Here is a 56,903-nt window from a genome sequence, read left to right as displayed (position 1 = left end):
GTGGATTCCCGTCGTCCCGAACGCCCGGTCACCCATACGCTGTCCGAGGTCGAACGATCCATTCTGGACCTGTGCCCGACGATCATGGGGGTCGATCTGTTGCACAAGCGGTTGATGGGCAGGTACGACGCCAAAGCCGTCGAGCAGGCCCTTGAACGGTTACAGCGCGCCGGGCTGATCCATGCCGAGGGCAGTTCGGCATTGTGTCTGGTTCTCAGAACGCCGGGCTTTTCGCGTGCGCCGGACTGGGCAGATATTCGCGCAACGCCCCAACACGCCTTCGCCGCACAACGACCGCAGGAATTCGCGCCCGAGAGCCGCTCGGCAGCAGCGCCCGGTCCGACGGTCCCGCAGCACGGCTAAGGCAGGGTTGCCCGACGAATGCCCGCCCCCGCAGCGCATCTGCCGCAGGGGCGGTGCTCCGGTCAGTTTCCGTTCAACAGGGTCAGGACGGCTTGGGCAGCCCCCACGGACGAGGCCGGGTTCTGGCCCGTGACGAGGCGCCCGTCGCTCACCGTCAACGGGGCCCAATCGTCGGCTTTTTCGTAATGCCCGCCATTGGCCTTCAACATGTCCTCGACCAGGAAGGGTACGATGTCGGTCAGTCCCACGGCCGCCTCTTCGGAATTCGAGAACCCGGTGACGCGGCGTCCCGAGACCAGCGGCTTCCCGTCTTGGGCGGTGGTGTGCTTGAAGACCGCAGGCGCGTGGCAGACGGCGCCGACCGGGCGATCCGTCGCGACGAAGGTTTCGATCAGGCGCTTGCTGTCCGCGTCTTCGGCCAAGTCCCACAGCGGGCCGTGGCCGCCCGGATAGAAGATTGCGTCAAAGCCTTCGGCGTCGATTTCCGACAGGCGCCGGGTCGATGCCAGCTGGGCCTGCGCGTCCGTGTCTGCCGCAAAACGCCGGGTGGCATCGGTCTGCGCGGCGTCTTCGTCGCTGGCCGGGTCGATGGGCGGTTGCCCGCCCTTGGGCGAGGCCAACACGATCTCGGCCCCGGCATCCTTAAACACGTAATAGGGGGCCGCGAACTCTTCCAGCCAAAAGCCGGTCTTGCGGCCCGTGTCGCCGAGTTGGTCATAAGACGTCAGAACCATGAGGATCTTCATTGCTTTTCCTTTCGTTTGGCTTGTCTGAAGCTGTCAGTCTTGCGCAACGCGGATCACGCGTTTGCCGAAATTCTCGCCCCGCAGCAGGCCGATCAGCGCCTTGGGGGCGTTTTCCAGCCCGTCGATCATTTCCTCGCGGTACTTGACGCGGCCGGAATTGACCCAGTCACCCATCTGAGCCGCGAAGTCGGGGTAGAGGTGGCCGAAATCCTCGAAGATGATGAACCCCTGCACCGTGATCCGCTTGCGCAGGACCTGACCCAGAAACCAGTTCATCCGGTCCGGCCCTTCGGGCAGCGCGGTGGCGTTGTATTGCGATACCAGCCCGCACACAGGGATGCGGCTTTTGGGGTTGAGGTTTGGGATCACCGCGTCCAGCACCTTGCCGCCGACATTCTCGAAATAGATGTCGATGCCGTCCGGAACGGCCTGGCCGAGCTGCTCGGCGAAATCAGGGGCCTTGTGGTCGATGCAGGCGTCGAAACCCAGCTCGTCCACCGCATGGGCGCATTTCTCGGAGCCACCGGCCACACCAACGACGCGGCAGCCCAGAATCTTGCCGATCTGGCCGACCGTGGCCCCGACCGGCCCGGTCGCCGCGGCGACCACGATGGTCTCACCGGGTTTCGGCGCGCCGATCTGCGTCAGGCCGGCCCAGGCCGTAAAGCCCGGCATGCCGAGCACCCCAAGCGCCCAGGACGGATGGGAGGGCGTCTGGCCGAGGTTCAGCACGCCCTCGCCGTCCGACAGAGCATAGTCCTGCCAGCCATTGAAGCTGAGCACCCAGTCACCTTCGGAAAACCCGTCGATCTTCGAGGAGACCACGCGCGCCACGGTGCCGCCCACCATGACCCCGCCGATCTCGACCGGCGGTGCATAGGAGGGGGCGTCGCTCATGCGTCCGCGCATATAGGGGTCCAGCGACAGGTAAACCGTGCGCAGCAGCATCTGCCCCTCGGCCGGTTCGGGGATATCCGTTTCGACCATGCGCAGCGTATTGGTGTCGGGTTCGCCCTTGGGGCGCTCGGCCAGAACGATCTGGCGGTTCCTGGTGTCAGACATGTCGTGTCGGTCCTTTGGATTGCGTTGAGTGCGTGATCACGCGTTGGTACCGACATGCAGGCGCAAGTCGATATTTCCGCGTGTGGCGCGGGAATATGGGCAGACCTGATGCGTCGCCTCGACCAGCTTGCGGGCGCCTTCATCGGACAGCCCGGGCAGATGCGCGGTGATGTCGAGGTCCAGCCCATAGCCACCATCCGACCGCTGCCCCAAACTGACCGCCACCGTGGTGCTGGCGCCGGTTGCATCCAGCCCCAGCGATTTCGCCATCAAATCCATGGCGCTGTCGAAACAGGCGGCATAGCCAAGGGCAAAAAGCTGTTCGGGGTTGTGGCCGTCGGCCTGAGAACCCGGACGCACCATCGGAATCGACAACGAGCCGTCATCCAGCGCGGTCACCCCCGACCGGCCACCGGTGGCCGTTGCGGATGTTTTGTAGAGAATTTTCATGGGCAGGCTCCTGTTTTCGGCTTTCTAATAGACCGGTCGTCTAGTATATGGTCAAAATTTTTTACATGGGGCGTATCGCGGATGCGGTTGATTTCATGGCCGATTCCAGCGGCTCGACCGATCCGGAGAGGCCAGCGACCAGGCTGGCGCCGAGCCACTGGTGATAGATCGCGCGCGCAGTCAGTGCCGGGTCCTCGAGCCGGGCCACCGAACCTTCGGCGATGCCGTCGCGCAGGGTCTGGGTCAGGGCCTCGACGATGCCGTCCACGGCGTTTTGCAGAACACCGCTCATGCTGTCTGACAGGTCCGAAACCTCGGCCGCAAGCTTGACGACCAGGCAGCGCTCTTCGGGGTTTTGCCCGGTCTGTTTGCGGATCCAGCCCTGGAAATAGGCAAGGAATCGATCATGCGCGTTCAGCGAGGGGTTGTTCAGCGTGTCCGCCAGCCCTTGTCGGTAATCGTCGGCAAAACTTTCTAGAAGCGCGCAGCCATAATCCTCTTTCGAGGCGAAGTAATGGTAGAACGAGCCCTTGGGGACTCCGGCCTCTTTCAGTAGGTCGTTCAGGCCGACGCCGACAAACCCACGCTCGGCGGTCAGCCGGCGGCCAACGGCCAGAATCTGTTTCCGGGTATCCTTGCGTTGCGTGCTCATGGGTCACGAGATGGCAGTTAATAGACCGGTCGTCTAGTGGTGGTGATGGATAAAAATCCAGATGACGTAACGTCGGGTCATCGCCCACGAAGAAAGCGCACGGATTTCGAAGCTTTACAGTTCCTTCCGCGCCCGCAGCGCTGCGGTGATCGTCCCGTCATCCAGATAATCCAACTCGCCCCCGATCGGCACGCCCTGCGCCAGCGAGGTCAGGCGGACCTGTCCTTCCAGCTGATCTGCGATGTAGTGGGCCGTGGTCTGCCCGTCGACGGTGGCGTTCAGGGCCAGGATCACTTCGGTGATGTTTTCGGCAGTCACCCGGTCAAGCAGGCGGGGGATGCGCAGGTCATCCGGGCCGACGCCGTCCAGTGCCGAGAGCGTTCCGCCCAGCACATGGTAGCGGCCTTTGAATACCCCTGCGCGTTCCATCGCCCACAGGTCGGCCACGTCTTCGACCACGCACAGCTCTCCGGTGGCGCGGTCTTCGGAATTGCAGATGTCGCAGATGTCGGTGGTGCCCACGTTGCCGCAGTTCAGGCATTCGCGCGCGGTGGCGGCGACCTGCTGCATGGCGTCCGACAACGGCGTCAGCAGCAGGGCGCGTTTGCGGATCAGGTGCAGCACCGCCCGCCGGGCCGAGCGCGGCCCCAGCCCCGGCAGCTTGGCCATCAGGTCGATCAGGGCGTCGATGTCACTGTTCGAACTCATGGCCTTTCCTGCGTGGCTTTGGCGGCGGGGGTTTGAGGGGCGAAGATTAGAACGGCAGCTTGATGTCCGCCGGCAGACCCATGCTTTCGGTCAGCTTGGTCATTTCTTCCTGCGACCGCTCGGCCGCCTTGGTCTGCGCATCCTTGATGGCGGCCAGGATCAGGTCCTCGACCACTTCTTTGTCGTCGCTGTTGAAGATCGACGGGTCGATGTCCAGACCTTTCAGCTCGCCCTTGGCCGAGGCCGTGGCCTTGACCAAGCCCGCGCCGGATTCGCCGACGACCATGATGGTGTTCAGATCTTCCTGCATCTGCGCCATCTTGGTCTGCAGTTCCTGCGCGGATTTCATCATCTTGGCCATGTCGCCCAGACCGCCGAGTCCTTTGAGCATCTGTATGTCTCCTGTCATTCGAATTGCGGCCTAAATACGGGCCGTCTGCGTCCTTCACAAGGGCAGCGCGCCTTCTGCACGGGTGATTAGTCTTCCTCGAATGGATCCCATTCGTCCTCGACCTCGGGCAGGGCTTCGGTTTCGACCTTGGCCGCGCGGTCCTGAGGGGTTTCGATCCGGGTGATGCGGGCCTTGGGGAATTGTGTCAGAACCGCCTGAACCAAAGTGTGTTCTTCGGCCTTGGCCTTCAGCGCCAGCTCGGCCGCGTCGCGCAGTTCGGCGATGGTGGGCGCGTCCCCGTCCGAGACGATCGAGACCGCCCAGCGATTGCCGGTCCAGCGCTGCAGCGCGGACCCGAGCCGCGCGGCCAGGTCGGTGGGGGCCTTTTCGGTGGGCGTGAATTCGATCCGTCCCGGCTGGTACGAGACGAGGCGGACGCCGTTTTCAACCTCGACCAGCAGTTTTACGTCGCGGTTGGCGCGGATCAGTTCGACCACATGCTCGAAAGTTGGATAACGCGCCAGCGCGGTCTGCACATCCTGGGCCAACGCCGCCGTCGGCGCGCCGCCCACGCCACGCGGGGCTGGCGCATGGGCCGAGGCCGTCGCGGTCACGGGCGGGGCGCTGTTTCCGGCAACCGGAACGCCGCCCCCCGGCCCGCCGATGGGCGGCGGAGGGCTGTCCTGAAGGCGCTTGATCAACTCTTCCGGGCTGGGCAGATCGGCCACATGGGTCAGACGGATCACCGCCATTTCCGCGGCCATCATCGCGTTGGGGGCGGCCGAGACCTCCTCGAGCGCCTTAAGCAGCATCTGCCACATCCGGGTCAGCACCCGCATCGGCAACGCCTCGGCCATCTGTTGGCCGCGGGTGCGTTCATCGGGCGAGACGGTCGGGTCTTCTGCCGCGTCGGGGGTGATCTTCACCACCGAGACCCAATGGGTGATTTCGGCCAGATCGCGCAGCACCGCCAGCGGGTCGGCGCCCTCGGCATATTGCGCGCCCAGTTCGGTCAGGGCCCCGGCCGCATCGCCACGCAGGATCATGTCCATCAGGTCAAGAACGCGGCCCCGGTCGGCCAGCCCCAGCATCGCGCGCACCTGATCGGCGGTGGTTTCGCCGGCGCCATGGCTGATCGCCTGATCCAGCAGCGAGGTCGCATCCCGGGCCGAGCCTTCGGCGGCGCGGGTGATCAGAGCCAGCGCGTCATCCGAGATTTCCGCGCCCTCGGCGGTGGCGATCTTGCGCAGCAGGCCGATCATCACTTCGGGCTCGATCCGGCGCAGGTCGAACCGTTGGCAGCGCGACAGCACGGTGACCGGAACCTTGCGGATCTCGGTCGTGGCAAAGATGAACTTCACATGCTCGGGCGGTTCCTCCAGCGTCTTCAGCAGCGCGTTGAACGCGCTGGTCGACAGCATGTGGACTTCGTCGATGATGTAGATCTTGTACCGCGCGCTGGCGGCGCGATAGCGCACGCTGTCGATGATCTCGCGGATATCGCCCACGCCGGTGCGGCTGGCGGCGTCCATTTCCAGCACGTCCACGTGGCGGCCTTCCATTATGGCCACGCAGTGCTCGCACTGGCCGCAGGGTTCGGTCGTTGGGCCGCCATTGCCGTCGGGGCCGATGCAGTTCATGCCCTTGGCGATGATCCGCGCCGTGGTCGTCTTGCCGGTACCGCGGATGCCGGTCATGATGAAGGCCTGCGCGATCCGGTCCGCCTCGAACGCGTTTTTCAGCGTGCGCACCATGGCATCCTGACCGACCAGGTCGGCAAAGGTTTCCGGGCGGTATTTTCGTGCGAGAACCTGATAGGCGGGGCTGGACTGTGTGGTCATGTCTGCTCTGACGGATTCGTACTGACGATGCAGGGTAGAGTTCCCGGTGCCCCGCGTCCACAGCGCCGGTGCAGGTTTTTCGCTTTGGCGGTGGCGCTGGTTGGGCCATACTGGACCAATAGTTTTCAGTGATGCGTTTCCCGAGGGGTGGTTTCGATGTCCAATCTGGTTGTTCATGCCCTGCAGGTCGGGGGCGGTTCGCTTGCCCTGACCTCGATACCCGGCGGAGGCGGCGACTACTGCGGCGACCTGGACCTGATCGGGGGCTGGGCGCCGGGTCTTGTGATCTCGATGACGACTCTGGCCGAGATGGTCGCCGTGGGGGCGGGCGATTTCGGATCGGACATCCAAGGGCGTGCTAGCCGCTGGGCGCATCTGCCGGTCGCCGATTTTTCGGCGCCGGGGGATGAATTTGACGGCCAGTGGCCGCCGGTCAGCGCCGCCGCCCGCCATGCGCTGAGCGGTGGCGGGCGAGTTCTGGTGCATTGCCGGGGGGGCTGTGGACGATCCGGCATGGCCGTTCTGCGCCTGATGATCGAATGTGGCGAAGCCCCGGAACCGGCGCTCAAACGCCTGCGGGCCGTTCGCCCCTGCGCCGTGGAAACCGAGGCGCAGTTGCTCTGGGCCGTGGCGCCGGCTCGGGTTGCTACCCCGGACTGACCGTCAGATGACTGCCGGCAAGGCGTGTTCCGCCGGGGTGGTGGGATCCAGCGCGACCGCCTGCAGCATCGCGCAGGGTGACGTGTCCAGCCCCTGCGCCGGGCAGGCATCGGCCAGATCATTGAACATCAGGTCGGCATAGGCGTCCAGGCTTTGCGTATCTGCCCCTGCGCGTGCGCCGCAATACACCCGGATCAGGTCGGCACGGGCATCAAAGCGGGCGAGGCATCCCGGCGTGCAATGGGCCAGTTCGCTGGTGCCTTCCACCCGGAATTCGGGCGAGGTTGCCGCGCCAGCCGCAGCAACCGCCTGCGCGACCGACCGGGCCAGATGCGCCAGCGCAGGGCAGGTCCTGCCCGTGCGTTGGCAGATGGTTGCGGAAAATTCGTGTGTGTTGGTCTTCCAGATCATGATGCGCCCTCCGCGCGTTGGGCAGGGCGGAGCAGACGGCCGGTTTCACGGCCAGACCCTGCCCGGACACCCCGTCCGAGTTTCGGTTTTACGTTTGATGGCAGGTCTCCTGACTTGCGGGTCGTTGCTTTGCCGACCTTCCCAACCTTGCGGTCAGTGGTATCTCGGCATCGCTCTCCGCCTACAGTTGCGGGGGCAGTCGCGGCATTGGCCCGGATGGACCGCACCGTGTTCCCTTTTCATCCCGGCCGAAGGCGCGGGAACCATCACCCAATCGCTAGCGGTCAGGGTCGGGCCGAGTCAAGCCACATTCAGTCGCGCGGTTGGAACCGGTCCCAAGGGACATGCTCGGGCAACCGGCGCAGTACATTCGAATCCCTACGCGCGCGCGCCAGTTGCCAGCCGCCCTGCATCACGATGAACAGGGTGTCTGCGGCCATGTCAGGATGCGCGACGCCCAACCGTTTCGCGTGGCCGCGCACATCCTCGATCCAGCTTTTGTACAGCCGGTCGGCATGGTCGCGGAAGGTTCGGTTGTTGGGGCTTTCGAACAGGGTGGCGGCGATCGGGCAGGTCTCCCACTGGGGCGAGGTGTCGAACAGTTTCGCGATCTTGTGGCACAAGGTGCTGACCCCGGCGCGGAAATCCTGCGCGTCGTTGAACGCCGCCGCGATCATGTCGCGCATCCCGTCCGAGGCCCAGCTGGCCGCGGCCAAGGCAAGATCCTGCTTTCCCTTTGGAAAATGGTGATACAGCGAGCCCTTGGGCGCGCGGGCCTCGGTCAGAATCTCGGTCAGGCCGACACCGTTGTAGCCCGAGCGCTGGAACAGTCGGGCGGCGGTCTGGGTCAGGCGATCGCGGGTGTTTTGCGGACGTTGGGTCATCTTGCGCGCATCTTGACAGGACTGGACCAATCGGTCCAGATGAAATGATTAGACCAATCGGTCCAGAGCATTTGGAGGCTTGGATGTTGGATTCGCAGCAGACGGTGAGCGCCGAAGATTTCGAGTTTTCGGCGGGCGAGGCAAACCTGTCGGCGCGGCTTTATGCGCCAATGGCTCGGCCGGACGTCGCCGTCGTACTGAACGGGGCGACGGGCGTGCCGCGGGACTATTACCAGCATTTCGCGCGCTGGCTGGCCGCCGAGCGGGGCATGGCCTGCCTGACCTATGACTATCGCGATTTCGGGACATCTTTGAAACGGCGCCTGAAAGACTCGGATGCCACGATGGCCGATTGGGCGCTGAAGGACATGCCGGCGGCGCAGGCCGAGATGCGGCGGCGCTATCCCGATGCCAGGCTTTGGGTCATCGGTCATTCGGTCGGCGGGATGCTGGGGCCGCTTCAACCCGGGATCGAACGGATCGACCGGATGATCTGCGTGTGTTCGGGGCTGGTGACCCTGGCCGATCATCCCTGGCCCTACAAGGGGTTGGCGGCCCTGTTCTGGTATGGCCATGTGCCGCCTCTGGTGCGTCTGCTGGGCTATCTGCCGGGGCGGATGCTTGGGTTCGGGTCCGATCTGCCATCCGGTGTCTATTGGCAGTGGCGCAAGTGGTGTACGTCACCCGACAGCTATCTGCCGGAACTGGGCGACACGCTTCCCCAGGTCGACTGGGGCCGAACGACGGCCCCGGTTGACGTCATCGCCCTGGAGGATGATCAGACGGTTCCGCCGCCGGCGGTCTGGCGGCTGGCCGAGCTGTACGGGCCTGCGGCGCGGCGCCATTTGTTGGCCCCGGCCGCCTTCGGCCTGCGCGAGGTCGGCCATATCGGCGCCTTTGCCCGGCGCAGCCGCGCAATCTGGCCGCAGCTGGTTGCCTGACGATCGGCCCGGCGGCCCTGCTTCAGGGAATATTCGGAAAATTATGTACCATGGCGGCAACAAGTGAGAGGTTGGACAGCGACCCAAGCGGGGCTCGTTGTGGCTGCTTCCTTCCGGACCTGACCAGGTTGGCGAGGCGCTTGCCCGCGCCAACCTCTCGACCGCCGATATAGGCATCACGGGTCCGCTTGGCAACCCGTCACGGCCACAGCCGGATCCGGAGAAAGCCCTGATCGTCCAACCCAAGCGGCTCGGGGTTGAAAGCGGCCAGTTCATCCAGGTATTTCGCGGCGCCCGGTCCGGTGCGCAGCACGGCCGCACGCCCGTGGAAACCGGTCAGGGAAAAGCTGGCCGGGGCATCTTCGAGCGGATCGCGTTCCAGCGCTCCGGACAGGTAATCCCGGACGACCGTGCCGATGCTGATACGTGGCAACTGGATCGCCGGACATTCGCGCGGGATCGGGAAATTGCCACCGCCATTGGCCCGATAGTTGTTGACGGCCACGACAAAGGCCTGGTCCGGCGTGACCGGGGTGCCGTGGTGGCAAAGGTTTCGTATCCGCCCATTCTCGTTACCGGTCCGGTGTCCGCCAAGGTCGAAACGCGGCGGGCATGACGGATCGATTTCGTATGTCACCCCGTGCAGAACGTCAAAATTGTGCCCGGTCGCCTGCGGGTCTATCAGGTCTGCTTCGCGGGCGCCGTCGATTTGCCGGTAGACTGCTGCCGACATTTCCAGCCAATCCCGCAACTGCGCACCGGTAACGACGACCGCCCGCAACTCATTGGGAAACACATGCAGATCCGACACGTGGCGCAGGAACACGTCGCCCCGCGGAACATCGGTGAAATGGCGTGGCCCGGCCCGACCCCCGAATTTGGAGGGTGCTACGCTCGACAGCAGCGGAAGGTTTTCCAACTTCGACTCTTTCAGAACCGGCCGCAGCGCTGCGGCCTGGGCGGCGGCGACCAAGGTCAGGCCGCGATCCAGCCCGCAGAAAGTGAAATAGCTGTGCATGGCCTGCTCCGTCCGCCCGACCGGCGATGCCGCACGGCGGCGTGTCCGTGCGTGTCCGGTTTGGAACACTTGCATCATCTCGGGGTCTTCGGGCACAGGCCCCGCATCCGGCTGCGCAGGCTGAACAGAGCGAAGTCGGCCGGATTTCGCGACGATTTTCCACCTTGTCGCATCTCGCTCCAGCGTCAGGTCGATCACGCCCAGATGCGTTCCGGCGGTTCCGGGCATGACCACGGGCTTGCCGTGGATCAGACCGTTTTGCAGGTCCATGCTGGCCACCGGGTCCGGGACGTCTGCGGGAAACAGCATGTGCGTGTGCCCGGCCACGATGGCATCCACGCCGGCCAGAGCCGCCAGCTGGATCACCACGTTTTCGGACATGGGGGCAGGTTCGGCGTCACCAAGGCCGGAATGGGCAAGGGCAATCACTAGGTCACAGCCGCGGTCGCGCAGTTCGGCAATGCAGGTCCGGGCGGTGGAAATCGAATCGGCGACCTCGACCTGCCCGTCCAGATGGTGCGCTTCCCACCGGGCCGTCTGCGGCGGCAGGATCGAAAAAACGCCGACGCGCAGCGGAACCTCTTGGCCGCCAACCCGCATCCGACGTGTTAGTACGACCCAGGGCTGCCAGGACTGCGCCCGTCCAATGCGCCGGAGATTGCCGCACAGCACCGGAAACGGCGCGTGTTCGACGATGGCTTCCAGAACGGGCAGCCCGAAGCTGAAATCGTGGTTGCCAAGCGCGATTGCGTCATAGCCCAGTTTCTCGAAAGCCGACAACAGCGGATGCTGAGGGCCGGGCTGGTCGGCGGCCCAATCACCCAGCAACGTGCCTTGCAGCGCGTCGCCGTTGTCGAACAGCAGCACTTCGGCGCCCGACTGCCGGGCCTCTTGCCGGGCGACGCGGATCAGGCTGGCCGTGCGGGTCAGCCCGATGGCCTGGTCCGGCTGGTCGGCGTAATAGTCGAAGCTGGTCAGATTCATGTGCAGGTCCGTCGTCGCCAGGATGCGAAGGACGGATTGGATCGCTTGGCCATGCGCTTGGTGCGCCAAGGTTTTTGTTTTCAACTGCTCTGCTTTTGTGCGTTGTTTTAAATGCATGTTCGCCGAAAGGTAGAATATCCGTTTATTTGTCGGGCATCCATGTGTCTTTTTTGCAGGCGGTGCCGAACGGCGGCCTTGGCTTGGGCATTGCGCTGGGCCGACAGTCGTGGCAGCCCTTGAGCCAATCGCAGGAGCATGGACATGAAACGGGCAGAGCAGGTTACATTCGGCGGATCGGGGCTGAACCGTGCCGCTGATATTCGTGCCAACGGCGAAGAACTGGAGGCGGCCCGCAGGGACCCGATGTCGCGCTGCCTGTTGCTGTGGCGGGGCAAGATCTTGGTGCAGGGCGGCGATCTGGATCAGCTGGCCTGGGTGCCGATGACCCACGCTCTGGTGCAGAGCGGCCCCGGGGGTGCCGTCGAACAGCCCGTTTTCATGGGGAAGTCCGACGCGGGCGCGCCCTTGTTTGCCGCCGACATATCCGATTGGCCGGCCGACGGGCTGGACTTGTCTGGAGTCGGGGCCTTTGTCGATCGCTCCGAGCAGCAGCATCCGAACCTGCCCACCGGTCATGTCTTTGCCGAGCTGCGTCGCATCATGACCCGTCTGTCGCCCCGCGATGCCGAAATCGCCGCGACGGCGAAGGCGGTGATCGGCTGGCACGAAACCCATCGGTTTTGCGCCCGGTGCGGAACCCGCAGCGCCCCGGCACAGGGCGGTTGGCAGCGGGCCTGCCCCGAATGCGGCGCCCAGCACTTCCCGCGCACTGATCCGGTGGTTATCATGCTGGTCACCTTTGGCGACGCAGTGCTGATGGGGCGCTCGCCCGGCTGGCCCGAGGGGATGTATTCACTGTTGGCCGGATTCGTCGAACCGGGCGAAACGCTCGAGGCCGCCGTGCGACGCGAGGTCATGGAAGAAGCCGGCGTGCCGGTCGGTGCGGTCAGCTACCTGGCCAGCCAGCCCTGGCCGTTTCCAGCTTCGCTGATGTTTGGATGCGCGGCGCAGGCCCTGTCGCAGCGGCTGACGATCGATCCGGTCGAGATCGAAGACGCGATCTGGGTGTCGCGCGCTGACATGATGCAGGCCTTTGCCGGGGAACACCCGCGGTTGATGCCGGCGCGAAAAGGCGCGATCGCGCATTTTCTTCTGCGCAACTGGCTTGCGGATACCCTGGACTAGCGAGACACTGGCAAAAATACCGAACGATCAAGGCGTACATGCAGTTTTCGGCACAGGAAGACATTCAGGCCCCCATCTCGGACGTTTTCGAGATGGTCGCGGATTTCGGGCGTTTCGAACGCATGGCCCTGCGGCGCGGGATCGAGGTGCGGCGGACCTTCGATACGCCTTCCCCCGGGGTCGGCGCCTGTTGGGATGCCGAATTCAAGGTGCGCGGTCGAACGCGCCGCATGTCGGTCGAACTGGCCGAGTTCGAACGCCCGTCGCTGATGCGGTTCGTGGCCGCGGGTAAGGGCATGACCAGCCTGACCACGGTCGAGTTGCTGCCGCTGTCGCAGCGGCACACGAGGTTGTCCATCGAAATGTCGCTGGCCGCCCAGACTTTGCCCGCACGGCTGTTGCTGCAATCGTTCAAGCTGGGAAAAACTCGGTTTCGCCGCCAGTTCCAGTTGCGGCTGGGTGATTTCGCCCGCGAAATGGAAACCCGGTACGCGCACGGGGGCTGACGGCGCCCGGCCGCAAGTCGCTAGCCCCGAGGCCGCGCGGCGGGATAGACCCCCAGTATTTCGACATTCGTGGTGAAATGCTGCAACTCGTCCATCGCCAACTGCACGTTGCGGTCGTCGGGATGGCCGACGATGTCGGCATAGAATTGCGTCGCCGTGAAGGAACCGTCGACCATGTAGCTTTCCAGCTTGGTCATGTTGATGCCGTTCGTCGCGAACCCGCCAAGCGCCTTGTACAGCGCCGCCGGGATGTTGCGGACCTGGAAGACGAAGCTGGTGATCATGCCATGCGCACCCCGGCGCGTCTCGTCCACTTCGCGCGACATGACAAGGAACCGGGTGGTGTTGTCGTCATTGTCCTCGATATGCCGAGCCAGAACGTTCAGCCCATAGATCTCGCCCGCCAGTTCGCTGGCAAGGGCTGCCGAGTGTTTGTCTCCGGCCTCGGCAACCTCGCGCGCGGCGCGGGCATTGTCGGGGCTGACCCGGCCCCGGATGCCGTGTTCCTGCAGAAAGCCCGCGCATTGCGGCAGCAGGACCAGGTGTGAATGCGCCTCGGTAATGTCTTCAAGCGTTGCGCCGGGGACCGCCAGAAGGTTGATGTGCACACGCACGAAGGCTTCGTCGATAATGTGCAGCCCGCTGTGCGGCAGCAAACGGTGGATGTCGGCGACGCGGCCATAGGTGGTGTTCTCGACCGGCAGCATCGCCAGATCGGCCTGGCCCGACCGGACCGATTCGATCACGTCCTCGAAGGTGCGGCAGGGCAGGGGCTCCATGTCGGGGCGGGCCATGCGGCAGGCTTCGTGGCTGTAGGCGCCGGGTTCGCCCTGAAATGCGATGCGATTGGTCATTTGGTCGATTCCGTGCAACAAGTTACAGAATTGGGCGTTTGGTCGCGGTGTCTATACCTTGCCTCTTGCAAGGGGAAGCCTTAGACACCCCGCAGACAGCTGAAATGGACTCGCGATCAATGTTTGACACGATGACAGTTACCAAGGCCGCAGCCGGCCTGTTCGGTGCCTTTCTTTTCTTCCTCCTGGCGAAATGGGGGGCTGACGTTCTGTATAGCACGGACGCGCATGGTGAAATGGCCGCCTATGTGATCGAAACGGAAAGCGCCGGCGAAAGCGCTGACGGCGAAGAAGTGGTCTTTGCCGATCTGCTGGCCGCGGCCGATCCTGAAAAGGGAGCCAAGGTGTTCCGCAAATGCTCGGCCTGCCATAAGCTCGAGAAGGGCGCGAACGGCACCGGCCCGTACCTGTACGCGGTCGTGAACCGTCCGATCGCATCGGCCGAAGGGTTCGGCGGGTATTCCGCCGCGATGCAGTCGCATGGCGGCAACTGGACGCCCGAGGAACTGGATGCCTTCCTGGCCAACCCGAAAGGCTATATCCAAGGCACTTCGATGAGCTTTGCGGGCCTGAAAAAACCTGAAGACCGTGCCGATCTGATCGCCTATCTGCAGACGATCGGCGGCTGATTGGTCAGGGTCCGTGACTTGCGAAAGCCGCTGCCGATGTGCAGCGGCTTTTTTCGTCTCAACAAATCTTCACAAAGCGCTCACGCAGTCTAAACTTGCAACTGCCATCGCTGGCCCGTTAGCTAGCGTGGACAGACATGGAACCGAGACGAACGCGAAGGATGACCTGCATGAAACCCGTTTTACCTGGCGCGCGTGTACTGAGTATTCGGCATTGGGCGTCAGCGTTGGGGCTTTCGGCGGCGATCATGGCGCTGCAGACAGTGCCGGGCGTGGCAGATGAGGACGACATCATCCGCAGCCACGGGTATTCGTATTTCGGCAATCTGGACTATCCGGCCGACTATGCGCATCTGAACTATGTGAACCCCGATGCGCCCAAGGGGGGCGAGCTGTCGCTGGCGGCGTCGGGGACGTTTGATTCGCTCAACCCCTATTCCCGCAAGGGGCGGGCCGGTGCGTTGACCACGTTGCAATACGACCGGTTGATCGACAGTTCGGATGACAGCATTGGCCAGTATTACGGTGTGCTGGCCGAAAGCCTGGAATATGACGCCGACCGCAACTGGGTCATCTTCCATCTGCGCCCCGAGGCGACCTTCTGGGACGGCACACCGGTCACGGCCGAGGACGTCGTCTACAGCCACCGCCTGTTCATCGAGCAGGGCCTGCCATCCTATGCGCAGGCCGTGGGCCGCATGGTCACTGGCGCCGAAGCTCTGGACACCCACACGGTGAAATTCACCTTCAATCCTGAATTGACCGCCCGCAGCCGGATCGAGACGGTGGGGTCCACCCCGGTGTTTTCGAAGGCCTGGTTCGAGGCCGACCCGTCGCGTCGCCTGGACGAGCCGCGGCTTGAGGTCGCCGTGGGGTCGGGACCATACAAGCTGGACAGTTACGACATCAACCGGCGCATCGTCTACAAGCGGCGCGACGACTATTGGGGCAAGGACCTGCCGTTCAACAAGGGGCGGTTCAACTATGACAGCATCCGGGTCGAGTATTTTGCGGATCAGACCGCGGCCTTCGAGGCGTTCAAGGCCGGCGAATACACATTCCGCATCGAAAGCGACCCCAAGCTGTGGGCGACCGGGTATGATTTTCCCAAGGTCGCGCAGGGCTATGTGGTGAAGGATGCGATCCCCGACGGCAGTCCGCCGAATCCGTCCGGTTTCGTGTTCAATCTGGCGCGCCCGCAATTCGCCGACAAGAATGTGCGCAAGGCGCTGGCGCTGGCGTTCAATTTCGAATGGGCCAATGAATCGCTCCTGTACGGTCTGAACTCGCCGCGTGATTCCTTCATCGAAGGCACCCCGCTCGAGGCGAAGGATGTCCCGCAGGGTCCCGAGTTGGAGTTTCTGAAGTCGCTGGGGGACGTGGTGCCGTCGGAATTGCTCACCCAGCCGGTGGAAACGGTGCATCAATCGAACCCGGCACGGCTGAACGACCGGCGCAACTTGCGCAAGGCCGCGAAGCTGCTGGACGAGGCCGGATGGCCCGTGGGTGAGGGCAACGTGCGCCGCAACGCCCAGGGTCAAACCTTGCGGGTGAACATCCCGTACCCCTCCAACCTGCCGACCTCGACGGCCACGATGATCGAGACCTTCGTGCAGAACCTACAGGCCATCGGCGTGGACGCGACGGCGGAAAAGGTCGACCCGGCGCAATACACGCTGCGCAGCCGCGAACGTGACTACGACATGGTGTATTCCACCCGCTACAGCGCTTTCCTGTCCACCGGCGGCGGGCTGAGCCAGATGTACGGCTCGAAAGAGGCCGCGTTCAGCCTGTTCAATCCGGCCGGACTTGCCAGCCCCCTGGTGGACGCCATTATCGAGGCGTCTTTCGCCACGACCAATCAGACCGAGCAGGACGCGGCGCTGATGGCGCTTGACCGGGCCCTGCGGTACGAGTTCTTCATCATCCCCGACGGGTACATCGCGGAATACTGGACGGCCTACTACGACATGTATGAATATCCCGAACAGCTGCCGCCCTATTCGCTGGGTTATCTGGATCTGTGGTGGATCAACCCCGAAAAGGAAGCGGCCCTGAAAGCGGCAGGCGCGTTGCGGTAATATGGGCGCCTATATCCTTAGACGCCTGTTGCTGGTCATTCCGACCCTTCTGGGCATCATGATCGTCAACTTCACGCTGGTGCAGTTCGTGCCTGGCGGGCCAATCGAACAGATCATCGCCCAGATCGAAGGGCAGGGCGATGTGTTCGCGGGTTTTGCCGGATCGGGCGATGCCGGGGCCGGTGCCGAACCCGGCGGCGGCGTCTTCGATGACAAATACGTGGGCGCCCGCGGGTTGCCGCCGGAATTCATCGCCGAACTGGAGAAAGAGTTCGGGTTCGACAAACCGCCGATCGAGCGGTTCCTGAACATGATGGGCAACTATCTGACGCTGGATTTCGGTGAAAGCTACTTCCGCTCGGTCTCGGTGATTGACCTGGTGCTGGAAAAGATGCCGGTCTCGATCTCGCTCGGCCTTTGGTCGACGCTGATCGCTTATCTGGTCTCGATCCCGCTGGGCATCCGCAAGGCGGTCAAGGATGGTTCACGCTTTGACACCTGGACCAGCGCTGCCATCATCGTGGCCTATGCCATTCCGGGCTTCCTGTTCGCGATCCTGCTGCTGGTTTTGTTTGCGGGCGGGTCTTACTGGCAGATCTTCCCGCTCAGAGGGCTGACCTCGGATAATTGGGAAGACCTCAGCCTGCTGGGCAAAGTGGCCGACTATTTCTGGCACATCGCCCTGCCGACCATCGCGCTGACAATCTCGGCCTTTGCCACGCTGACGCTGCTGACCAAGAATTCGTTTCTGGACGAAATCAAGAAGCAATACGTCATGACCGCCCGCGCCAAGGGCCTGAGCGAGCAGCGCGTTCTGTACGGCCACGTATTCCGCAACGCGATGCTGATCGTGATCGCCGGTTTTCCGGCGGTGTTCATCGGCGTGTTCTTCGGCGGGTCGATCATCATCGAGACGATATTCTCGCTGGATGGTTTGGGCCGTCTGGGCTTTGAGGCCGCGGTGGCGCGCGATTATCCGGTGATCTTCGGGACGCTGTTCATCTTCGGTCTGCTCGGGCTGGTCGTCGGCATCATCAGCGACTTGATGTATGTGCTGGTCGATCCGCGCATCGATTTCGAGAAACGCGAGGGGTAAATGGCGCTTTCTCCTCTGAACCAGCGCCGCTGGCGCAATTTCTGCCGCAACCGCCGGGCCTTTTGGTCGCTGATCATCTTCTCGGTGCTGTTCGGCCTGTCACTGTTTGCGGAATTCATCGCCAATGACAAACCGATCCTGGTGAAGTACCGGGGCGAGTTCTACACGCCCATCTTCAATTTCTACGCCGAGACCGAGTTCGGCGGCGATTTCGAGACCGAGGCGATCTACCGCGATCCCGAGGTTCAGTGCCTGATCGACAGCGGCGGGCTGGAGGAGTGTTTCGACGACCCCGAAGGCATCATCGAGCAGATCGAAGCGGGAACATTCCAGGCCGAAGGTTTCGAGCGGGGCTGGGCGATTTGGCCGCCGATCCCCTATTCCTACAACACCAGCGTCGACCGCCCCGGCGCAGCACCCCTGCCGCCTAACGGGCAGAACCTGCTGGGCACTGACGACACCAAGCGCGACGTTCTGGCGCGTGTCATCTATGGCTTCCGCCTGTCGATCCTGTTCACCCTGATCGTCACCGGTGCGGCCAGCCTGATCGGTATATTCGCCGGCGCGCTGCAGGGCTTTTTCGGCGGCTGGCTGGACCTGATCTTCCAACGCATCATCGAGATCTGGTCAGCGACGCCTTCGCTTTACGTCATCATCATCATGTTCGCGGTGCTGGGGCGAAGTTTCTGGCTGCTGGTGTTCCTGATGATCCTGTTTTCCTGGACGGGGCTGGTGGGCGTGGTGCGGGCCGAGTTCCTGCGCGCCCGCAACCTGGAATATGTGCGCGCGGCCAAGGCGCTGGGCGTGGGCAACCTGACGATCATGTTCCGCCACATGCTGCCCAACGCGATGGTGGCCACGCTGACCTTCATGCCCTTCATCGTGACCGGCACGATCGGGGGGCTGGCCAGCCTCGATTTCCTTGGCTTCGGGCTGCCGTCCTCGGCCCCGTCTCTGGGTGAGCTGACCCTGCAGGCCAAGCAAAACCTGCAGGCCCCGTGGCTGGCCTTCACCGCCTTTTTCACCTTTGCCATCATGCTGTCGCTGCTGGTCTTCATCTTCGAAGGCGTGCGTGACGCGTTCGACCCGCGAAAGACCTTCTCATGAGCTTGCTGGATGTGAAAAACCTCAGGGTCTCGTTCCGCCAGGACGGGCAGGTGACCACGGCGGTTCGGGGCGTGTCGTTCCATGTCGATCGCGGGGAAACCGTGGCGCTGGTAGGCGAATCCGGCTCGGGCAAATCGGTCACCGCGCTGTCGACCGTGTCGCTGCTGGGCGACAGCGCAATCGTCGAAGGATCGGTCACCTATGACGGCCAAGAGATGATCGGCGCCTCGGAGCAGCGTCTGATGGAGGTGCGCGGCAACGATATCAGCTTCATCTTCCAGGAGCCGATGACCTCGTTGAACCCGCTGCACACGATTCAGAAGCAGATGGCGGAATCGCTGGCCCTGCACCAGGGGCTGACGGGCGACGCGGCGCGCGCCCGGATCGTCGAATTGTTGAAAAAGGTCGGCATCCGCGACCCCGAGGAACGGCTGGACGCCTATCCCCATCAGCTGTCCGGCGGACAGCGGCAGCGGGTGATGATCGCCATGGCGCTGGCCAATCAGCCCGATATCCTGATCGCTGACGAGCCGACCACTGCGCTGGACGTGACCATTCAGGCGCAGATCCTCGAGCTGCTGGTCGAGCTGCAGAAATCGGAAAACATGGGGATGTTGTTCATCACCCATGATCTGGGCATCGTGCGGCGCATCGCCGACCGGGTCTGCGTGATGAAGGATGGCGAGATCGTCGAGACCGGCCCGGTGGCCGAGATCTTCGACAACCCTCAGCACCCCTATACCCGCAAGCTGCTGGCGGCCGAACCCAAAGGCATTCCCGATCCGATAGACCCCGCGGCCGAAGAAGTGGCCCGGACCGAGCATCTGAAGGTCTGGTTCCCGATCCAGCGCGGGTTCCTGAAACGCACGGTCGGCTATGTGAAGGCGGTGAACGACGCTACGCTCAGCGTGCGGGCAGGCGAGACCTTAGGGATCGTGGGCGAAAGCGGCTCGGGCAAGACCACGCTTGCGCTTGCGATCATGCGTCTGATCGCTTCCGAGGGCGGGATCACCTTCCGTGGGCAGGATGTGCGCCGCTGGTCCACGCGTGAACTGCGCCGCCTGCGGAAGGACATGCAGATCGTATTCCAGGACCCGTTCGGCAGCCTCAGCCCGCGTATGACCTGCCAGCAGATCATCGCCGAGGGTCTGGCGATCCACAAGGTCGATCCGCACCGTGCCCCGCGCGAGTTGGTGGCCGAGGTGATGACCGAGGTGGGCCTGGACCCGGCGGCCATGGACCGCTACCCGCACGAATTCTCGGGCGGGCAACGCCAGCGCATCGCGATTGCCCGCGCCATGGTGCTGCGGCCCAAGCTGCTGGTGCTGGATGAACCCACCAGCGCGCTGGACATGACGGTTCAGGTGCAGATCGTCGAACTGCTACGCGACTTGCAGAAGAAATACGGGCTGGCCTACCTGTTCATCAGCCACGACCTGAAGGTGGTGCGGGCGATGTCACACAAGGTGATCGTCATGCGCAACGGAGACGTGGTCGAGATGGGCGCTGCCGAAGACCTCTTCGTCAACGCGCAGGATGACTACACCCGCGAACTGATCGCTGCGGCGGGTTAGGCGTTGGCCGCTTCGCGCGCCGCCGATTTGGGCAGCGGGCCGCGCAGCTCTTCATAGTGGTCGAACTGCAGCTTGACCCAGCCGGTACCGCGTGTGGCGCTGGCCAGCGTGCGGTGCAGTTCGTCCTCAGCCACGGCGGGCAGCTGGGCGTTGAAGATTTCCCAGCCCGGCGCGTTCGGGTTGCCCTCGAACCCCAAGACCTGCCCCTGAAGCGAGCTGATCGTGGGCACCAGATCGCCCACGAAGGCCGACGGAACATGGATCTCGGCGTTCAGGATCGGCTGCAACACGACGGGTTTGGCCTGCGGCAGGGCCTCGCGGACTGCGTTTTTTCCGGCCGTCCGGAAGGCAAAATCGGAACTGTCCACGTTGTGATGCTTGCCGTCATGCAGCGTGACCTTCACATCCACCACCGGAAAGCCCTCGGGGCCTTGCGCCAATGCATCGACCGCGCCTTGTTCGACCGAGGGGATATAGTTCTTGGGTACCGCGCCGCCCTTGACCACCTCGTCGAAGTGAAAATCCGATCCGCGCGGCAGCGGCGCGACCGAGATCACCACATCGGCGAACTGCCCCGCGCCACCGGATTGCTTGCGGTGGCGGTGCCGGTGTTCGACCGCGGCGCGGATGGTCTCGCGATAGGCGGTCTCGACCGGGGAGGTCTCGATCTCGATCCCGAAATCCTCGGCCAGCTTGGCGACCACCCGCCGCATGTGCTGCGGCCCCTGCGAGCCCAGAACGGCGTGGCCGCTCAGCTCGTCCTGTTCCAGCGTCAAGCCCGGGTCGATCTCGACCAGCCGGGACAGCGCGTTGGACAGGCGCACGTCGTCGCGTTCATGGGCTGGCGACACAACCTGCCGATAGGCGACCGGATGCGCCGTGGCCCAATCCGGCAGCGGCGTGGAGTCGCTGCTGTCATAGACATTGCCGGGGTTGAGGTGATCGGATTTTACCGCCAGCCCGATCTCGCCGGCCTTCAGCCCGTCGATCTGGGTCTTGGCATCCAGCGCGGTCAGGTTGCCAACGGTTTCGCCGCCCAGCGGATCATGCGCCTTGATCCCGTCGCCCAGCCCCCGCAGGACGATGATCTTGCCGATGTGCTTCTTGACGTCGGCAAAACCGGTGATGGCGCGGGCGGCCTCGGGCGCCGCGTCGCGGTCGGCGGCGATGTCGAACTCGGGCGCCTCGTGCCGCAGGGCCTTCATCAGGCGGGTCAGCCCGTTGCCATGGCTGGCCGCGCCCAGACAGGCCGGGATCAACTGGTGGTTCTGCAACACCTGCGCGGCCAAGTCATAGATCTCGGCGCTGGGCGGCTGCTTGTCCTCGATTAGCTGCTCAAGCAAGTGGTCGTCGAAATCCGACAGGGTCTCGAGCAGTTCGGTGCGGGCTTCGGCCTCGCGATCCGCAACCGATTGCGGCAGTTCGATCAGCGCCGAGGGCTGACCTTCTTGATATTTCCACGCGCGCTCCGAGATCAGGTCGACGGCCCCGATAATGGTTTCGCCTTCACGGATCGGCACTTGCCGCAGGGTAATGTGATGGCTGCAATAGGTCTGCAGTGCGGCGACGATGTCTCGGATGCGGCCGTTGGGGTTGTCCATCCGGTTGATGAACAGAAAGCAGGGAATGCCCGCCTCCTCGACCAGCCGCAGGTAGGGGGCGCACAGAACAGCCGCGTCCGGGTCAGGCGGGACCACGACCACCGCCGCGTCGGAAATGGCCATGGCGGGCCCGGCATAGGCCATCGCATCGCCTCCGCCATCGACATCTATCGCGCACCACGGTTCGTCCAGATAAGAAAAACCGTGCATATGCACGGTTCCGGACAGGTCGAATGTGGTGGGCCGGCCATCAAGGCGACTGATGGCCTCGACCAGGGTTGTCTTGCCCGATTGGCTGGGGCCGAGGACGGTAAAAACGCGCATGGGTGCTGTCCCTTCGTCAAGTTGCAGAGTGGTTGCACGAAAGGAGCTGTCGAACGCGGATGCGCCGGCGAGTCTGTCTGAATGATGGCCTGCCTCGGGGTCGGGCGGCCTGCCGCCCGCCTTCCGAGTGTGGGGAAAAGCCACCGCACGCGTCAACCCCCCGCTTTTTTGCATTGTGGCGACCGGCCGGGTTGCGGCCTGACGCCTGCCGTCAGATCGCCGAGCTGTGGCCCGCCTTGCTCAGGTCATAGGCGTCGAAGGTCCGGGCAATCATCCGGGTCAACGCGCGCGCTTCGGGCGGGATGAACAGCCCGTTATCGGTGATCTGCAACAACCCGTCGAAGGTGTCATTGGCGCGCTGGTACATCGCCGTCAGCTCGGCCGCCGAGATGTCGTGGTCGCGCAGGATCTCGGCAGTGTCGATGCGGAAGTCGCACATCAGGGCCTCGATCAGGCGTGCGCGCAGGATGTCCTGACCCTTGAACAGATGCCCGCGCGCGGTCGAGAATTGGCCTTCGCGCACCGCGTTGGTATGGGCCGATGTGGCCGGCGCGTTCTGCGCATAACCCTGTGGGAAGCGCGAGATCGAGCTGGCGCCGACCCCGATCAGAACCTCGGCCTGATCGTCGGTATAGCCCTGGAAGTTCCGCTTGAGCCGTCCGGCTTTCAGCGCGTGGGTCAGCCCATCATCCTTGGTGGCGAAATGGTCGATGCCGATTTCTTCGTAATTGTCCCACAGGAACAGACGGCGGGCGGTGTCGAACAGCTCAAGCCGCTGTTCCGGCGTCGGCAGGGCGTCGGACGGGATCAGCTGCTGGCGTTTCGCCATCCACGGTACATGCGCATAGCCATACAGTGCCACCCTGTCGGGGCTTAGCGACAGCAGCTTCTGCACGCTTTCGGTCATCCGCGCCTTGGTCTGGTGCGGCAGTCCGTACAAGATGTCAGCGTTCAGGCTGGGCACGCCGCGCTCACGGATCATGTCGATCGCCTCGCGGGTGGTGTCATAGCTCTGGATGCGCCCGATGCTCTTCTGGATCTCGTCATCGAAATCCTGAATCCCGATCGAGGCGCGGTTCATCCCGGCTTCGGCCAGCGCGTCAAGACGGGCGGCGTCCACCTCGTTGGGGTCGATCTCGACCGAGAATTCCGCGTTGGGTCCAAGTGGGACGATGCCCAGAATATGCGCGGCCAGTTCGCGCATCAGGTCGGGGTTGAGCAGCGTGGGCGTTCCCCCGCCCCAGTGCAGGCGCGACAGGGTCACCCCGCTGGGCAGGCGCGCGGCCAGCAGGTCCAGTTCGGCCTTGAGGACATCGACATAGGCGATGACCGGGTTGTCGGTCTGGGTGCCCTGGGTGCGGCAGGCGCAGAACCAGCACAGCCGGCGGCAGAACGGCACATGGACATAGAGCGAGATCGAACTGCCCGGCCGGATGGCGGAAATCCAGTCGCTGAACATGTCGGGCCCCACGTCATTGCTGAAGTGGGGGGCGGTCGGATAGCTGGTATAACGCGGTACCTTCGCGTCAAATAGTCCAAGCTTTGCCAATTGAGGTTTTACTATCATGGCGACACCGGTATAGGCTCGGAAACCAGAAGACCTTGACCGAGATCAAGTGGACGCGCGCATGACCCTGACTACACTCGTTGACCATTCGAACTGCGAAGACTGTCCAATTCGTCACCGAGCGGTGTGCGCGCGCTGTGACGCGGACGAGTTGGTCGCGTTGGAAGAGATCAAGTATTATCGCAGCTTCGAGGCGGGGCAGACGATCATCTGGTCGGGCGACCAGATGAATTTCGTCGGCTCGGTGGTGTCTGGAATTGCATCGTTGACGCAAACCATGGAGGACGGGCGTACCCAGATGGTGGGCTTGCTGCTGCCCAGCGATTTCGTCGGCCGCCCGGGGCGCGAGTCGGCGCCTTATGACGTGGTGGCCACGACCGACGTGGTGATGTGCTGTTTCCGCAAGAAACCGTTCGAAGACTTGATGAACAGAACGCCGCATATCGCGCAGCGTCTGCTGCAGATGACGCTGGACGAACTCGACGCCGCGCGTGAATGGATGTTGGTCCTGGGCCGCAAGACCGCGCGCGAGAAGATCGCCAGCCTGCTGTCGATCATCGCCCGTCGGGACGCCTCGGTCAGCCAGAAGGGGCTTTCGGGGCCGATCGTGTTCGATCTGCCGCTGACGCGCGAGGCGATGGCCGACTATCTGGGCCTGACGCTGGAAACGGTCAGCCGTCAGATATCGGCCCTGAAAAAGGACGAGGTGATCCTGCTGGAAGGCAAGCGCCACGTCACCGTGCCGGATATCGGGCGCCTGATGGAAGAAGCCGGCGACGATGCCGATGGCGGCTTTCTGGTCTGAGGGCATATCTGACAGTACAGTGCCCGGCGATCTTGATGCGTGACGCCAAGGCGCGTCCGTGCTCTAACTAAGGGCGCATCAACCCAAGTCAGGGAGCGGTCATGGAATTCAGCAGTATATTAGCGATGTTGTTCATCGGCGCGATTGCCGGTTGGCTGTCGGGCAAGATCATGTCCGGCCGCGGGTTTGGCCTGGTCGGCAACATCATCGTCGGTGTCGTCGGGGCGTTTCTGGCGGGGACGATCTTTCCGGCGCTTGGATTTTCCGTAGGCGGCGGGATTTTCTCGTCGATCTTCTTCGCCACGATCGGGGCGGTGATCCTTCTGTTCCTGATCGGACTGGTCAAGAAGGTCTGAGCCAGTGGGCCGCCCCAACCCGAGGCGGCCGACCCTGTTTCCCGTCAATGCGCCATGAAAACCGGCACGGCGGATTTTTCCAGCATGTTCCGCGTGGCGCCGCCCAGAATGGCCTCGCGGAAGCGGGAATGTCCGTAGGCCCCCATTACGATCATGTCGGCCGCGGTGTCCTCGGCATGGCGGTTCAGAATGTCCGACACGCGGGTCATCGTCTTGCTGAGCACGTCGATTTCGCATCTCACCCCGTGCCGGGCCAGCATTTGCGACAACAGCCCGCCCGGGTCCGACCGATCAGGGCCGTGGGTCGGCGGATCGATCACGACGATCCGGGTCAGATCCGCCGCCATCAGGAACGGCAGGGCGAACCGGATAGCGCGCATCGCCTCGACACTTTCGTTCCACCCGATCAGAACGGTGCGCGGCCGAGACACGATTTCCGCGTTATCCGGCACCACCAGAACCGGGGCGTGGCCGTCGAACATCGCGGCCTCGATGATGGGCTCGGCCTCGGCGCCCCGGCCTTCGCCATAGGGTTGCGGCAGCACCACCAGATCCGAGAATCGGGCCCTGTGGGCGACATGCCGGCCAAGATCTGCGATCTGCGCGACGCCGCTTTCGGCCGACCAGCGCACGCCGGACTTGCCCAGGAATTCTTCGGCGAATTTCAGGTTCTCCTCAGCCTCGGCATTGGCCCGGTTCAGGGTTTCCTGCAAGATCAACGCATTGGCCCCGGCATAGTAGTATCCGGTCTGGCTGCGATCGACGCCCAGACACAGCGCTTCGGCATGGGCATCCTGAGCTTCGGCCAAAGCAGCCATCTGCTCCAGCGCCTTTTTTGCGAATTTTGTTTCCGTCACGACTGAGAGAAGCGATTTGTAAGCCATCTTGACCTCATTGTTCCATTGCTCGGTGCGGCGGTTTCGAGCAGGTCATTCATTTGGTTATGCGTGTCACAGTTTTCACTCTATTGTCTTGATACAGATCAAAGCAGTAGGGCCCGCGGTTGGCCGATACAGCAGGCAGTCAAAAAAGCCGCGCGCGGCAAGAGAATCGCGTGCGACATGGCAAAGGGACGCAATATGTCGAATTACATCAAGCTGATCGCGCTTGGCCTGGTCACGCTGTTCGCAGCGATCGGGGCCAACTATGCGCGGGATTTGGCGTATCAGGTGCATGCGATACTGGTGATGCTGATCGCCGGTGGCCTGTTCATCTGGACGCTTCGCAACACCGACGAGCCCGACATTCTTGTCGATCGCTCGGGGGAATACATGGACGGCGTGATCCGCTATGGCGTGATCGCAACCGCCTTTTGGGGCGTCGTCGGATTCCTCGCGGGTACGTTCATCGCATTTCAACTGGCTTTCCCGGTGCTCAATTTCGAATGGGCCCAAGGATACCTGAACTTTGGCCGTCTGCGTCCGCTGCACACCTCGGCCGTGATCTTCGCCTTTGGCGGCAACGCGCTGATCGCCACGTCCTTCTACGTGGTGCAACGCACCAGCGCGGCACGTCTATGGGGCGGAAACCTCGCCTGGTTCGTGTTCTGGGGCTATCAGTTGTTCATCGTGCTGGCCGCGACCGGCTATGTGCTGGGCGGCACCCAGTCCAAGGAATATGCCGAGCCGGAATGGTATGTAGATCTGTGGTTGACCATCGTCTGGGTGGCCTATCTGGCCGTGTTCCTGGGCACGATCGTGAAACGGAAAGAGCCGCATATCTACGTGGCCAACTGGTTCTATCTGTCCTTCATCGTGACCGTCGCGATGCTGCACCTGGTCAACAACATGACCCTGCCGGTCAGCATCTGGGGCTCGAAATCCGTGATCGTCTGGTCGGGCGTGCAGGATGCGATGATCCAGTGGTGGTACGGCCACAACGCCGTGGGATTCTTCCTGACCGCAGGCTTTCTGGGCATGATGTACTATTTCATCCCGAAACAGGCCGAACGCCCGGTCTTCAGCTATAAGCTGTCGATCATCCACTTCTGGGCGCTGATCTTCATCTATATCTGGGCCGGTCCTCACCACCTGCACTACACCGCGCTGCCTGACTGGGCCTCGACGCTGGGCATGGTGTTCTCGGTCGTGCTGTGGATGCCTTCGTGGGGTGGCATGATCAACGGTCTGATGACGCTCTCGGGCGCATGGGACAAGCTGCGCACCGACCCGGTCATCCGCATGATGGTCATCTCGGTCGGTTTCTACGGCATGTCCACCTTCGAAGGCCCGATGATGTCGATCCGTGCGGTAAACTCGCTGTCGCACTACACCGACTGGACCATCGGCCACGTGCACTCGGGTGCGCTGGGCTGGAACGGCATGATCACCTTTGGTGCGCTGTACTTCCTGGTGCCGGTTCTTTGGAAACGTGAGCGCCTGTACTCGCTGCAGATGGTCAGCTGGCACTTCTGGCTCGCCACCATCGGCATCGTGCTCTACGCCGCGTCGATGTGGGTGACCGGCATCATGGAAGGCCTGATGTGGCGTGAAGTGGATGCCAACGGCTTCCTGGTGAACTCGTTCGCCGACACTGTGGCGGCCAAGTTCCCGATGTACGTGGTGCGTGCCCTGGGCGGCGTGCTGTACGTCGCGGGTGCAGTGATCATGTGCTACAACCTGTGGATGACCGTCCGGAAGGCGCCGGCCAAAGAGGCCAGCCTGACCGTCGCGGTCCCGGCTGAATAAGGAGGGCCGGAGCAATGGCAATTCTTGACAAACACAAGATCCTCGAGACCAACGCGTCCCTCCTGCTGATCTTCAGCTTCCTGGTCGTGACCATCGGTGGCATCGTGCAGATCACGCCCCTGTTCTACCTTGAGAACACCATCGAGAAGGTGGAGGGCATGCGCCCCTACACCCCTCTCGAAATGGCGGGACGGGAAATCTACCTCCGCGAAGGCTGCTATGTCTGCCACAGCCAGATGATCCGCCCGATGCGGGACGAGGTCGAACGCTATGGCCACTACTCGCTGGCGGCCGAGTCGATGTACGACCACCCGTTCCAGTGGGGCTCCAAGCGCACCGGGCCGGACCTGGCCCGCGTCGGCGGCCGCTACTCGGACGAATGGCACGTGGACCATCTGCGTGATCCGCAATCGGTGGTGCCGGAATCGGTGATGCCGAAGTACGGCTTCCTCGAACGGCGCAAGCTGGACGGAAAGTATATCGGCGACATCATGGCGGCGAACGCCGCGGTCGGAACGCCCTATACCGACGAGATGCTGGAGAACGCGGAGGCGGATTTCCGCGCTCAGGCCGATCCCGACAGCGACTATGACGGTCTGCTGGAGCGCTATGGCGACAAGGTGAACGTGCGCAACTTTGACGGCCAGCCCGAGCTGACTGAAGCGGATGCGCTGATCGCCTATCTGCAGATGCTGGGGACGCTGGTCGATTTCTCGACCTTCACCCCGGACGCGAACCGGTAAGGGGGCTGTCATGGAGCAATACACGATCCTTCGGCAATTCGCCGACAGTTGGATGCTGCTGGCCCTCTTCGCCTTCTTCATCGGCGTGGTGATCTGGGTGTTTCGGCCCGGTGCCAGCAAGCAATACGAGGATACTGCCGGCATACCGTTTCGGCATGAAGACAAACCCGCCACATCCGAGGAGGCGCGGAAATGAGCAAAGCACCCGAAAAGAAGCCGGGCGATCCCGGTACGACCGGCCACGAATGGGACGGCATCGAAGAGTTCAACAACCCGCTTCCGCGCTGGTGGCTGTGGACCTTCTACGTCACGATCTTCTGGGGCCTCATCTACACGATCCTATATCCGGCTTGGCCGCTGGTGAACCACGCGACGGCCGGTGTTCTGGGATGGTCGTCGCGCGCCAACGTGGATGCGGAAATCGCCGCGGTGGAGGAGGCGAATGCACCGATCACCGCACGCCTTGAGCAGGCCGAACTGATCGACATCGCTGCCGATCCCGACCTCAGCAGTTTCGCGGTATCCTCTGGCGCGGCGGTGTTCCGGACTTGGTGCGCTCAGTGCCACGGTTCGGGCGCGGCGGGCGCCGTCGGTTATCCGAACCTCCTGGACGACTCGTGGCTCTGGGGTGGAGATCTGGAATCGATCTATCACACCGTCGCCGCCGGCATCCGCAACGAGGAATATGACGAGGCGCGCTATTCCGAGATGCCCGCCTTCGGTCGCGACGAGCTGTTGACGACCGAGGAGATCTCGCAAGTCGTCAACTATGTCATGTCGCTTTCCGGAGAGCCGAACGATCCCGCGCTGGTCGAGGCCGGATCCGTTGTCTATGCCGACAACTGCGCCTCCTGCCACGGCGAAAACGCCGAAGGCGACCGCGACCAGGGCGCGCCGAACCTAGCGGACGCGATCTGGCTCTATGGCGGCGACTACGACACCCTGACCGACACCGTGACCAACAGCCGCTTCGGCGTCATGCCCGGTTGGCAAAACCGTCTCAGCGAAGCGCAGATTCGCGCGGTTTCGCTCTACGTCCACCAATTGGGTGGCGGTCAGTAGACACAAGAAAACCTTCGGGCGGTTCGCCGCCCGAAGGCCTAGGTGCCGGCTGTTCCATCTGTTCGCGCGTTTCCTGAACAGCCGGCACCATTTTTCCAAACCTAGTGCGTGTCGCGGCGCCGGTCCAGAATTTGGCGCGGCAGTTGCGCGCATCGCCCCGGCTGCCTGCGGCATTTCGTCGATGATGATACACGACCGGTTGGCGCCTATTTTGAGACATGCCAGATCCGGCGCGTTTATGACTCTGCCCGGCAGTAAGGTTTCGCCGAAACGGCGGCAATGCGATAGTGTCGGGTTCAGGTGTGACAAAAGATGTCTGTACGATGCGCTTTTGACCCATGTCAAAGTTAACGCGTTCATGATCTGGAACAAGTCGCCAGAAAACAGCCTGATCCGGAGCCAGCCCGTGAGCGATTCCAATCCCGCCCCCAGCCTTTATGCCGCCCGAGAGCCGATCTTTCCCAGACGCGTGTCAGGAAAGTTCCGCGACCTCAAATGGATCATCATGGCAGTCACGCTCGGCATCTATTATGTGACGCCGTGGATCCGCTGGGACCGTGGCCCCAGCCTGCCGGACCAGGCGGTACTTTTGGACCTGGCGAACCGGAGGTTCTATTTCTTCTGGATCGAGATCTGGCCGCACGAATTCTATTTCGTCGCGGGTCTGCTCATCATGGCTGGTCTCGGGCTGTTTCTGTTCACCTCGGCGCTTGGGCGCGTGTGGTGCGGCTATGCCTGCCCGCAAACGGTCTGGACCGATCTGTTCATCCTGGTCGAGCGCTGGATCGAGGGCGACCGCAACGCCCGCCTGCGTCTGCACAGGCAGAAAAAGCTGGACTTCCACAAGGCGCGGCTGCGCCTGTCGAAATGGACGGCCTGGTTTCTGATCGGTCTGGCCACGGGTGGGGCTTGGGTTTTCTATTTTGCCGATGCGCCGACGCTGGCGCGCGATCTGATCACTGGCAATGCCCACCCGATCGCCTATACAACGATGCTGATCCTGACCGGCACGACCTTCTTCTTCGGTGGATTCGCACGCGAACAGATCTGCATCTATGCCTGCCCCTGGCCGCGCATCCAGGCAGCGATGATGGACGAGGACACGCTGGTCGTGGGCTATCGCGAGTGGCGGGGTGAACCCCGCGGCAAGGGCAAGAACCGCGAAGGCCTGGGCGACTGCATCGACTGTTATGCCTGCGTCAACGTCTGCCCGATGGGGATCGACATCCGCGACGGGCAGCAGCTGGAATGCATCACCTGCGCCCTGTGCATCGATGCCTGCGACGAAGTGATGGAAAAGGTCGGCAAGCCACGCGGCCTGATCGACTACATGGCGCTCAGCGACGAGCAGCGCGAACGCGCAGGGCATCCGCCCAAGAGCATCTGGAAGCATATCTTCCGTCCGCGCACGGTCCTGTATTCGTCGCTGTGGTCGGCGGTGGGGGTTGCCCTGCTGTTCGCCCTGTTCATCCGGTCGGACATCGACCTAACGGTGGCGCCGGTGCGCAACCCGACCTTCGTGACCATGTCCGACGGCTCAATCCGCAATACCTATGACGTGCGGCTGCGCAACAAGCACGGCGAGGACCGGTTGTTCAAGCTGTCGCTGGTGGGCGATCCCGCGATGAAGCTGCAGATCGAAGGTACGCCGCTGGATACCGTGAACGTCCCGGCCGATACCGCACATTTGACGCGCGTGTATATTGTCACCGACAAGGATTCGGCTCCGGCGGCGGCGGACACGACACCAGTCCGCATCTGGGTCGAGGATTTGGCCAGCGGCGAGCGGGCCTACAAAGACACCACTTTCAATGGGCGGGGGAACTGAGACATGAGCGAACGGCAATTCACCGGCAAACATGCTCTGGCCGTATTCGTGGGGGCGTTCGGCGTCATCATCGCGGTCAACCTCGTTCTGGCCTACAGCGCGGTCAAGACGTTCCCGGGACTCGAGGTCAAGAACTCGTACGTGGCCAGCCAGGAGTTCAACGAACGTCTGCACGAACAGCACGCGCTGGGTTGGGACGCCACGGCTGAGACCAAGGGCGGGCTGTTGATTCTGCACATCACCGACGCGCAGGGCGATCCGGTGCGCGTGGCCGAATTGCAGGCCGTCGTGGGGCGTGCCACCCATGTGCGCGACGATTTCGCGCCGGATTTCACCTTTGACGGTGTGGCCTATTCCGCCCCGGCGACTCTGGCCGAGGGCAACTGGAACATCCGGCTGGTGGCGCGTGACCATGACGGAGCCGAGTTTTCTCGCCGCATTCCGCTGTATGTGAAGGGGTAATCCGATGAGCGGGCAGATCACGCCGACTGCTGCAGCCTGTCCCGGGTGCATTGCCGCCCCGGCTGATGCGGCCCGTCCGGTTCCGCCGGATGCACAGATCGCGTTGTCGCTGCCCGGCATTCACTGCTCAGCCTGTATCGCGAATGTCGAGCAGGCCCTGAACGCCGTGACCGGCGTGCAGGACGCGCGCGTGAACCTGACGCTGAAGCGGGCGCTGATCAAGGCCGCACCGAATCTGCGTGCCGCCGATCTGATCCCGGTGCTCGAACGGGTTGGATACGAGGCGCACGAGTTGGACGCCGGCGCGCTGTCCGCCACCCAGACCGACAAGGCCGGGCGCGATCTGCTGATGCGGTTGGCGGTTGCCGGCTTTGCCTCGATGAACGTGATGTTGCTGTCGGTGTCGGTCTGGTCCGGGGCCACGGACGCGACACGCGACATGTTCCACTGGATCTCGGCGGCGATCACACTGCCGGCGATCGCCTTCTCGGCCCAGCCCTTTTTCGAAAACGCCTGGAGCGCGCTGCGCGTGCGCCGCCTGAACATGGACGTGCCGATCGTGCTGGCAATCCTGCTGGCGCTGGTCACTTCGCTGTGGGAAACCGCGCTGAGCGGTAAGCATGCTTATTTCGATGCGGCGCTGACGCTCACCTTCTTTCTGCTGGCGGGGCGGTATCTGGATTACCGCACCCGTGCCGCCGCCCGCTCGGCGGCCGAGGAATTGACGGCGCTCGAGGTCCCCCGCGCCATTCGCCTGCGCAACGGGGCCGAGGAGGAGGTCGCCGTCGCGGCGCTGAAGGTGGGCGACCTGATACTGGTGCGCCCCGGCGCCCGCATGCCCGTGGACGGCGAGATCGTGTCGGGCCGGTCCGAGCTGGACCGGTCGTTGCTGACCGGCGAGACGCTGCCGGTATTCGCGCAACCCGGTACGCAGGTCAGCGCCGGTGAGGTGAACCTGACCGGCCCGTTGACGATCCGCGCCACGGCGGTGGGCGAGGACACCTCGCTGCACCGGATGGCTGATCTGGTGGCCATCGCCGAATCCGGGCGGTCGCGCTATACCTCGCTGGCTGACAAGGCGGCCAAGCTTTACGCGCCCGGCGTGCATATTCTGTCGGCGCTCAGCTTCGTGGGCTGGTACCTCTATTCCGGCGATATCCGTACGGCGCTGAACATCGCCGCCGCAGTGCTGATCATCACCTGTCCCTGTGCGCTGGGGCTGGCGGTTCCGGCGGTGACGACGGCGGCATCAGGGCGCCTGTTCCGCAAGGGGATGCTGATCAAGCACGCCACGGCGCTGGAACGTCTGGCCGAGGTCGACACGGTCGTGTTCGACAAAACCGGCACTCTGACCGCAGGTACGCCGGATCTGGTGAACCTGCCTGAAATCGCCCGGAACGATCTGGCCATTGCGTTGGCGCTGGCCGAGGCGTCGGCGCACCCCTTGTCGGTTGCCTTGGCGCGCGCGGCGCGGGATGCGGGGATCACCCCGGCAGATATCTCCGAGATCGCCGAGGTTCCGGGTTTTGGTACCGAGGGCCAGCATGCCGGACAGCGGGTGCGTCTGGGTCGGGCGGAATGGGTGGGCGCTCCGGACAGCGCCGAAACCACGGCCTGGCTGGCGGTGGGGGGCCGCGCGCCCGTTGCCTTCCGGTTTGTCGACAGCCTGCGCCCCGGAGCGGCCGAGGCAGTGCGCGCCCTGCGCGACGGCGGCAAGAATGTCATCCTGATCTCGGGTGATACGTCGAGTGCCGTGCAGGCTTTGGCCGAGAAGCTGGGTATCGAGAGCTGGATCGCCCGGGCCCTGCCGCAGGACAAGGCGGCCCACATCCAGAAGCTGACCGATCAGGGCCATCGCGTTCTGATGGTGGGTGACGGGCTGAATGACACGGCGGCGCTGGCGGCGGCGCATGTGTCGATCTCGCCAGCCTCGGCACTGGACGCGGCGCGTGTGGCCTCGGATATCGTGCTGCTGGGCACCGATCTGTCGCCGATCGCCGATGCCTGTCGGACTGCTGAAAAGGCAACGAAGCGGATTCGCGAAAACTTCCGGATCGCGACCATCTACAACGTGATCGCCGTGCCGCTGGCGGTGGCCGGCCTGGCAACGCCCCTGATCGCGGCCTTGGCGATGTCGACCTCGTCGATTACCGTATCCCTGAACGCCCTGCGCCTGAGGTGACCTGAATGGAAGTGCTGGCTTATCTGATCCCGATTTCCCTGTTTCTGGGCGGCGTTGGCCTTGTGGCCTTCATCTATACCGTGCGCACCAACCAGTATGATGACCCCGAGGGCGACGCCCGCCGCATCCTGAGCAACCAGTGGGATGATCACCCCAAGCCGTGACGGTCCCGTCGGCGGCCCTTGAAATTGCCGCAATGCCCGGCTATGTCCGGCCCATTCGCTAGCAGAGAGATCAAGCCTCATGGCCACCACAAACCCCATCCAGTTCATTCAGCAAGTCCGTGCCGAAGTCTCGAAGGTCGTCTGGCCGACCCGGCGCGAGGTGCTGCTGACCACGGTCATGGTGTTCATCATGGCGGCGCTGACCGCGGTGTTCTTCGCGCTGGTCGATCTGGGCATCCGCGGCGGGCTGCAACTGATCCTGGGTGCGTTCAACTAGGTCTGGACGCGCGGGTGGGGCCGCGCAGGAGATCCCGTCATAACGCCCTCTTGGCGCACTGCCCTCTTGCACAGCGTGCGATGTCGGTTTAGGTGACGCGGTACCTTACGGGATGGGCGTGCGGCGATTCGGGCTGCGCGCCGCTTTTTATTCCGGATCACGCGGCGGGGCCGCGACAGAATTTCAATTCCGGTGCGCCCTTTGACGCGGCGCGCCAAAGGCAAACAAGGACGGCAGGTTCATGGCGAAACGGTGGTACTCGGTCAGCGTTCTTTCGAATTTCGAAAAGAAGATCGCAGAGCAGATCCGCACGGCTGTGGCCGAACAGGGCCTTGAGGACGAGATCGACGAGGTTCTGGTTCCCACCGAAGAGGTGATCGAGGTGCGCCGCGGCAAGAAGGTCACGACCGAGCGCCGCTTCATGCCCGGTTACGTTCTGGTCCACATGGAAATGTCGGACAAGGGCTATCACCTGATCAACTCGATCAACCGGGTCACGGGTTTTCTGGGCCCGCAGGGCCGCCCGATGCCGATGCGCGACGCCGAGGTAAACCAGATCCTCAACCGCGTGCAGGAAGGCGAAGAAGCGCCGCGCACCCTCATCAGCTTCGAGGTGGGCGAGAAGGTCAAGGTCAACGACGGCCCGTTCGAGGATTTCGACGGCATGGTCGAAGGCGTGGACGAAGAGAACCAGAAGCTGAAGGTTTCGGTCTCGATCTTCGGTCGCGAAACCCCGGTCGAGCTGGACTTTACCCAGGTGACCAAGCAGGGCTGAAGGCTCTTCCATCATTTTATACGCGCCGCGATGTCACACGCATCGCGGCGTTTTTCATTTCGTGTGCAACGAGTCGGGGCGGGGCTTGTCTGCGCCCAAGTATCGACACATTTTTCTTGGATTTTTTCCAGCAGGGCAACAATCGAGGAACGGCTGAAAAATGACAGCTTTTGCGCAGGATGTAGAGGCCATCAAAGGCAAGGAGACGGTCAATGTTTCCAGTCAACTTGTAGAAGTCGCGCGTGCGACTGGCATAAGCCCGTTTTCGCTTGCTTTTGATTTTCTCAAGCTGCGCAGAAAAAGCGGCAAGCTGAAGTTCTATGAGTATTTCCTGTATGAACTCTATGACCGCGCGCGATGGTCGGATATCGAGCGCGAGGAATTCGTTTCCGCCCACATTCACTGGCCGCTCGTCAATGCCTGCAATGACGCACAGTGGTGGGCGTTGACCGAAGACAAATGGCTGTCCGCCTGTTTTCTCGAACATAACGGCGTGCCGACCCCGAAGACACTGGCCGTTTTTGACCGCAGCGCCCGCCATTTCGGCACTACGCCGAAGCTGACGAGCGGCGCAGACCTGAAGTCCTTCCTGTCGGCCCGGGGGCCGGCCCCTGTCTTTGCGAAGCCCATCGGTGGCATGTGGAGCGCCGGCGCCATGCGAATATCGGCGCATACCGACACGCATGTCATCGCGGATGGCCATGACCCGCAGACATTCGACGCGTTCGCCGACTCGGTCCTTGGTGAGATCCCCTACATCTTTCAGGACTGTCTCAAGCCGCACAGGTTCTTCGATGGCATCACCGATGCGATCGCAACCGTGCGTTGCCTGAACCTCATCGACGACAATCAGCTTTCCGTGCCGTTTGCGATGCTCAAGCTGCCCATGGCAGGCAATATCGCCGACAATTTCTGGCGTCCGGGCAACTTGTTGTGCAACCTCGACCCGGAGACCGGAGAAGTGAAGGGCCTGGCGGCCGTGGAAAATGGTCGCCGTGTCGCGTTGGATGCGCTGCCGGACTCGGAGCGTAAACTTGTCGGTGAAACGCTGCCGTTCTGGAACGATTTGAGGGAATTGAATCGGAAGATCGCGTTTCTGCATGCGGCGAACCACTTTGGGTCGACTGATATCGCACTGTCGGACGATGGGCCGGTTGCGGTCGAGGTCAACAACGGCTGTGCGTTCGAGCTCATGCAGATTGCGACGGGCAGAGGCTTTCTCGACAGCCGGATGCGGGCGTTCTTCAGCAAACACAACGTGAAACTCTAAGGCTTCGTCGCCGAAGTGCCGAGGCGCATGCGGGCCAGGCGGGCCCGTGTTAAGCTCCTATCGGCAGCCCCTTGCCAACCCCTCCTTTCCGCTGTAAACGCCGCCTCTATCGTCTTCGGGCGAGATTCTCTCGTGGGAGATCGCAGGGATCGCGATTCCGGATCGGACCACGCAACACAAACCGGGTGAAACGCGTTTCACCTACGTTGAAAGGAAAACCAAATGGCCAAGAAGCTTGCTGGTACGATGAAGCTGCAGGTTCCTGCAGGTCAGGCGAACCCGTCGCCGCCGGTTGGTCCGGCACTGGGTCAGCGCGGCATCAACATCATGGAATTCTGCAAGGCGTTCAACGCCAAGACCGCAGACATGGAGCCCGGCGCTCCGTGCCCGACCGTGATCACCTACTATCAGGACAAGTCCTTCACCATGGACATCAAGACGCCGCCCGCGTCTTACTACCTGAAGAAGGCGGCGGGTCTGAAGCCGGTCGGCAAGCGCAACCGCCCGAAAGGTGCGGAGAACCCCGGTCGTGAGACCGTGGCAACCGTGACCACCAAGCAGGTGCGCGAAATCGCCGAAGCCAAAATGAAGGATCTGAACGCGACCGACATCGAAGGCGCAATGAAGATCATCCTGGGCTCGGCCCGTTCCATGGGCATCGAGGTGAAATAAGATGGCAAAACTCGGTAAACGTACCCGCGCAGCACGCGAAGCCGTCGCCGGCAAGGAAAACCTGTCGGTCGAGGAAGCTGTCAAACTGGTCAAGGCCAACGCGACCGCGAAGTTCGATGAAACCATCGAAATCGCCATGAACCTGGGTGTCGACACCCGCCACGCCGACCAGATGGTGCGCGGCGTCGTCGGTCTGCCGAACGGCACCGGCAAGGACATGCGCGTTGCCGTTTTCGCCCGTGGCCCCAAAGCCGACGAGGCGAAAGAGGCCGGTGCTGACATCGTCGGCGCCGAGGACCTGATGGAAAGCATCCAGGCCGGCAACATCGACTTTGACCGTTGCATCGCGACCCCGGACATGATGCCGATCGTCGGTCGTCTGGGTAAGATCCTGGGCCCCCGCAACCTGATGCCGAACCCAAAGGTCGGCACCGTGACCATGGACGTGAAAGCGGCCGTGGAAGCAGCCAAGGGCGGTGAAGTTCAGTTCAAGGCGGAAAAAGGCGGCGTCGTGCATGCCGGTGTCGGCAAAGCCTCGTTCGACGAAGCCAAGCTGGCCGAGAACGTCCGCGCCTTCATTTCGGCCGTGGCCAAGGCCAAGCCGTCGGGCGCCAAAGGCACCTACATGAAGAAAATCGCGCTGAGCTCGACCATGGGCCCCGGCGTGACCGTGGACGTCGCAGAGGCTGCGGCTGAATAAGCCGACACGTTCCGACGGAATTTCGAACCCCGGGTGGCCCTGCTGCCCGGGGTTTTTCATTTCTCCGAGGGTGCTTCAGCCGGCATGACCGCCGAAAACCTGATGGGACACCTCACGGACGCGCGCCTTGTCAGCCTCGAGCCTGAGGTCGCGTTCTGCAATGGACAGCGCCTGGTCGGCGGCCTCTTGGGCCGCCTTCACCATGGCGGCATCTTGCGATTGTGCCAGCCGCGTCAATGCGTTCAGAAGAGCTTCGTGCACCTCGACCTTGTCGCCTGCATCTCTAGAAATGGCCGCATAGGCGTCGCGCAGATACAGATCCGTTGGGATCGCAGGCGCGTGGATTCTCGGGAAGCGCGGCTCGTCGGTGTGAAGGCGCCGTGCGCCAAGCGGCAAAAGAACTCGCAGTAGTCTCTCGACCATCTGGATCGCCGTCATCGGATCATTGATCCCGGGCGACAGCGCGCGTTGGGCGATTTCCGACAGGGTTTGAATGCCAAAGCGCGGATCCTGGTCAAAACTGCGCTCGGTTCCGATCACAAAGGCTTCCTGAATGGTCTTGCTGTCAATTTCCTTGGTGGTCTTGGCCAACGGTTCGCCTTCGATGACGAACTGCCCCGGCAGCGCAATGATCCATATCTCGCTGTCGTTTTCCTCGGCGCAGGAATTCAGCATTCCCACATCCACGTGCCGCACGTTCCCGGTGGCACTTGCCCTAACCTCGTGACTGGCCGGCGGAATGTCATCGGAGGCTTGGTAGGGCAAGGCGCCAAGGCAAGGGAGTTCGATGGATCGGGTGATCGTGTCCGTTGCGTTCTGTTCGATCTTCCGTGCTGTTTCGGAAATACTGCCGTAGCTGGGCAACTGGTCGATCCACAGCAGCAGGGCCAGCGTCACGAGGAAGATGACCACAAGCGTGAACGCCAGCGCTACGGCAATGGATTGCTGGGTGTAGACCCCGGTTTCAACCAGGATCAACGACACGAGGGCGAAGATGAAAGCGCCGAGAAAGGTCGCCAGCACGTTCTGCGAAACACTGTCTTCTTCGATCACCTGCTGCGCGCGCGGTGACGACTGGTTCGAGGCCCATCGCTGCGCCGCGACCATGATCGAAAGTGAGAATGTCGTAACGGCCAGCATCGACGATGCGAGAATAGCAAGAATCTTTGCCACCGCCTCGGCGCTCAGCCGTTGTGCAAGAAAATCCGGGACAAAGCCGCCCAGGTAGGTGCCAACTCCCGCGCTGACCACGGCCAACGCGGCGATCAGGCTGGTGCGAACCCACAATTGACGGGAAATCTGCCGGAACAGGAACTGCGGCTTTGAAATGGATTTCAGATCGATCATCCGTCGATCCTGTTCGGGTTTTCGGCTATTGTCTACCGGCTTGAGGAATGGGCCAATTTAGGCCTTGGAAACCCCGGCCATCTGCCCTAAAGAGAGCTACGGAATAAAGCGTGCGATTCGTCGTGCGCTTTATTTCGTTTCGTCCAAGACGGTGGGTGGGTCCATCCGGTCCCTTAATTTCCTGCCTGAGACGGGTAAGACCAAAAGATCGAGGGTCCCGCCCTCGGGCGATATTTTGGCTCCACCCCGTATCACGGACCTGAACGCCGTGGCGCAAGCTACGGCAAAATTGAGCCGGGATGAAATTTCGTCCCTAACTTGGAGAGAACTGTGGATAGAGCCCAGAAAGAGAAAGTGGTCGAGGAACTCGGCCAGATCTTCGAAAGCTCTGGCGTCGTGGTGGTTGCTCACTACGCCGGTCTGACAGTTGCCGAGATGCAGGACCTGCGCGCGCGTGCACGCGAAGCGGGCGGTTCCGTGCGTGTTGCCAAGAACAGGCTCGCCAAAATCGCCCTCGAGGGTAAGCCGTGTGCAAGCATGGCCGACCTGCTGACGGGTATGACCGTTCTAACCTATTCCGAGGACCCCGTGGCAGCAGCCAAGGTGGCCGAGGACTTCGCCAAGGAGAACAAGAAGTTCGAAATCCTTGGCGGTGCAATGGGCGAGAACGCTCTTGATCGCAAAGGCGTCGAAGCCGTCTCGAAAATGCCGTCGCGTGAGGAGCTCATTGCTTCGATCGTGGGCTGCATTGGCGCACCTGCTTCGAACATCGCCGGCGCGATTGGCGCACCTGCAAGCAACATCGCAAGCATCCTTTCCACCATCGAAGAGAAGGCGGAAGCTGCGTAAGCGGTTGGCACTGAATGATCTGCGTGGGGCGCATGCCCTGACGTTGGAACACACACTGTAAACGGAAAGAGCTGATACAATGGCTGATCTGAAGAAACTGGCAGAAGAGATCGTTGGTCTGACCCTGCTGGAAGCACAAGAACTGAAAACCATCCTCAAGGACGAGTACGGCATCGAGCCCGCAGCTGGCGGCGCCGTCATGGTCGCAGCTGGTGGCGATGCCGCCGGTGGCGCAGCCGAGGAAGAGAAGACCGAATTCGACGTCGTTCTGAAGAACGCCGGCGCTTCGAAAATCAACGTCATCAAAGAAGTTCGCGGCATCACCGGCCTGGGCCTGAAAGAAGCCAAGGAACTGGTCGAGGCCGGCGGCAAGATCAAAGAAGCTGTGTCGAAAGACGAAGCCGAAGAGATCAAGGGCAAGCTGGAAGCAGCTGGCGCCGAGGTCGAGCTGGCCTAAGTCGGTCTGCTGGTGCATCGCTGAAGCACCGCAAATTCTGGCTGGGTCCGGAGAAATCCGGGCTCAGCCGAACCTGTCTTAGAAAGGGCCCCATGCGGCGGGGTGTTTTCTAAGACGCGGTTCGCGGATCGGGAGGCTGCCACTCGGGACGGTGGCCATGAATTGATCCGGACGTGTCGTCTCGTATGGAAAAGGTGCCGGAGCCCGGCGGTGCCTTTCTCCGCTGAGAATATCGAAAGGTGACATCTGACATGGCTCAATCGTTCCTTGGCCAGAAACGTCTTCGGAAATACTACGGCAAAATCCGCGAAGTGCTGGAAATGCCGAACCTCATCGAGGTCCAGAAATCTTCTTATGATCTGTTCCTGCGCTCTGGCGATGCCGACCAGCCGACCGACGGCGAAGGCATTCAAGGCGTGTTCCAGTCGGTTTTCCCGATCAAGGATTTCAACGAAACTTCCGTGCTGGAGTTTGTGAAATACGAGTTGGAAAAGCCGAAATACGACGTCGAGGAATGTATGCAGCGCGACATGACCTACAGCGCGCCGCTGAAGGTCACCCTGCGTCTGATCGTGTTCGATGTCGATGAAGATACCGGGGCCAAATCGGTCAAGGACATCAAGGAGCAGGACGTGTTCATGGGCGACATGCCCCTGATGACGCCGAACGGTACCTTCATCGTGAACGGCACCGAGCGCGTGATCGTGTCCCAGATGCACCGCAGCCCGGGCGTGTTCTTCGACCACGACAAGGGCAAGACCCATTCTTCGGGCAAGCTGCTGTTCGCCTGCCGCATCATCCCGTATCGCGGCAGCTGGCTGGACTTCGAGTTCGACGCCAAGGACATCGTCTATGCCCGCATCGACCGTCGCCGCAAATTGCCGGTGACCACGCTGCTCTATGCGCTGGGCTTGGACCAGGAAGGCATCATGGATGCCTACTACAACACCGTGTCCTACAAGCTGGACAAGAAAAAGGGCTGGGTCACCCCGTTTTTCCCCGAGCGCGTACGCGGCACCCGCCCGACCTATGACTTGGTCGACGCCAAGACCGGCGAAGTCATTGCCGAGGCGGGCAAGAAGGTCACTCCGCGCGCGGTCAAGCAGTTGATCGACGAGGGCAAGGTTACCCACCTGCTGGTGCCCTTCGATCACATCGTGGGCAAGTTCGTCGCCAAGGACATCATCAATGAAGAAACCGGCGCGATCTATGTCGAGGCCGGTGACGAGCTGACGCTGGAATACGACAAGGATGGCGAGCTGATCGGCGGCACCGTGAAGGAGCTGATCGACGCGGGCATCACCGACATTCCGGTTCTCGACATCGACAACGTCAACGTCGGCCCCTACATCCGCAACACCATGGCGCAGGACAAGAACATGAACCGGGAAACCGCGCTCATGGACATCTACCGCGTCATGCGCCCGGGCGAGCCGCCGACCGTCGAGGCTGCCTCGGCCCTGTTCGACACGCTGTTCTTCGACAGCGAGCGCTATGACCTGTCCGCCGTGGGCCGCGTCAAAATGAACATGCGCCTGGCGCTAGACAAGCCCGACACCCAGCGCACGCTGGACCGCGAAGATATCGTAGCCTGCATCAAGGCGCTGGTGGAGCTGCGCGACGGCAAGGGCGACATCGACGACATCGACCACCTGGGCAACCGCCGCGTCCGCTCGGTCGGCGAACTGATGGAAAACCAGTACCGCGTCGGCCTGCTGCGCATGGAGCGCGCCATCAAGGAGCGCATGTCGTCGGTCGAGATCGACACCGTCATGCCGCAGGACCTGATCAACGCGAAACCGGCCGCGGCTGCCGTGCGTGAATTCTTCGGCAGCTCGCAGCTGTCGCAGTTCATGGACCAGACCAACCCGCTGTCGGAAGTCACCCACAAACGCCGCCTGTCGGCGCTTGGCCCCGGCGGTCTGACCCGTGAACGTGCGGGCTTTGAGGTGCGCGACGTGCACCCGACGCACTATGGCCGGATGTGCCCGATCGAAACGCCGGAAGGTCCAAACATCGGTCTGATCAACTCGTTGGCCACCTTCGCCCGCGTGAACAAGTACGGCTTCATCGAAACGCCCTATCGCGTCGTCAAAGACGGGCAGGTGACCGACGAGGTCCACTACATGTCCGCGACCGAGGAAATGCGTCACACCGTGGCGCAGGCCAACGCGACGCTGGACGAGAACGGCAAGTTCATCAACGATCTGGTCTCGACCCGTCAGGCCGGCGACTACACGCTTGCCCCGCGCGAGAACGTGGACCTGATCGACGTGTCGCCGAAACAGCTGGTGTCGGTTGCGGCCTCGCTGATTCCGTTCCTGGAAAACGACGACGCGAACCGCGCTCTCATGGGCTCGAACATGCAACGTCAGGCGGTTCCGCTGCTGCGCGCCGAGGCGCCGCTGGTCGGTACCGGGATCGAGGGCAAGGTTGCCATCGACTCGGGCGCTGCGATCCAGGCGAAGCGCGCGGGCATCATCGACCAGGTCGATGCCCAGCGTATCGTGATCCGCGCCACCGAAGATCTGGAGCTGGGCGATGCCGGCGTTGACATCTATCGTCTGCGCAAGTTCCAGCGGTCGAACCAGAACACCTGCATCAACCAGCGTCCGCTGGTGAAGGTGGGCCAGGAAGTCAAGAAGGGCGAGGTCATCGCCGACGGTCCGTCGACCGACATGGGTGAACTGGCGCTCGGCAAGAACGTGATCGTCGCGTTCATGCCGTGGAATGGCTACAACTACGAAGACTCGATCCTGATTTCCGAACGCATCGCGCGCGACGACGTATTCACCTCGGTCCATATCGAGGAATTCGAAGTCGCCGCCCGCGACACCAAGCTTGGCCCGGAAGAGATCACCCGCGACATCCCGAACGTCGGTGAAGAAGCGCTGCGCAACCTCGATGAGGCGGGCATCGTCTACATCGGTGCGGACGTCGAGCCGGGCGACATTCTGGTCGGCAAGATCACTCCGAAGGGCGAAAGCCCGATGACCCCGGAAGAAAAGCTGCTGCGCGCCATCTTCGGCGAAAAGGCATCCGACGTGCGCGACACCTCGCTGCGCGTGAAGCCGGGCGATTACGGTACGGTCGTCGAAGTCCGCGTCTTCAACCGTCACGGCGTCGAGAAAGACGAGCGTGCGCTGCAGATCGAGCGCGAGGAAGTCGAACGTCTGGCCCGTGACCGGGATGACGAGCTGGCGATCCTCGACCGCAACATCTATGCGCGTCTCAAGTCGATGCTGCTGGGCAAGACCGCCGTCAAGGGGCCGAAAGGCGTCAAGGCAGGCTCGGAAATCACCGAAGAGCTGCTCGAGTCGCTGACCCGCGGTCAGTGGTGGCAGCTGGCGCTGGAAGACGAGAAGGACGCGCAGGTCGTCGAGGCCCTGAACGAGCAGTACGAGGTGCAGAAACGCGCCCTGGATGCCCGCTTCGAGGACAAAGTCGAGAAGGTCCGCCGTGGCGACGACCTGCCGCCGGGCGTGATGAAGATGGTCAAGGTCTTCATTGCCGTGAAGCGCAAGCTGCAGCCGGGCGACAAGATGGCCGGCCGTCACGGGAACAAGGGTGTGATCTCGAAAGTCGTGCCGATGGAGGATATGCCGTTCCTTGCCGATGGTACCCCGGTCGACTTCTGTCTGAACCCGTTGGGTGTGCCGTCGCGAATGAACGTCGGTCAGATCCTTGAAACCCACATGGGTTGGGCCGCGCGCGGTCTGGGTCTGAAGATCGACGAGGCGCTGCAGGAATACCGCCGCTCGGGCGACCTGACGCCGGTGCGCGATGCGATGAAGCACGCCTATGGCGAGGACGTCTATGCCGAGGGTATCTCGAACATGGACGAGGACGAACTGGTCGAAGCGGCCAGCAACGTCACCCGCGGCGTGCCAATCGCAACCCCGGTCTTCGACGGTGCGAAAGAGGCCGACGTCAACGACGCGCTGGTTCGCGCCGGTTTTGACACCAGCGGCCAGAGCATCCTGTTCGACGGCCGCACCGGCGAGCAGTTCGCGCGTCCAGTGACCGTGGGCGTCAAGTACCTGCTGAAACTGCACCACCTGGTGGACGACAAGATCCACGCGCGGTCGACCGGGCCCTACAGCCTGGTGACCCAGCAGCCGCTGGGCGGCAAGGCGCAGTTCGGTGGTCAGCGCTTTGGTGAGATGGAGGTCTGGGCCTTGGAAGCTTACGGCGCCGCCTACACCCTGCAGGAGATGCTGACGGTGAAATCGGATGACGTCGCCGGCCGGACAAAGGTCTATGAGTCGATCGTCAAGGGCGAGGATAACTTCGAGGCGGGCGTACCGGAATCGTTCAACGTTCTGGTGAAAGAAGTCCGTGGTCTCGGCCTGAACATGGAGTTGTTGGACGCGGTTGAGGACGAAGGGTAAACCCTTTTGCCTACCGCGCCTTTAAAAAGCACCGGGATGGGCTTTGCCCATCCCGGTAAACGCAATCACGAGGGTTCTTGCATGAACCAGGTCACGCTCAGAGGTCTGCTGGTGGCGCCTGGCGCCAGTCGCGTCTTTCTGCGCCTGCCCGTTTCGGGTGGGGTGGAGGCGTAATGGCGGATCGTGTGTCCAGCGCAGCGGTTTCGGTCCCTGCTGCGGGGTCTGAAGGCGTGTTTCGTGACGTGGCTCTGCTTTTGGTGACAAATGCAGAGAACGAGCGTTTCGTGCCTGCGATCCTGCGAACATTGCAGCAGTTCTGGCGTGGACATCCGGAATGCATCGTTGTGACCAATGGTGCCTATGACGCCGATCCTGTCATTCGCACCGGCGGTGCGACCGTCACGGGCATTCTGGATGAGGCCGTACAGCAACTGCGCCGCGATCGTCCGAATCTACGGCATGTGTTTCTGCTGCAGGACGTGTTCTGTCCGCTCGCGCCGGTGGACAATGCGATGGTCGCCGCCGCCATGGAGAGCGTTCGTGCGCATGGCCTGAAATATGTCCTGTTCCAATGGCCGGGCGATTTCAGCAAAGCGCTTGACCCGGAAAGTGGTCCGGTGATCCGGGACGCTGGCCTGGAACTGACCCCGATCCGCTCAAACTGGGAAGCCGTGAATTCTCTGGCCCCGGCGTTGTGGAACCTTGATCACCTTGCGTCAGTCGCCGGCCACAAAGCCGCGGAAGGTTACGACAGTCTGCGTCTGTTCGAGCAGCCTTCTCAAACGAACGAAGTCCTGCACTACATGCAGATGGAGGCGTGGCCCGTGGTCGGTGGCGGGTTTCTGTCCGACGGCCAGATCAATCCCAAGGCGGTGTCGCGCAAGGAGTTTCCGGCGTCACCGTTGCTGTCGCAGCTGCGGGTCGAATATTGCGGTGTCGATAGCGCCAAGGCGGCCCGCCGCAAATATGATCTGGGCAAAATCGCCGGATGGTTCAAGCGTGGGTCCGAGCGGCGGCGCCGCTGGAAAGAGATCGCAGCGCGTGAACCCAGTGCGGGACCGTCGGACGTGTTTCATGACACGGTCCTTCTGGTGTCGACCTACTCGAAGAACGAACATTACATCCCCGCCGTGTTGCACACGGTCGACCGGATGTGGCCGGGTCATCCGGACTGTTTCGTTGCGACGGACGGGGATCTGGACGTGCCCAACACCCTGCGGTTTCCCGGTCGCAGTTTTGTTGAAATCCTGGGCGATGCCGCGCGCAGGATCAAACAGGATAGACCGGATACCCGGTTCGTGTTTCTGATGCTCGAAGACCTGTGCCCGCTTGGACCGGTGAACACCCCAATGATCGAGGCGGCCGTGGCAAAGGCGCGGACGCATGGCCTGAAATATGTGCTTTTCCCGTGGCATGGTGATTTTACCTGGACCTATGACCGGACGGTTGGGCCGACCTTCTTCGGTCCGGACATGGAACTGGTTCCAATGCGGCGGGACTGGGAGGCGCCGAATTCGCTAGTGGCTGCGCTTTGGGACATCGATCACCTGATATGGATGGCCGAGCAGAAGCTGGAAGCCGGCATCCACGACCCTTGGCGGTTCGAGTTCGAATTGCCCGGAAACCCGCATGTACACTATATCCAAGTCAATGGATGGCCCACGGTGTGCGATGGGTTCATGGTCGGCGGAAAGCTGAACGACCTGGCGCCCGCCGACCCCGATTTTCCGCCAACCGCGATCATGTCGAAACTCCGCAAACAGTATTGCGGGGTCGACAACCAGATAATTGCCCGATTGAAATACGGCTTGAAAACACTGTCCGAAGCGATCAAGGCGCGCCTGGCGCGCAAACCGGCAAAGGACACCAAAGTGACTGAGACGGCCAAACCTGCTGGAGACCTGTGATGAATCAGGAACTGACCCAAGGAAACAATCCCTTCAACCCGCTGACCCCGCCCAAGGTCTTTGATGAAATCAAGGTCTCGCTGGCGTCGCCGGAACGGATCCTGTCTTGGTCTTATGGCGAGATCAAGAAGCCGGAAACCATCAACTATCGCACGTTCAAGCCCGAGCGTGACGGCCTGTTCTGCGCGCGTATCTTTGGCCCGATCAAAGATTACGAATGTCTGTGCGGCAAGTACAAGCGGATGAAGTATCGCGGCGTCGTCTGCGAGAAATGCGGTGTGGAAGTCACCCTGCAGAAGGTCCGCCGCGAGCGTATGGGCCACATCGAACTGGCCGCGCCCGTCGCACATATCTGGTTCCTGAAATCGCTGCCCTCCCGCATCGGTCTGATGCTGGACATGACCCTGCGCGATCTGGAACGCGTTCTGTATTTCGAAAACTATGTCGTCATCGAGCCCGGTCTGACCGACCTGACCTATGGCCAGATGCTGACCGAGGAAGAGTACATGGACGCGCAGGATGCCTATGGCATGGACGCGTTCAAGGCCAATATCGGCGCCGAAGCCATTCGTGAGATGCTGCAGAACATCGACCTCGAGGCCGAGGCCGAGCAGTTGCGCGCGGATCTGGCCGAAGCCACCGGTGAGCTGAAGCCCAAGAAGATCATCAAGCGTTTGAAGGTCGTCGAATCCTTCCTGGAATCGGGCAACCGCCCGGAATGGATGGTGATGACCGTGATCCCGGTCATCCCGCCGGAACTGCGCCCGCTGGTGCCGCTGGATGGTGGCCGTTTCGCGACCTCGGATCTGAACGATCTGTATCGTCGCGTCATCAACCGGAACAACCGTCTGAAGCGTCTGATCGAACTGCGCGCGCCTGACATTATCGTCCGCAACGAAAAGCGGATGCTGCAGGAATCGGTTGACGCCCTGTTCGACAACGGCCGTCGTGGCCGCGTGATCACCGGCGCCAACAAGCGTCCGCTGAAATCGCTGTCGGACATGCTGAAGGGCAAGCAGGGCCGCTTCCGCCAGAACCTTCTGGGGAAACGCGTCGACTTCTCGGGCCGTTCGGTCATCGTGACCGGCCCCGAGCTCAAGCTGCACCAGTGCGGCCTGCCCAAGAAGATGGCGCTGGAGCTGTTCAAGCCGTTCATCTACTCGCGGCTGGAAGCCAAGGGTCTGTCTTCGACCGTGAAACAGGCGAAGAAGCTGGTCGAGAAAGAGCGCCCCGAAGTGTGGGACATCCTCGACGAGGTGATCCGCGAGCACCCGGTGATGCTGAACCGTGCGCCGACGCTGCACCGTCTGGGCATTCAGGCGTTCGAGCCGGTTCTGATCGAAGGAAAGGCGATCCAGCTGCACCCGCTGGTTTGTTCGGCCTTCAACGCCGACTTCGACGGGGACCAGATGGCCGTTCACGTTCCGCTGAGCCTTGAGGCACAGCTGGAAGCGCGCGTGCTGATGATGTCGACGAACAACGTTTTGTCGCCTGCAAACGGCGCGCCGATCATCGTTCCGTCGCAGGACATGATTCTGGGTCTGTACTATCTGACCCTGGAACGCGAAGGCATGCCGGGCGAAGGCAAGGTGTTCGGCTCGATCGAAGAGGTCCAGCACGCGCTGGACGCGGGTGAGGTGCACCTGCACTCGAAGATCACCGCGCGGATCACCCAGATCGACGAAGAGGGCAACGAGGTTCAGAAGCGCTATGAGACCACGCCGGGCCGCGTGCGCCTGGGGGCTCTGCTGCCCAAGAACAACAAGGCGCCGTTCGATCTGGTCAACCGTCTGCTGCGCAAGAAAGAGGTGCAGCAGGTCATCGATACCGTCTACCGCTATTGCGGTCAGAAAGAGTCGGTGATCTTCTGTGACCAGATCATGTCGATGGGCTTCCGCGAGGCGTTTAAGGCGGGCATCTCGTTCGGCAAGGACGACATGGTAATCCCGTCCGACAAATGGGCCATCGTGGACGAGACCCGCGAGCAGGTGAAGGACTTTGAACAGCAATACATGGACGGCCTGATCACCCAGGGCGAAAAGTACAACAAGGTCGTGGATGCCTGGTCGAAGTGCAACGACCGCGTCACCGAGGCGATGATGAACACCATCTCGGCCGTCCAGAAGGACGAGAGCGGCGCCGACAAGGAGCCGAACTCGGTCTACATGATGGCGCACTCCGGTGCCCGTGGCTCGGTCACGCAGATGAAGCAGCTGGGCGGCATGCGCGGCCTGATGGCCAAGCCGAACGGTGACATCATCGAAACGCCGATCATCTCGAACTTCAAGGAAGGTCTGACCGTTCTTGAGTACTTCAACTCGACCCACGGCGCCCGCAAGGGTCTGTCGGATACCGCTCTGAAGACGGCGAACTCGGGTTACCTGACCCGCCGCCTGGTGGACGTGGCGCAGGACTGCATCGTGCGCGAGCATGATTGCGGCACCGACCGCGCCATCACTGCCGAGGCCGCCGTCAATGACGGCGAAGTGGTCGCCTCGCTGGCCGAGCGCGTTCTGGGCCGTGTCGCGGCCGAGGACATCCTGCGCCCGGGTTCGGACGAGATTCTGGTCGCTGCCGGCCAGTTGATCGACGAACGCATGGCCGACGCGATCCACGAAGCCGGTGTCCAGTCGGCCCGCATCCGCTCGCCGCTGACCTGCGAAAGCGAAGAGGGCGTCTGCGCCATGTGCTATGGCCGTGACCTGGCACGCGGCACCATGGTCAACACCGGCGAAGCGGTCGGTATCATCGCCGCCCAGTCGATCGGTGAACCCGGCACCCAGCTGACGATGCGGACCTTCCACATCGGTGGTGTTGCACAGGGTGGCCAGCAGTCGTTCCAGGAAGCCAACCAGGACGGCGTCGTCGCCTTTGAGAACCCGCAGATCCTGGTCAATGCCGCAGGTGAAAGCCTGGTCATGGGCCGGAACATGAAGCTGGTGATCAAGGACGAGCACGGCGAAGAGCGCGCCAGCTTCAAGCTGGGCTACGGCTCGAAGCTGTTCGTCAAGGATGGCGACAAGGTCAAGCGCGGCGACAAGCTGTTCGAGTGGGACCCCTACACCCTGCCGATCATCGCCGAGAAGGCCGGTACCGCGAAATATGTCGACCTGGTCTCGGGCATCGCTGTGCGGGACGAGACCGACGATGCAACCGGCATGACTCAGAAGATCGTGATCGACTGGCGTGCGGCGCCGAAAGGCAGCGACCTGAAGCCGGAAATCATCCTGGTGGACGAAAACGGCGAGCCGGTCCGCAACGATGCGGGCAACCCGGTTCACTATCCGATGTCCGTGGATGCGATCCTGTCGGTCGAGGACGGCCAGAAGATCGAGGCCGGCGACGTCGTTGCGCGTATCCCGCGCGAAGGCGCCAAGACCAAAGACATCACCGGTGGTCTGCCGCGTGTGGCCGAACTGTTCGAGGCCCGTCGCCCCAAGGATCACGCGATCATCGCCGAAATCGATGGTTACGTGCGCTTTGGCCGCGACTACAAGAACAAGCGCCGCATCTCGATCGAACCCGTCGACGAATCGATGGAGCCTGTCGAATACATGGTGCCCAAGGGCAAGCACATCCCGGTGCAGGAAGGCGACTTCGTGCAGAAGGGCGACTATATCATGGACGGCAACCCGGCTCCGCACGACATCCTGTCGATTCTGGGCGTCGAGGCTCTGGCCGACTACATGATCAACGAGGTGCAGGAGGTCTATCGTCTGCAGGGCGTGAAGATCAACGACAAGCACATCGAGGTCATCGTGCGCCAGATGCTGCAGAAGTGGGAGATCCTCGACTCGGGCGATACCACCCTGCTGAAGGGCGAACATGTCGACAAGCAGGAGTTCGACGCGGCCAACGAAAAGACCATCGCCCGCGGTGGTCGTCCGGCCCAGGGCGAGCCGATCCTGCTGGGGATCACCAAGGCGTCGCTGCAGACACGTTCGTTCATCTCGGCGGCATCGTTCCAGGAAACCACCCGCGTGCTGACCGAAGCCTCGGTTCAGGGCAAGAAGGACAAGCTGGTCGGCCTCAAGGAGAACGTCATTGTCGGCCGCCTGATCCCGGCGGGTACCGGTGGCGCGACGCAGGCCGTGCGCCAGATCGCACAGCAGCGTGACAACGTGGTCATCGAGGCCCGTCGCGAAGAGGCCGAGGCCGCAGCCGCCCTGGCGGCTCCGGTGATCGACGACGACGTGATGGGCGACGATCTGGACGCGCTGATCGAAACCCCGGAAAGCCGCGAGTAAACTCCGATTTCCGTGGAACGAAACAGGCCCCGCATCTGCGGGGCCTTTTTCGTTTTTCCGAGTGCTCCCGGCATATTGACAACGGGCCGGTGGCGCGGGCCAATGGGCCGGTGATTTCCCAATGGGCCATTTCGATGACTCCGAACGTCAAGGGCGCGCTGCTGATGATGGGCAGCATGGCCGCCTTCACCGTGAACGATACGCTGGTCAAAGCGGCTGGACAGGATCTGCCGCTGTTTCAGCTGGTTGCGATGCGCGGGCTGCTGGCCACTACCCTGGTGTTTCTACTGGCGCGGCGTCTGGGCGCGTTGCACCTGCGGTTTTCCGGCCATGACAGGGTTCTGGTGGCGGTGCGCTCGCTGTCCGAGCTGTTGGCCACGTTCTTCTTTCTGACCGCGCTGATGCACATGCCGCTGGCCAATGTGACGGCGGTTCTGCAGGCGCTGCCGCTGACGGTGACCCTCGGCGCGGCAATGTTCTTCGCCGAACCGATCGGATGGCGGCGAGTTCTGGCCATCGCCATGGGGTTTGCTGGAATGCTGTTGATCGTGCGGCCAGGGCCGGACGGGTTCAGCCTGTATGCACTTTATGCGCTGGTAGCTGTCATGTGCGTGACTGCGCGCGACTTGATCACGCGGCGGATGTCGTCTGAGGTCCCGTCGATGGTGGTGACGCTGGCGACATCGCTGACGATCACCCTGGCGGCGGCCGTGGCCTCGGTGTTCCAGGGATGGGTGCCCGTCGCCGCGCCGACGGGTCTTCTGATCGGCTCGGCTGCCATTTTCGTTTTGCTGGGGTATCTGTTCAGCGTGATGGTCATGAGGGTGGGCGAGGTCGGGTTCGTCGCGCCGTTCCGCTATACCAGCCTGATCTGGGCGCTGGTGCTGGGCTGGGCGGTGTTCGGCGACTGGCCAGACCGGCTGACGATGCTGGGCGCGGTGCTGGTCGTAGGGGCGGGGCTGTTCACCCTGTTCCGCGAGCGGCGGCTTCAAGCCTCGGAGTAGCCGCGGCGGACGGCGTCAGCGTCGATTGCGAACCGGGTGCGGAACAGGTCCCGCTCTGCATCGTCAAGGGGGGGCAGGGCGCTTCGGTTGGTTCGCGCCTTTTGCGAGTCGTTGAAGCCGTTGAACGTTCGGACCCACATCGGCCGATCGGGCACCGTGACCACCGGCATGAACCGTCCCATGCGCTGATGGGCGAAATTCATGATGGTCAAGGGGCAGCCGCCTTGGACAAGCATACCCAGACCCACGCCCAGCAGTTTGCGCCGGACCGGCTTGGCCTGCACGCCGAAGGGACCGAACCGGGCCAGATACCCCTGGTCGAAATCAATCGCCACGGACAGGTTGCGGGCCGCGAGCTCGGTCGCCTCAACCGCCGCCTGCCGCAAGCTTTCGATGAAGTCGACCGCGACGGCGTCATCGTCATCCTGCCGGAACTGCAGGCAGGGCCGGTCAGGATGACGGCGGGCGTCGTTGAGGATCTGCTTCATCACCGCGCGATGCCGTCCGGGCTCGCGCTCGATGATCCTGACCTGCGGCATTCCGGCCGTCAGGTCGCGCAGGCGAGCCTTGGCCGGTGACGGCAGGCAGGTGCCGGTCACGATGATCAATTCGAAATCGGGGTCGGTCTGGGCCTTCAGGCCCGGCAGGGCGCAGGTTTCGAACAGGCGGAAGCGCTCGACCAGACGGTCGGTACGGTACAGGTGGCGGCGCCGGGCCTCGATCGTGTCATGTTCGGTCTGGTACCCACCGATCGCAGGGTAGGAGAACCGGCACAGGCCAATGACTTGCATGATCTCGTCCGCTTGGGTATCGCCACGCCGGACTATGCATCGGCCCGCCGCAGGCTGCAACAGGGGCCATTTCCGGCCAGTGCGGCCGTGGCTGTTGACACTTGGGCCGACTCCCCCTATACGCCCGTCATCTCGGTATGGGGGCCGCCCCGAAACCGAAATCAGAAACGGACTGGTCAAGGCCCGGACAATTTTGTCGTTCGCGCCCTCTGATAACCAACCGCGACGTTCACCTCGGAATGGGAACGCTCGCGGGTTTTGCGCTTGTGGACGCATTGGCGCAGCGAAGTTAACCGCACGCAATGCGCGTGCATGTCATGTGTGTTGCAAAACGGGGAAGAAACCGGAATGCCAACTATTCAGCAGCTGATCCGCAAGCCGCGGCAGCCCAAAGTGAAACGCTCGAAGTCCATGCACCTGGAGCAGTGCCCGCAGAAGCGCGGCGTGTGCACCCGCGTGTACACTACCACGCCGAAGAAGCCGAACTCGGCCATGCGGAAGGTCGCCAAGGTGCGCCTGACCAACGGATACGAGGTCATATCGTACATCCCCGGTGAAAGCCACAACCTGCAGGAGCACTCGGTGGTCCTGATCCGTGGCGGCCGTGTGAAAGACCTTCCGGGTGTCCGTTACCACATCCTGCGCGGTGTTCTGGATACCCAGGGCGTCAAAGACCGTAAGCAGCGTCGTTCGAAATACGGCGCGAAGCGTCCCAAGTAAGAAGGAGAGGCCGAGATGTCCCGTCGTCACGCCGCCGAAAAACGCGAAGTCCTGCCTGACGCCAAATTTGGCGACAAGGTTCTGACGAAATTCATGAACAACCTGATGATCGACGGCAAGAAGTCGGTCGCCGAGCGCATCGTCTACAACGCCTTCGACCGCATCGAAAGCAAGATCAAGCGCGCACCCGTCGAAGTGTTTCACGAAGCGCTCGACAACATCAAACCGTCGGTCGAGGTCCGCTCGCGCCGGGTTGGTGGTGCAACCTATCAGGTTCCGGTCGAAGTGCGCCCCGAGCGCCGCGAAGCGCTGGCAATCCGCTGGCTGATCGCCGCCGCGCGCAACCGCAACGAAAACACCATGGAAGAACGCCTCGCCGGTGAATTGCTGGACGCCGTACAGTCCCGCGGTACTGCCGTTAAGAAGCGCGAAGACACCCACAAGATGGCCGAGGCGAACAAAGCCTTCAGCCACTACCGCTGGTAACCCTAGAGGCTTATCCAAATGGCACGCGAATATCCGCTCGAACTATACCGTAACTTCGGTATCATGGCGCACATCGACGCAGGCAAGACCACCTGCTCGGAGCGTATCCTGTATTACACCGGCAAATCCCACAACATCGGTGAGGTGCACGATGGTGCAGCCACCATGGACTGGATGGAGCAGGAGCAGGAACGCGGCATCACCATCACCTCGGCTGCGACCACCACATTCTGGGAGCGCACCGAGGACGGTAAGACCGCCGATACCCCCAAGCACCGCCTGAACATCATCGACACCCCCGGCCACGTTGACTTCACCATCGAAGTGGAGCGCTCGCTGGCCGTTCTCGACGGTGCCGTCTGCGTTCTGGACGCAAACGCCGGTGTTGAACCCCAGACCGAAACCGTGTGGCGTCAGGCTGACCGCTACAAGGTTCCGCGCATCGTGTTCGTCAACAAGATGGACAAGATCGGTGCCGACTTCTTCAACTGCGTGCGCATGATCGAAGACCGCACCGGCGCGCGCGCCGTTCCGGTCGGTATTCCGATTGGCGCCGAGAATGAGCTGGAAGGCCTGATCGACCTGGTCACCATGGAAGAATGGCTGTGGCAGGGCGAAGACTTGGGTGCAAGCTGGGTCAAGGCTCCGATCCGCGACAGCCTGAAGGACATAGCCGAAGAGTGGCGCGGCAAGATGATCGAAGCCGCCGTCGAGCAAGACGACGACGCCATGATGGAATACCTGGAAGGCAACGAGCCCGACATCCCGACCCTGCGCAAACTGCTGCGCAAGGGCACTCTGGCGCTGGACTTCGTTCCGGTTCTGGGTGGTTCGGCGTTCAAGAACAAAGGTGTTCAGCCGCTGCTCAACGCCGTGATCGACTATCTGCCCAGCCCGCTGGACGTTGTCGACTATATGGGCTTCAAGCCTGGCGACGAGACCGAAGAGCGCAACATCGCCCGTCGTGCCGATGACAACCAGCCCTTCGCTGGCCTGGCGTTCAAGATCATGAACGACCCGTTCGTCGGTTCGCTGACCTTCACCCGGATCTACTCGGGCGTGCTGAACAAGGGCGACTCGATCCTGAACTCGACCAAGGGCAAGAAAGAGCGCATCGGTCGTATGATGATGATGCACTCGAACAACCGGGAAGAGATCGAAGAAGCGTTTGCAGGCGACATCATCGCGCTGGCGGGTCTGAAGGACACCACCACCGGTGACACCCTGTGCGACGCGAAGGATCCGGTGGTTCTGGAAACCATGACCTTCCCCGATCCGGTGATCGAGATCGCGGTCGAGCCCAAAACCAAGGGCGACCAGGAGAAGATGTCGCAGGGTCTGGCCCGTCTGGCCGCCGAAGACCCGTCCTTCCGCGTGGAAACCGACCTGGAATCGGGTCAGACCATCATGAAGGGCATGGGCGAACTTCACCTGGACATCCTGGTTGATCGTCTGAAGCGCGAGTTCAAGGTCGAAGCCAACATCGGTGCGCCGCAGGTGGCCTATCGTGAGACCATCTCGATGCCGATTGAACACACCTACACCCACAAGAAACAGTCGGGTGGTTCGGGTCAGTTCGCCGAGGTCAAGCTCGAGATCACTCCGACCGAACCGGGCGAAGGGTATTCGTTCGAAAGCCGCATCGTGGGTGGCGCCGTTCCCAAGGAATACATCCCGGGTGTCGAAAAAGGCATCCAGTCCGTCATGGACAGCGGCCCGCTGGCCGGCTTCCCCGTGATCGACTTCAAGGTTGCTCTGCTGGACGGTAAATTCCACGACGTCGACTCGAGCGTTCTGGCGTTCGAAATCGCGGCGCGGATGTGCATGCGCGAAGGTCTGAAAAAGGCCGGCGCGAAACTGCTGGAACCGATCATGAAGGTCGAAGTGATTACCCCGGAAGAGTATACCGGCGGTATCATCGGCGACCTGACTTCGCGTCGGGGCCAGGTGTCTGGACAAGAGCCGCGCGGCAACGCGATCGCCATCCAGGCCTTCGTGCCGCTGGCGAACATGTTCGGCTACATCAACACCCTGCGTTCGATGTCGTCGGGCCGTGCCCAGTTTACCATGCAGTTCGACCACTACGATCCGGTTCCGCAGAACATCGCGGAAGAGATCCAGGCGAAATACGCCTAAGCGACAAAGTTTGAGGGGGCCCGGTCTCCGGGCTCCCGTCATTACCGAAAAAGGAGGCCATCATGGCAAAGGAAAAGTTTGAGCGTACAAAACCGCACGTCAACATCGGCACGATTGGCCACGTTGACCACGGCAAGACGACGCTGACCGCAGCGATCACCAAGTATTTCGGCGACTTCAAGGCGTATGACCAGATTGACGGTGCGCCGGAAGAGAAGGCGCGCGGCATCACCATCTCGACCGCCCACGTGGAATACGAGACCGACAACCGCCACTATGCGCACGTCGACTGCCCCGGCCACGCCGACTACGTCAAGAACATGATCACCGGTGCGGCGCAGATGGACGGCGCGATCCTGGTTGTGAACGCAGCTGACGGCCCGATGCCGCAGACCCGCGAGCACATCCTGCTGGGCCGTCAGGTTGGCATCCCGAAGATGGTCGTGTTCCTGAACAAGGTTGACCAGGTTGACGACGAAGAGCTGCTGGAACTGGTTGAGATGGAAGTCCGCGAACTGCTGTCCAGCTACGAATATCCTGGCGACGACATTCCGATCATCGCGGGTTCGGCTCTGGCCGCGATGGAAGGCCGCGACCCGGAGATCGGCGAGAACAAGATCCGCGAGCTGATGGCGGCCGTTGACGAGTACATCGACACGCCCGAGCGCGCCGTTGACCAGCCGTTCCTGATGCCGATCGAAGACGTGTTCTCGATCTCGGGCCGCGGCACCGTTGTGACCGGCCGTGTCGAGCGTGGCGTGATCAACGTCGGCGACGAGATCGAGATCGTCGGCATCCGCGACACGCAGAAGACCACCTGCACCGGTGTCGAGATGTTCCGCAAGCTGCTGGACCGCGGCGAAGCCGGCGACAACATCGGCGCGCTGCTG

General features: G+C 62.5%; 51 protein-coding genes, 1 other RNA gene and 1 riboswitch (1 of these 53 running past the window's edge). Of the genes, 35 read left to right on the top strand and 17 right to left on the bottom strand.

Features of this window, described 5'->3' with window-relative positions; all coding sequences use genetic code 11:
• Positions 1–363: the 3' portion of a RiPP maturation radical SAM C-methyltransferase gene (locus AC2FMN_RS15285; RefSeq protein WP_496689197.1), read on the top strand. Its footprint begins 1,617 nt before the window's first position; the window shows 363 of its 1,980 coding nt (coding positions 1,618–1,980); its start codon lies beyond the left edge, outside the window; its stop codon occupies positions 361–363.
• 62 nt (positions 364–425) lie between these two features.
• Here AC2FMN_RS15285 and AC2FMN_RS15280 read toward each other — a convergent pair whose 3' ends face one another.
• From AC2FMN_RS15280 to AC2FMN_RS15250, 7 genes are all read right to left on the bottom strand, one after another.
• Positions 426–1,109, bottom strand: a complete 684-nt coding sequence (locus AC2FMN_RS15280; protein WP_496689195.1) for a type 1 glutamine amidotransferase domain-containing protein — start codon at positions 1,107–1,109, stop codon at positions 426–428.
• A 33-nt stretch (positions 1,110–1,142) separates the two neighbouring features.
• Positions 1,143–2,171 (bottom strand): NADPH-dependent curcumin/dihydrocurcumin reductase, encoded by a 1,029-nt coding sequence (gene curA, locus AC2FMN_RS15275; protein WP_496689193.1) that lies wholly within the window; start codon positions 2,169–2,171, stop codon positions 1,143–1,145.
• A 36-nt stretch (positions 2,172–2,207) separates the two neighbouring features.
• Entirely contained in the window at positions 2,208–2,621 is a 414-nt protein-coding gene (locus tag AC2FMN_RS15270; RefSeq protein ID WP_496689191.1) for an organic hydroperoxide resistance protein, read from the bottom strand.
• A 61-nt stretch (positions 2,622–2,682) separates the two neighbouring features.
• On the bottom strand, positions 2,683–3,273 hold the full coding sequence (locus tag AC2FMN_RS15265) for a TetR/AcrR family transcriptional regulator (RefSeq protein ID WP_496689189.1): 591 nt from the start codon (positions 3,271–3,273) through the stop codon (positions 2,683–2,685).
• A 114-nt stretch (positions 3,274–3,387) separates the two neighbouring features.
• Positions 3,388–3,981: a recombination mediator RecR gene (gene recR, locus AC2FMN_RS15260; RefSeq protein ID WP_496680442.1), complete on the bottom strand. Its 594-nt coding sequence runs from the start codon at positions 3,979–3,981 to the stop codon at positions 3,388–3,390.
• A gap of 46 nt (positions 3,982–4,027) precedes the next feature.
• The gene (locus tag AC2FMN_RS15255) at positions 4,028–4,372 is read right to left on the bottom strand and encodes a YbaB/EbfC family nucleoid-associated protein (protein ID WP_170360889.1); all 345 of its coding nucleotides are present in this window, start codon (positions 4,370–4,372) and stop codon (positions 4,028–4,030) included.
• Between the two features lie 86 nt (positions 4,373–4,458).
• Complete coding sequence (locus tag AC2FMN_RS15250) at positions 4,459–6,213, bottom strand: DNA polymerase III subunit gamma/tau (protein ID WP_496689187.1); 1,755 nt, start codon at positions 6,211–6,213, stop codon at positions 4,459–4,461.
• Positions 6,214–6,369: 156 nt separating this feature from the next.
• On the opposite strand from AC2FMN_RS15250, the gene AC2FMN_RS15245 reads away from it, so the two are divergent.
• On the top strand, positions 6,370–6,873 hold the full coding sequence (locus tag AC2FMN_RS15245) for a protein-tyrosine phosphatase family protein (protein WP_496689185.1): 504 nt from the start codon (positions 6,370–6,372) through the stop codon (positions 6,871–6,873).
• A 3-nt stretch (positions 6,874–6,876) separates the two neighbouring features.
• Here the strand turns inward: AC2FMN_RS15245 and AC2FMN_RS15240 are convergent, their stop codons facing one another.
• Positions 6,877–7,284, bottom strand: coding sequence for a hypothetical protein (locus tag AC2FMN_RS15240; protein WP_496689183.1), 408 nt, complete (start codon positions 7,282–7,284; stop codon positions 6,877–6,879).
• 82 nt (positions 7,285–7,366) lie between these two features.
• Positions 7,367–7,567: riboswitch (cobalamin riboswitch) on the bottom strand.
• Positions 7,568–7,595: 28 nt separating this feature from the next.
• Positions 7,596–8,168 (bottom strand): TetR/AcrR family transcriptional regulator, encoded by a 573-nt coding sequence (locus tag AC2FMN_RS15235; protein WP_496689181.1) that lies wholly within the window; start codon positions 8,166–8,168, stop codon positions 7,596–7,598.
• Between the two features lie 83 nt (positions 8,169–8,251).
• Here AC2FMN_RS15235 and AC2FMN_RS15230 point away from each other — a divergent pair, with 83 nt between their 5' ends.
• A complete protein-coding gene (locus AC2FMN_RS15230; RefSeq protein ID WP_496689179.1) occupies positions 8,252–9,109 on the top strand; it encodes an alpha/beta hydrolase family protein in 858 nt (285 codons plus the stop codon).
• 62 nt (positions 9,110–9,171) lie between these two features.
• On the opposite strand, the gene ffs is transcribed toward AC2FMN_RS15230, so the two are convergent.
• An RNA gene (gene ffs, locus AC2FMN_RS15225) (signal recognition particle sRNA small type) lies at positions 9,172–9,268 on the bottom strand.
• A gap of 40 nt (positions 9,269–9,308) precedes the next feature.
• Entirely contained in the window at positions 9,309–11,228 is a 1,920-nt protein-coding gene (locus AC2FMN_RS15220) for a bifunctional 2',3'-cyclic-nucleotide 2'-phosphodiesterase/3'-nucleotidase (protein WP_496689177.1), read from the bottom strand.
• A gap of 144 nt (positions 11,229–11,372) precedes the next feature.
• Here AC2FMN_RS15220 and nudC point away from each other — a divergent pair, with 144 nt between their 5' ends.
• The gene (gene nudC / locus AC2FMN_RS15215; RefSeq protein WP_496689175.1) at positions 11,373–12,356 is read left to right on the top strand and encodes an NAD(+) diphosphatase; all 984 of its coding nucleotides are present in this window, start codon (positions 11,373–11,375) and stop codon (positions 12,354–12,356) included.
• Between the two features lie 38 nt (positions 12,357–12,394).
• Positions 12,395–12,862: an SRPBCC family protein gene (locus tag AC2FMN_RS15210; protein WP_496689174.1), complete on the top strand. Its 468-nt coding sequence runs from the start codon at positions 12,395–12,397 to the stop codon at positions 12,860–12,862.
• A 20-nt stretch (positions 12,863–12,882) separates the two neighbouring features.
• On the opposite strand, the gene AC2FMN_RS15205 is transcribed toward AC2FMN_RS15210, so the two are convergent.
• Positions 12,883–13,716: a prephenate dehydratase gene (locus tag AC2FMN_RS15205; RefSeq protein ID WP_490360572.1), complete on the bottom strand. Its 834-nt coding sequence runs from the start codon at positions 13,714–13,716 to the stop codon at positions 12,883–12,885.
• A 119-nt stretch (positions 13,717–13,835) separates the two neighbouring features.
• Between AC2FMN_RS15205 and AC2FMN_RS15200 the strand changes: the two genes are divergently transcribed.
• The 5 genes from AC2FMN_RS15200 (at position 13,836) to AC2FMN_RS15180 (ending at position 20,203) form a co-directional block, all read left to right on the top strand.
• Positions 13,836–14,345: a c-type cytochrome gene (locus tag AC2FMN_RS15200; protein ID WP_496680455.1), complete on the top strand. Its 510-nt coding sequence runs from the start codon at positions 13,836–13,838 to the stop codon at positions 14,343–14,345.
• Between the two features lie 170 nt (positions 14,346–14,515).
• Complete coding sequence (locus AC2FMN_RS15195; RefSeq protein ID WP_496689172.1) at positions 14,516–16,426, top strand: extracellular solute-binding protein; 1,911 nt, start codon at positions 14,516–14,518, stop codon at positions 16,424–16,426.
• Between the two features lies 1 nt (position 16,427).
• Positions 16,428–17,522 (top strand): microcin C ABC transporter permease YejB, encoded by a 1,095-nt coding sequence (locus AC2FMN_RS15190; protein WP_496689171.1) that lies wholly within the window; start codon positions 16,428–16,430, stop codon positions 17,520–17,522.
• Positions 17,523–18,629, top strand: a complete 1,107-nt coding sequence (locus AC2FMN_RS15185; protein ID WP_496680459.1) for an ABC transporter permease — start codon at positions 17,523–17,525, stop codon at positions 18,627–18,629.
• Entirely contained in the window at positions 18,626–20,203 is a 1,578-nt protein-coding gene (locus AC2FMN_RS15180; protein WP_496689170.1) for an ABC transporter ATP-binding protein, read from the top strand. Before AC2FMN_RS15185 ends, AC2FMN_RS15180 begins: the two co-directional genes overlap by 4 nt.
• Here AC2FMN_RS15180 and AC2FMN_RS15175 read toward each other — a convergent pair.
• Entirely contained in the window at positions 20,200–22,128 is a 1,929-nt protein-coding gene (locus tag AC2FMN_RS15175) for an elongation factor G (protein ID WP_496689169.1), read from the bottom strand. The two genes, AC2FMN_RS15180 and AC2FMN_RS15175, sit on opposite strands and share 4 nt — an antisense overlap.
• Positions 22,129–22,339: 211 nt before the next feature.
• Positions 22,340–23,695, bottom strand: a complete 1,356-nt coding sequence (gene hemN, locus AC2FMN_RS15170; RefSeq protein WP_496689168.1) for an oxygen-independent coproporphyrinogen III oxidase — start codon at positions 23,693–23,695, stop codon at positions 22,340–22,342.
• 61 nt (positions 23,696–23,756) lie between these two features.
• Here hemN and fnrL point away from each other — a divergent pair, with 61 nt between their 5' ends.
• Both fnrL and AC2FMN_RS15160 read left to right on the top strand, forming a co-directional pair.
• Positions 23,757–24,500, top strand: a complete 744-nt coding sequence (gene fnrL, locus AC2FMN_RS15165) for a transcriptional regulator FnrL (RefSeq protein WP_496682877.1) — start codon at positions 23,757–23,759, stop codon at positions 24,498–24,500.
• Positions 24,501–24,601: 101 nt separating this feature from the next.
• Positions 24,602–24,856: a GlsB/YeaQ/YmgE family stress response membrane protein gene (locus AC2FMN_RS15160; RefSeq protein WP_496682874.1), complete on the top strand. Its 255-nt coding sequence runs from the start codon at positions 24,602–24,604 to the stop codon at positions 24,854–24,856.
• 44 nt (positions 24,857–24,900) lie between these two features.
• Here AC2FMN_RS15160 and AC2FMN_RS15155 read toward each other — a convergent pair whose 3' ends face one another.
• Complete coding sequence (locus AC2FMN_RS15155; protein WP_496682871.1) at positions 24,901–25,740, bottom strand: universal stress protein; 840 nt, start codon at positions 25,738–25,740, stop codon at positions 24,901–24,903.
• A 195-nt stretch (positions 25,741–25,935) separates the two neighbouring features.
• On the opposite strand from AC2FMN_RS15155, the gene ccoN reads away from it, so the two are divergent.
• From ccoN to rplA, 13 genes are all read left to right on the top strand, one after another.
• A complete protein-coding gene (gene ccoN, locus AC2FMN_RS15150) occupies positions 25,936–27,543 on the top strand; it encodes a cytochrome-c oxidase, cbb3-type subunit I (RefSeq protein ID WP_496682869.1) in 1,608 nt (535 codons plus the stop codon).
• Between the two features lie 14 nt (positions 27,544–27,557).
• Positions 27,558–28,286 (top strand): cytochrome-c oxidase, cbb3-type subunit II, encoded by a 729-nt coding sequence (gene ccoO, locus AC2FMN_RS15145; protein WP_496682866.1) that lies wholly within the window; start codon positions 27,558–27,560, stop codon positions 28,284–28,286.
• A gap of 10 nt (positions 28,287–28,296) precedes the next feature.
• On the top strand, positions 28,297–28,482 hold the full coding sequence (locus tag AC2FMN_RS15140; RefSeq protein ID WP_496682863.1) for a cbb3-type cytochrome oxidase subunit 3: 186 nt from the start codon (positions 28,297–28,299) through the stop codon (positions 28,480–28,482).
• Entirely contained in the window at positions 28,479–29,348 is an 870-nt protein-coding gene (gene ccoP, locus AC2FMN_RS15135; RefSeq protein ID WP_496689167.1) for a cytochrome-c oxidase, cbb3-type subunit III, read from the top strand. Before AC2FMN_RS15140 ends, ccoP begins: the two co-directional genes overlap by 4 nt.
• 406 nt (positions 29,349–29,754) lie before the next feature.
• The gene (ccoG, locus tag AC2FMN_RS15130; RefSeq protein WP_496682859.1) at positions 29,755–31,176 is read left to right on the top strand and encodes a cytochrome c oxidase accessory protein CcoG; all 1,422 of its coding nucleotides are present in this window, start codon (positions 29,755–29,757) and stop codon (positions 31,174–31,176) included.
• A gap of 3 nt (positions 31,177–31,179) precedes the next feature.
• The gene (locus AC2FMN_RS15125; protein ID WP_496689166.1) at positions 31,180–31,638 is read left to right on the top strand and encodes a FixH family protein; all 459 of its coding nucleotides are present in this window, start codon (positions 31,180–31,182) and stop codon (positions 31,636–31,638) included.
• 4 nt (positions 31,639–31,642) lie between these two features.
• The gene (locus tag AC2FMN_RS15120; protein WP_496689164.1) at positions 31,643–33,820 is read left to right on the top strand and encodes a heavy metal translocating P-type ATPase; all 2,178 of its coding nucleotides are present in this window, start codon (positions 31,643–31,645) and stop codon (positions 33,818–33,820) included.
• A 5-nt stretch (positions 33,821–33,825) separates the two neighbouring features.
• The gene (gene ccoS, locus AC2FMN_RS15115) at positions 33,826–33,984 is read left to right on the top strand and encodes a cbb3-type cytochrome oxidase assembly protein CcoS (RefSeq protein ID WP_496682852.1); all 159 of its coding nucleotides are present in this window, start codon (positions 33,826–33,828) and stop codon (positions 33,982–33,984) included.
• Between the two features lie 79 nt (positions 33,985–34,063).
• Positions 34,064–34,261: a preprotein translocase subunit SecE gene (gene secE, locus AC2FMN_RS15110; RefSeq protein ID WP_138842374.1), complete on the top strand. Its 198-nt coding sequence runs from the start codon at positions 34,064–34,066 to the stop codon at positions 34,259–34,261.
• A gap of 241 nt (positions 34,262–34,502) precedes the next feature.
• Positions 34,503–35,036, top strand: a complete 534-nt coding sequence (gene nusG / locus AC2FMN_RS15105) for a transcription termination/antitermination protein NusG (protein WP_496689162.1) — start codon at positions 34,503–34,505, stop codon at positions 35,034–35,036.
• Between the two features lie 160 nt (positions 35,037–35,196).
• A complete protein-coding gene (locus tag AC2FMN_RS15100; protein WP_496689160.1) occupies positions 35,197–36,306 on the top strand; it encodes a sugar-transfer associated ATP-grasp domain-containing protein in 1,110 nt (369 codons plus the stop codon).
• A 222-nt stretch (positions 36,307–36,528) separates the two neighbouring features.
• On the top strand, positions 36,529–36,978 hold the full coding sequence (rplK, locus tag AC2FMN_RS15095; RefSeq protein ID WP_490360594.1) for a 50S ribosomal protein L11: 450 nt from the start codon (positions 36,529–36,531) through the stop codon (positions 36,976–36,978).
• Between the two features lies 1 nt (position 36,979).
• Positions 36,980–37,678, top strand: coding sequence for a 50S ribosomal protein L1 (gene rplA, locus AC2FMN_RS15090; protein WP_490360595.1), 699 nt, complete (start codon positions 36,980–36,982; stop codon positions 37,676–37,678).
• Positions 37,679–37,753: 75 nt separating this feature from the next.
• On the opposite strand, the gene AC2FMN_RS15085 is transcribed toward rplA, so the two are convergent.
• The gene (locus tag AC2FMN_RS15085; RefSeq protein WP_496689158.1) at positions 37,754–39,025 is read right to left on the bottom strand and encodes a DUF2254 domain-containing protein; all 1,272 of its coding nucleotides are present in this window, start codon (positions 39,023–39,025) and stop codon (positions 37,754–37,756) included.
• Between the two features lie 330 nt (positions 39,026–39,355).
• On the opposite strand from AC2FMN_RS15085, the gene rplJ reads away from it, so the two are divergent.
• The 6 genes from rplJ to AC2FMN_RS15055 all read left to right on the top strand — a co-directional run bounded on the left by rplJ (position 39,356) and on the right by AC2FMN_RS15055 (position 51,880).
• Complete coding sequence (gene rplJ / locus AC2FMN_RS15080; RefSeq protein WP_496682842.1) at positions 39,356–39,874, top strand: 50S ribosomal protein L10; 519 nt, start codon at positions 39,356–39,358, stop codon at positions 39,872–39,874.
• A 79-nt stretch (positions 39,875–39,953) separates the two neighbouring features.
• Positions 39,954–40,331 (top strand): 50S ribosomal protein L7/L12, encoded by a 378-nt coding sequence (rplL, locus tag AC2FMN_RS15075; protein WP_005980660.1) that lies wholly within the window; start codon positions 39,954–39,956, stop codon positions 40,329–40,331.
• A gap of 251 nt (positions 40,332–40,582) precedes the next feature.
• Positions 40,583–44,722: a DNA-directed RNA polymerase subunit beta gene (gene rpoB / locus AC2FMN_RS15070; RefSeq protein ID WP_496682839.1), complete on the top strand. Its 4,140-nt coding sequence runs from the start codon at positions 40,583–40,585 to the stop codon at positions 44,720–44,722.
• A 173-nt stretch (positions 44,723–44,895) separates the two neighbouring features.
• Complete coding sequence (locus tag AC2FMN_RS15065) at positions 44,896–46,629, top strand: hypothetical protein (RefSeq protein WP_496689156.1); 1,734 nt, start codon at positions 44,896–44,898, stop codon at positions 46,627–46,629.
• Positions 46,629–50,876: a DNA-directed RNA polymerase subunit beta' gene (gene rpoC / locus AC2FMN_RS15060; RefSeq protein WP_496689154.1), complete on the top strand. Its 4,248-nt coding sequence runs from the start codon at positions 46,629–46,631 to the stop codon at positions 50,874–50,876. The genes AC2FMN_RS15065 and rpoC overlap by 1 nt, the downstream gene beginning before the upstream one ends.
• Positions 50,877–51,010: 134 nt before the next feature.
• On the top strand, positions 51,011–51,880 hold the full coding sequence (locus tag AC2FMN_RS15055; protein WP_496689236.1) for a DMT family transporter: 870 nt from the start codon (positions 51,011–51,013) through the stop codon (positions 51,878–51,880).
• Here the strand turns inward: AC2FMN_RS15055 and AC2FMN_RS15050 are convergent.
• Positions 51,865–52,671 carry a glycosyltransferase gene (locus AC2FMN_RS15050; protein ID WP_496689152.1) on the bottom strand — a complete coding sequence of 269 codons (807 nt, stop codon included), beginning with the start codon at positions 52,669–52,671 and terminating at the stop codon, positions 51,865–51,867. The two genes, AC2FMN_RS15055 and AC2FMN_RS15050, sit on opposite strands and share 16 nt — an antisense overlap.
• A gap of 348 nt (positions 52,672–53,019) precedes the next feature.
• Here AC2FMN_RS15050 and rpsL point away from each other — a divergent pair, with 348 nt between their 5' ends.
• From rpsL to AC2FMN_RS15030, 4 genes are all read left to right on the top strand, one after another.
• On the top strand, positions 53,020–53,391 hold the full coding sequence (gene rpsL, locus AC2FMN_RS15045) for a 30S ribosomal protein S12 (protein WP_005980675.1): 372 nt from the start codon (positions 53,020–53,022) through the stop codon (positions 53,389–53,391).
• A gap of 15 nt (positions 53,392–53,406) precedes the next feature.
• Entirely contained in the window at positions 53,407–53,877 is a 471-nt protein-coding gene (gene rpsG / locus AC2FMN_RS15040) for a 30S ribosomal protein S7 (protein WP_005980678.1), read from the top strand.
• Between the two features lie 18 nt (positions 53,878–53,895).
• Positions 53,896–56,013 carry an elongation factor G gene (fusA, locus tag AC2FMN_RS15035; RefSeq protein ID WP_496682826.1) on the top strand — a complete coding sequence of 706 codons (2,118 nt, stop codon included), beginning with the start codon at positions 53,896–53,898 and terminating at the stop codon, positions 56,011–56,013.
• Between the two features lie 62 nt (positions 56,014–56,075).
• A partial coding sequence (locus AC2FMN_RS15030) for an elongation factor Tu (RefSeq protein WP_496689150.1) occupies positions 56,076–56,903 on the top strand: 828 nt, incomplete at its 3' end.

This window comes from Ruegeria sp. BHSC037 (assembly GCF_059613045.1).
This window is presented reverse-complemented; position numbering and strand designations above follow the sequence as displayed.

Excerpts from the sequence above, each read along its gene's own strand:
- AC2FMN_RS15245 (WP_496689185.1), top strand. The coding sequence starts at position 6,370 with ATGTCCAATCTGGTTGTTCATGCCCTGCAGGTCGGGGGCGGTTCGCTT.
- AC2FMN_RS15205 (WP_490360572.1), bottom strand. The coding sequence starts at position 13,716 with ATGACCAATCGCATCGCATTTCAGGGCGAACCCGGCGCCTACAGCCAC.
- AC2FMN_RS15055 (WP_496689236.1), top strand. The coding sequence starts at position 51,011 with ATGACTCCGAACGTCAAGGGCGCGCTGCTGATGATGGGCAGCATGGCC.
- rplL (WP_005980660.1), top strand. The coding sequence starts at position 39,954 with ATGGCTGATCTGAAGAAACTGGCAGAAGAGATCGTTGGTCTGACCCTG.
- nusG (WP_496689162.1), top strand. The coding sequence starts at position 34,503 with ATGGCGAAACGGTGGTACTCGGTCAGCGTTCTTTCGAATTTCGAAAAG.
- AC2FMN_RS15100 (WP_496689160.1), top strand. The coding sequence starts at position 35,197 with ATGACAGCTTTTGCGCAGGATGTAGAGGCCATCAAAGGCAAGGAGACG.
- AC2FMN_RS15120 (WP_496689164.1), top strand. The coding sequence starts at position 31,643 with ATGAGCGGGCAGATCACGCCGACTGCTGCAGCCTGTCCCGGGTGCATT.
- AC2FMN_RS15175 (WP_496689169.1), bottom strand. The coding sequence starts at position 22,128 with ATGCGCGTTTTTACCGTCCTCGGCCCCAGCCAATCGGGCAAGACAACC.
- rpoC (WP_496689154.1), top strand. The coding sequence starts at position 46,629 with ATGAATCAGGAACTGACCCAAGGAAACAATCCCTTCAACCCGCTGACC.
- rplA (WP_490360595.1), top strand. The coding sequence starts at position 36,980 with ATGGCAAAACTCGGTAAACGTACCCGCGCAGCACGCGAAGCCGTCGCC.
- AC2FMN_RS15235 (WP_496689181.1), bottom strand. The coding sequence starts at position 8,168 with ATGACCCAACGTCCGCAAAACACCCGCGATCGCCTGACCCAGACCGCC.
- AC2FMN_RS15050 (WP_496689152.1), bottom strand. The coding sequence starts at position 52,671 with ATGCAAGTCATTGGCCTGTGCCGGTTCTCCTACCCTGCGATCGGTGGG.
- AC2FMN_RS15155 (WP_496682871.1), bottom strand. The coding sequence starts at position 25,740 with ATGGCTTACAAATCGCTTCTCTCAGTCGTGACGGAAACAAAATTCGCA.
- rpoB (WP_496682839.1), top strand. The coding sequence starts at position 40,583 with ATGGCTCAATCGTTCCTTGGCCAGAAACGTCTTCGGAAATACTACGGC.
- ccoO (WP_496682866.1), top strand. The coding sequence starts at position 27,558 with ATGGCAATTCTTGACAAACACAAGATCCTCGAGACCAACGCGTCCCTC.
- AC2FMN_RS15140 (WP_496682863.1), top strand. The coding sequence starts at position 28,297 with ATGGAGCAATACACGATCCTTCGGCAATTCGCCGACAGTTGGATGCTG.
- AC2FMN_RS15195 (WP_496689172.1), top strand. The coding sequence starts at position 14,516 with ATGAAACCCGTTTTACCTGGCGCGCGTGTACTGAGTATTCGGCATTGG.
- AC2FMN_RS15240 (WP_496689183.1), bottom strand. The coding sequence starts at position 7,284 with ATGATCTGGAAGACCAACACACACGAATTTTCCGCAACCATCTGCCAA.
- AC2FMN_RS15270 (WP_496689191.1), bottom strand. The coding sequence starts at position 2,621 with ATGAAAATTCTCTACAAAACATCCGCAACGGCCACCGGTGGCCGGTCG.
- AC2FMN_RS15085 (WP_496689158.1), bottom strand. The coding sequence starts at position 39,025 with ATGATCGATCTGAAATCCATTTCAAAGCCGCAGTTCCTGTTCCGGCAG.
- AC2FMN_RS15065 (WP_496689156.1), top strand. The coding sequence starts at position 44,896 with ATGGCGGATCGTGTGTCCAGCGCAGCGGTTTCGGTCCCTGCTGCGGGG.
- hemN (WP_496689168.1), bottom strand. The coding sequence starts at position 23,695 with ATGATAGTAAAACCTCAATTGGCAAAGCTTGGACTATTTGACGCGAAG.
- AC2FMN_RS15125 (WP_496689166.1), top strand. The coding sequence starts at position 31,180 with ATGAGCGAACGGCAATTCACCGGCAAACATGCTCTGGCCGTATTCGTG.
- AC2FMN_RS15280 (WP_496689195.1), bottom strand. The coding sequence starts at position 1,109 with ATGAAGATCCTCATGGTTCTGACGTCTTATGACCAACTCGGCGACACG.
- AC2FMN_RS15255 (WP_170360889.1), bottom strand. The coding sequence starts at position 4,372 with ATGCTCAAAGGACTCGGCGGTCTGGGCGACATGGCCAAGATGATGAAA.
- ccoP (WP_496689167.1), top strand. The coding sequence starts at position 28,479 with ATGAGCAAAGCACCCGAAAAGAAGCCGGGCGATCCCGGTACGACCGGC.
- secE (WP_138842374.1), top strand. The coding sequence starts at position 34,064 with ATGGCCACCACAAACCCCATCCAGTTCATTCAGCAAGTCCGTGCCGAA.
- AC2FMN_RS15185 (WP_496680459.1), top strand. The coding sequence starts at position 17,523 with ATGGCGCTTTCTCCTCTGAACCAGCGCCGCTGGCGCAATTTCTGCCGC.
- AC2FMN_RS15220 (WP_496689177.1), bottom strand. The coding sequence starts at position 11,228 with ATGCATTTAAAACAACGCACAAAAGCAGAGCAGTTGAAAACAAAAACC.
- AC2FMN_RS15200 (WP_496680455.1), top strand. The coding sequence starts at position 13,836 with ATGTTTGACACGATGACAGTTACCAAGGCCGCAGCCGGCCTGTTCGGT.
- nudC (WP_496689175.1), top strand. The coding sequence starts at position 11,373 with ATGAAACGGGCAGAGCAGGTTACATTCGGCGGATCGGGGCTGAACCGT.
- fusA (WP_496682826.1), top strand. The coding sequence starts at position 53,896 with ATGGCACGCGAATATCCGCTCGAACTATACCGTAACTTCGGTATCATG.
- rplK (WP_490360594.1), top strand. The coding sequence starts at position 36,529 with ATGGCCAAGAAGCTTGCTGGTACGATGAAGCTGCAGGTTCCTGCAGGT.
- AC2FMN_RS15230 (WP_496689179.1), top strand. The coding sequence starts at position 8,252 with ATGTTGGATTCGCAGCAGACGGTGAGCGCCGAAGATTTCGAGTTTTCG.
- AC2FMN_RS15265 (WP_496689189.1), bottom strand. The coding sequence starts at position 3,273 with ATGAGCACGCAACGCAAGGATACCCGGAAACAGATTCTGGCCGTTGGC.
- ccoN (WP_496682869.1), top strand. The coding sequence starts at position 25,936 with ATGTCGAATTACATCAAGCTGATCGCGCTTGGCCTGGTCACGCTGTTC.
- fnrL (WP_496682877.1), top strand. The coding sequence starts at position 23,757 with ATGACCCTGACTACACTCGTTGACCATTCGAACTGCGAAGACTGTCCA.
- AC2FMN_RS15160 (WP_496682874.1), top strand. The coding sequence starts at position 24,602 with ATGGAATTCAGCAGTATATTAGCGATGTTGTTCATCGGCGCGATTGCC.
- ccoS (WP_496682852.1), top strand. The coding sequence starts at position 33,826 with ATGGAAGTGCTGGCTTATCTGATCCCGATTTCCCTGTTTCTGGGCGGC.
- AC2FMN_RS15190 (WP_496689171.1), top strand. The coding sequence starts at position 16,428 with ATGGGCGCCTATATCCTTAGACGCCTGTTGCTGGTCATTCCGACCCTT.
- recR (WP_496680442.1), bottom strand. The coding sequence starts at position 3,981 with ATGAGTTCGAACAGTGACATCGACGCCCTGATCGACCTGATGGCCAAG.
- AC2FMN_RS15250 (WP_496689187.1), bottom strand. The coding sequence starts at position 6,213 with ATGACCACACAGTCCAGCCCCGCCTATCAGGTTCTCGCACGAAAATAC.
- rpsL (WP_005980675.1), top strand. The coding sequence starts at position 53,020 with ATGCCAACTATTCAGCAGCTGATCCGCAAGCCGCGGCAGCCCAAAGTG.
- AC2FMN_RS15210 (WP_496689174.1), top strand. The coding sequence starts at position 12,395 with ATGCAGTTTTCGGCACAGGAAGACATTCAGGCCCCCATCTCGGACGTT.
- rpsG (WP_005980678.1), top strand. The coding sequence starts at position 53,407 with ATGTCCCGTCGTCACGCCGCCGAAAAACGCGAAGTCCTGCCTGACGCC.
- AC2FMN_RS15180 (WP_496689170.1), top strand. The coding sequence starts at position 18,626 with ATGAGCTTGCTGGATGTGAAAAACCTCAGGGTCTCGTTCCGCCAGGAC.
- curA (WP_496689193.1), bottom strand. The coding sequence starts at position 2,171 with ATGTCTGACACCAGGAACCGCCAGATCGTTCTGGCCGAGCGCCCCAAG.